The following is a 57,671-nucleotide window of genomic DNA, read 5'->3' as shown; positions in this document are numbered from 1 at the left end:
CGACATCGGCAAGGGACGCAACGCCGTCCTGTACGCGGGCGAGGTCAACTTCGAGGCGCTGGGCATGGCCCACGGGCCGCGGCGCATCGAGAGCGCCCTCAAGTCCGGCCAGTCGGTGCTCGTCCAGGTGACGAAGGACCCGATCGGCCACAAGGGCGCCCGTCTGACCAGCCAGGTCTCCCTTCCGGGCCGCTACCTCGTGTACGTCCCCGAGGGCTCGATGACCGGCATCAGCCGCAAGCTGCCCGACACCGAGCGGGCCCGGCTGAAGACCATCCTCAAGAAGATCGTCCCCGAGGACGCGGGCGTCATCGTGCGCACCGCCGCCGAGGGCGCGAGCGAGGACGAGCTGCGCCGTGACGTCGAGCGGCTCCAGGCGCAGTGGGAGGAGATCCAGAAGAAGGCGAAGACCGGCAACGCTCCGACCCTGCTGTACGGCGAGCCGGACATGACCGTCCGCGTCGTGCGCGATATCTTCAACGAGGACTTCTCCAAGGTCGTCGTCAGCGGCGAGGACGCCTGGGGCACCATCCACGGCTATGTCTCGCACGTCGCGCCCGACCTGGCCGGACGCTTGTCGAGGTGGACCTCCGAGGTCGACGTCTTCGCCACGTACCGGATCGACGAGCAGTTGTCCAAGGCGCTGGACCGCAAGGTCTGGCTGCCCAGCGGCGGTTCGCTGGTGATCGACCGGACCGAGGCGATGGTCGTCGTCGACGTCAACACCGGCAAGTTCACCGGCCAGGGCGGCAACCTCGAGGAGACCGTCACCAGGAACAACCTGGAGGCGGCCGAGGAGATCGTGCGCCAGCTGCGGCTGCGCGACCTCGGCGGCATCATCGTCATCGACTTCATCGACATGGTCCTGGAGTCCAACCGCGATCTGGTGCTGCGCCGGCTGCTGGAGTGCCTGGGCCGGGACCGTACGAAGCACCAGGTGGCCGAGGTGACCTCGCTGGGGCTGGTGCAGATGACCCGTAAGCGGGTCGGCCAGGGCCTGCTGGAGTCGTTCTCCGAGACCTGCGTGCACTGCAACGGGCGCGGTGTCATCGTCCACATGGAGCAGCCGACCTCCGCCGGTGGCGGCGGCAAGCGCAAGAAGCGCGGGCGCGGCGGTGACGGGCACGTGCACGAGCACGAGCACGACGTGATCGCCGTCGAGAACGGCGTGACCGTCGAGCAGGAGGCGGACGACGAGGCCGAGGTCGTCGCCGAGATCGCGGAGCCGATCGCGCTGCCCGTCCCGGAGTTCGAGCCGGACGAGGAGCTGTACAGCAGCATCGCCGAGGCGGAGGCCGCGGCCGGCCGTGGGCGCTCCCGGCGCCGGACGAGCCGGCGGGCTTCGGCCCCGGCCGGTGCGCCCCGGGGCAGGGCCGCGCACGCCGAGGAGCCGAGGGGCGGCCGGGCCGCTGAGTCCGCTGTCGCGCAGGCCGAGATCGAGGCCGAGCTTCCGGTGGTGCCGGAGTCGGCTGCCGTCGCGCAGTCCGAGCCGGTAGCGGTCGAGGACCCGGTCGTCGAGGCGCCGGTCGTCGAGGCTCCCGCCGTCGAGGCTCCCGCCGTCGAGGAGGCCACGCCCAAGGGCCGGACGCGCCGTCGTGCGACCCGCAAGGTGTCCGCGCCGGCCGGTTCGCCCGCCGGAGCCGAGGCCGCCGTGGTGACGGTCGCCGAGGCCGTGCCGCAGGCTGCCGCCGAGCGGCCCGCCGCCGTAGAGGCCGAGCCCGAGTCCGTGCCGGTGTCCGAATCGGTGTCCGCGTCCGGGTCGGAGACGCTCGCCGAGAGTGCCGCCCCGGCCCGCCCGCGGCGCCGGGCGGTGCGCAAGGCCACCGCTCCGGCGGCGTCCGCTGAGGCGGCCGTCGTGGTCGTCCCGTCGGGCCCGGCGGAGGAGGCGCCCGCCGCCGAAGCCCCGGTCGCCACCGAGGCCGAGGCCGAGGCCGGCGCCGAAGCCGACGACGCGGCTCCGGCCAAGAAGGCCGCCGCCCGCAAGACGGCCAAGAAGGCCACGGCGAAGAAGGCCGCCACCAAGAAGACCGCGGCCAAGAAGACGGTCGCCAAGAAGGCCACGGCGAAGAAGGCCACGGCCACGAAGGCGGCCGCGAAGAAGACCGCCGCCAAGAAGAGCGCGGTGGCCGCCGAGCAGACGGCGCCGTCGGTCTCGGCGACGACGCAGGACTGATCTCCGGATCGCATCGAGAAGCGCGGGACACCGGTCTGGCGGTGTCCCGCGCTTCGTCGTTCGCGCCGTCCCGTGCGCCCCTTGTCGCGCCTGTCTTCTCGTGCGCCCCTCGTCGCGCCCGTCTCCCCGTGTGACGCTCGGTGTTCCCCTCTCCCCGTGTGACGCTCGGTGTTCCCGTCTCCCCGTGTGTCCCTCGGTGTTCCCGTCTCCCCGCGTGACGCTCGGTCGCGGCCGCAGAGCGCGGGGAGCACTCTGCGTGAACCCTGTGACGGATGGCACGCCATCTCCGGGTTTCCCTGTCGTAACCCTGAGGAAAAGCTTTGCACTTCTGCTGGTAACGTGACGGTGGACTCGGCAGCTGGTGACATGCGGGCCGTAGACCACGCGAGGTACCCAGGGGGCAGGGCCTTGCGGGAACCGTCCGCCGCCGCAAGGCGTGGGCGGACTTCCAGGGTTGCGGACGTGCCATGCTCGACACCGTCCCTTCCCGACCCGTGCACGACGTGGTGCGCCCTAGTGGTCGCTGATGAGGAGGGGATGTCGATGACCGACGCCCAAGAGCTGATACCCGCCGCGAGGCCCGTGATCGATGAGGCGGAGATCGAGGCCGCGGTGCGCGTACTGCGCAGCGGCCGGGTCGTACAGGGCCCCGAGGTGGCCGCCTTCGAGGCGGAGTTCGCGGACGTGGTGGACGGACGGCACTGCGTCGCGGTCAACTCCGGTACCTCCGCGCTGCACCTGACGCTGCTCGCCCTCGGCCTCGGCCCGGGCGACGAGGTCATCGTGCCGTCGTTCTCCTTCGCCGCCTCCGCCAACGCGGTGCGGCTCGTCGGCGCCGACGTGGTTTTCGCCGACATCGAGCCGGACAGCTTCTGCCTGGACCCGGCGGCGGTCGAGGCCGCCATCACGCCGCGCACCGCCGCGATCATGCCGGTCCACCTCTACGGTCACCCGGCCGCCATGGACCGGATCATGGCGATCGCCGAGCGGCACGGACTCGCCGTGGTCGAGGACGCCTGCCAGGCGCACGCGGCCGCCCTGCACGGAACACCGGTCGGCGCCTTCGGCAGCGCGGGCACGTTCAGCTTCTACCCGACGAAGAACATGCACAGCCTCGAAGGCGGCATGGTCACCACCGCCGACGCGGAGATCGCCCGCACCCTGCGCCTGCTGCGCAACCAGGGCATGGAGCAGCGCTACGCCAACGAGATCGTCGGCGCCAACGTCCGTATGACGGACGTCTCCGCGGCCATCGGCCGGGTGCAGCTCGCCAAGCTCCACGGCTGGACCGAGCAGCGCATCGCCAACGCCGCTTACCTGACGGAGCACATCAGCGCGCCGTCGGTGCTCACGCCGAGCGTCGCCGAGGGCGCCCGCCACGTCTTCCACCAGTACACCGTGCGCGTCCAGGGCGACCGTGAGGCCGCCATGGCGAGCCTGACCGAGGCCGGTATCGGCAACGCCGTGTACTACCCGACGCCGATCCACCGGCTGAAGCCGTACTGGGAGCCCGACCAGAAGGCCGGCCGCACCTGGGACCTGCCCGAGACGGAGCGCGCGGCCGCCGAGGTCGTCTCGCTGCCCGTCCACCCGGCCCTGTCCGCCGGGGACCTGGAGCGCATCGTGTCCGCCGTGAACGCGCTGGGGGCCCAGCTGTGAGCACCGCGAAGACGTTGCGGGCCGGACTGGTCGGCCTCGGGTCCATGGGGCGTCACCACGCCCGCGTCCTGTCCGGTCTGGAGGGCGTCGACTTCGTCGGCGTCGTCGACCCGATGGGCGACAAGTTCGGCGCCGCCCAGGGCGCGCCGGTCCTCGACACCGTCGAGGAACTCATCGCTCTGGGCGTCGACTACGCCGTCGTGGCCTGCCCCACGGGCCTGCACGAGCAGGTGGGCATGCAGCTCGCCGAGGCCGGTGTCTGCGCGCTGATCGAGAAGCCGGTCGCCGACACGGTGGCGGGCGCACGCCGGCTCGTCGAGGCGTTCGAGTCGCGCGGCCTGGTGGCCGGCGTCGGTCACATCGAGCGGTGCAACCCGGCGCTGCGCTCGCTGCGCACCCGGCTGGAGGCCGGCGAGCTCGGCGACGTCTACCAGGTCGTCACCCGCCGCCAGGGTCCCTTCCCGCACCGCATCGCGGACGTCGGCGTGGTCAAGGACCTCGCCACCCACGACATCGACCTCACCGGCTGGGTGACCGGCCGCGAGTACGTCTCCATCGCCGCGCACACCGTCTCCAAGAGCGGCCGTGAGCACGAGGACATGGTCTCCGCGGTCGGCCGCCTCGACGACGGCACGATGGTCAACCACCTGGTGAACTGGCTGAGCCCGCTCAAGGAGCGCTTCACCTCGGTCACCGGCGAGCGCGGCTGCTTCATCGCCGACACCCTCACCGCGGACCTGACGTTCCACTCCAACTCCGCGATGACGACGGAGTGGGAGGCCCTCCAGGCCTTCCGGGGCGTCTCCGAGGGTGACATGATCCGGTACGCCATCCAGAAGCGCGAACCGCTCCTCGTCGAACACGAGCTGTTCCGGGACGCGGTGCTCGGCAAGCCCGCCGACATCTGCACCCTGCGCCAGGGCATGCGGACGGTGGAGGTGGCGGCGGCGGTGCTGGAGTCGGCGCTGGACGGCAGCACCGTCCTTCTCGAGCGTGACAGTTGCGGAGCTCTCTGAGCGTTCCGACGCACGACGCCGACCGCCCCCGGCCCGCTTGCGCGCGGGGGGCGGAATTCCTGTCCCATCCGGAGGAAGCAAGCAATGGAATCCCCTGCCCGCAGGCCGAGGCTCGCGGTCATCGTCGCCAACGGCATCACGGGCGACTCCCGCGTCCAGAAGACCGCGGTCGCGGCGGCGCGAGACGGCTGGGACGTGACCCTGATCGGCCGCAGTGACACCAAGCGTGTCCAGCGGTCCAAGATGGGTCCGATCGACGTGGTCCGGGTACCGGTCGGCGCGGATTACCTGCGCGGAGTGAACGCTCGCAAGGCGCACCCCTTGCGAGCGGCCGCGACACAGTTCAACCTCCAGGACCAGGCGGCGCTGAACCGCTACACGGCGGCCTACCGCGCCTGGGTCCGCCAGAAGTCCGCCGAGACCGACTGGGCCGGTGCGCCCCGCCGTACGTCCATCAAGGCGATGCTGCGGGCCCGCCGGTCCGCGCACCGGCTGCGGGTCCGGGCGTTCAAGTGGGAGCAGCGGCGCAGGCCCAAGGACCCGGCCCCGGTGGGCGACTGGCGCCGCGACTGGCCGCAGGTCGTCGATCTCGATCTCGCGTTCGGCCCGGTGATCGAGGAGATCGAGCCGGACGTCATCCACGCCAACGACGTCACGATGATCGCCACCGCGGCGCTGAGCGCCGCCCGGCTGCGGGCCCGGGGCCGCAAGTGCGCCTGGCTCTACGACGCGCACGAGTACATCAAGGGCGTCGAGTGGCCCAACGCCCGCCAGGCCTACGCGCTGCCCGCGCTGGAGGCCGAGTTCATCGGCCGTGCCGACGCCGTCGTCACCGTCTCCACGCAGATGGCGGAGCTCCTCAAGGGCGATCACAAGCTGGCCGAACTGCCTCTGGTCGTGGGCAACTCGCCGGTCCGTGAGGTGATCGGCGCGGGCCGCTCCAGCGCGTCGGTCCGTGAGGCCTGCGGTCTCGGCCGCGAGACGCCGCTGATGGTCTACTCGGGCTGGATCGGCCGTGAACGCGGGGTGGACGCCGTCATCGACGGTCTGCCCGAGCTGCCGGGCTTCCACCTCGCCCTGGTGGTGGGCCGCACGACGCCGCTCCTCGAGGAACTGCTCGCGCAGGCGGAGTCCCTAGGTGTGCGCGACCGGGTCCACCTCGTGCCCTACGTGCCGCAGCACGAGGTCGCCGACTACCTCGCGTCCGCGGACCTCGGCCTCACTCCCTTCAAGCGCGTTCCCAACTGTGAGGTGTCGCTGCCCACGAAGGTCTCCGAGTACCTCCAGGCGGGGCTGCCGCTGGTGACGAGCGACGTGAAGGTCATCAAGGCGTACGTCGAGGAGCACGGCCTGGGCGAGGTGTGGACCTGGGACGACCCGAAGACCTTCGCCGCGGCCGCCCTGCGCGCCATGGACAACCGCGACAAGCTCGCCGAGGCGATCACCGAGGACGTCCGTACGGACCTGTCCTGGGAGGCGCAGAGCGGCCGGCTGCTCCAGCTGTACCGCGAGCTGTCGAAGAAGACCCCGCCGGGCCCCCGGCCGGAGGTCTCCTGGACTGTCCAGGAGACCCCCGACGCCGTACGGACCGTGGAGTCCGCCGGCACCGACGGGCAGCCGGCGTGGCGAAGGCTCGGCGACACCCGCGTCAGACTGGGCCTCGGCCCGGCCAACTACGCGGGCCAGGGGGCGGCGTACGCCCAGGCGATCACGCGTCTCGACCCGGACGTGTCCGTCGAGGTCGTGATGAACAAGCGGCCGGAGTCCTTCGACTACCCGGCTGACGTGTACGTGGACGCGACCCGCATGAGTGAGCTGAGCGTCCAGCTCCAGCAGGTGGAACGCGTCGTCGGCCGCTACACGCACATCCTCGTCGACGCCTTCATGCCCGTCTTCGGCCACCTCAACGGCAAGTCCGTGGCCGGCGATCTCGACGCCCTCAAGCAGGCCCGGGTCAAGGTGGCACTGCTCGCTCACGGCAGCGACATCCGTGACCCGGCCCGTCACATGGCGCGGCACGCGTTCTCGCTCTTCCACGACGCCCCCGAGGGCATCGCGGAGAAGCTCCAGGCGAAGGCCGAACTGAACAGGCGGATCGCGACGGAGGCGGGGCTGCCGCTGTACGTCACCACTCCGGACCTTCTGGAAGACCTGCCGACCGCCACCTGGGCGCCGCTGGTCGTGGATGTCGCCCGCTGGGCCACCGACCGGCCGGTCATGGAGCGCGAGCGTCCGCTGGTGCTGCACGCCCCGTCGAAGCGGTGGACCAAGGGCACGGACCGGATCGTGCCGGTGCTCAGCGAACTCCACGACGAGGGCCTCATCGAGTTCAGGCTCGCCGAAGGTGTCCCGTGGGCCGAGATGCGCCAGCTGGTGCAGAGCTGCGACCTGGTGCTGGACCAGTTCACGACCGGCAGTTACGGCACGTTCGCGGTGGAGGCGATGGCCGCGGGCAAGCCCGTCGTCGGCTCCATCAGCGAGGGAGTGCAGGCCGCGACGGACGGGGCCCTGCCCATCGTCGACGCCACCCCGGACACCCTTCGCGAGGTCATCCGCTCCCTCGTCGACGACCGGCAGGGCACGGCACGGATCGGTCGGCGGTCCGTCGAGTTCGCCCGCACCTACCACGACGGAAGCTGGACCGCGCAGGTCCTGAGCGATTTCCTGAAGTGACCGGTTCAGAAAGGCTTTTTATGGAAGCGCAGAGCGCCGACGCGTCCCGCCCGACCAAGGGCCGTGTCGTCATGCTGGTCGACAACAAGGTCGACGGCGACTCGCGGGTGCAGAAGGCCGCGGAGTCCGCCGCGGCGGCCGGCTGGGACGTGGTGCTGCTCGGTCTCGTCCGGTCCGGCCGTGGGCGCACCTGGAAGCTCGGGGACGCCGAGGTTCGGCTACTGCCGCTGAAGACCCCGCTGTCCAAGCGGCACGCCGAGCGGCACCGCTCACCGCTGCGCCGCCCCTTCGCCTACCCGCCGGGCCCGATGGCGGCCTACCGTCGGCAGTGGGTCAAGGCGTGGCGGGCCGATCTGGCGACCCGTCGGGCGGCACTCAGGGTGGTGCCCGCCGCGGTCGGCACTCCGCTGTTCCGGAAGGCCGAGAAGTTCCGCCTCGCGGTGGCCGGACCGGTCTCCAGGTTCTTGCGGAAGTGGGTCGAGTTCCGCGCCCGCCAGTCCAGCCAGGCACAGCAGGCCGGCCGTGCCCTGCGCGGTCCGATCGACCGTGCCTTCACCGCCGTCTGGAAGGGCGTGAAGGGCAAGCGGGCCTGGCGTCGCCTCGAACCCGTGCTGTGGGACTACGAGCTGACCTACGGCAAGGAGATCGACGCCCTCAAGCCCGATCTCATTCACGCCAACGACTTCCGGATGCTCGGGGTGGGCGCCCGCGCGACCGTGCGCGCGCGTGCCGCGGGCCGCTCGGTCAAGCTGGTGTGGGACGCGCACGAGTTCCTGCCCGGCGTACGACCGTGGGAGGACAACGCCCACTGGATCCCCGGCAATACGGCGCACGAGAGCGAGTACGCCCCGTACGCCGACGCCGTCGTCACCGTCTCCGAGGGGCTGGGCGACCTGCTGCGGGAGCGGCACGGGCTCGAGGAGCAGCCCACCGTCGTTCTCAACGCGCCCGACCGCCCGGTGGAGCGCGACCCGGCGATCGAGGACGTCGAGCCGGAGCCGGACCTGCGTGAGCTGTGCGGTATCGGACCGGACGTTCCGCTGGTGGTCTACAGCGGCTCGCCGGGCCCGCAGCGCGGCCTCGGCGACATGGTGGAGGCACTGCCGAAGCTCGACGGCGTCCACATGGCCTTCGTCGTCCCGTCCCCGGCGGCCGCCTACATCCAGGGTCTGCTGAGCCGTGCGCAGGAGCTCGGTGTCGGGGACCGGTTGCACGCCGTTCCCTATGTCCAGCACTGGCAGGTGGTGCGTTTCCTGTCGGCGGCGAATGTGGGCTGCATCCCCATCCACCACTGGCCGAACCACGAGATCGCGCTGATCACGAAGTTCTTCGAGTATTCGCACGCTCGGCTGCCGCTGGTCGTGAGCGATGTCAAGACCATGTCCGAGATGACCCGTGCCACGGGCCAGGGCGAGATCTGCCGGGCCGAGGACGTCGACGACCTCGTACGCGCCGTCAGGGACGTACTCGCCGACCCGGAGAAGTACAAGGCCGCCTACGACAAGCCGGGGCTGCTCGACACCTGGACCTGGGAGGCGCAGGCCGAGGTCCTGGACGCGCTCTACACCCGTCTGGTCCCCGGGACCCCGAAGGAGAGATCATGAGTGTGTCCCCCGACGTCAGCGTCGTCGTCGCCGTCTACAACACCATGCCCTACCTGACGGAGTGCCTGAACTCACTGATCGGGCAGAGCATCGGGCTGGACCGTCTGGAGATCGTGGCCGTCGACGACGGCTCCACCGACGACAGCGGCGCCGAACTCGATCGTTTCGCGCAGCGCTACCCGGACACCGTCAAAGTGCTCCACCAGGTCAACTCCGGCGGCCCGGCCGCCCCCAGCAACCGGGCGCTGGACATCGCCACGGGCCGCTACGTCTACTTCATCGGCTCCGACGACTACCTCGGCGAGGAAGCGCTGGAGCGCATGGTGGCCTGCGCCGACGAACACGGCTCGGACGTCGTCGTCGGCAAGATGGTCGGCACCAACGGGCGCTACGTCCACCAGGCCCTCTACAAGGAGAACGCCCCGGACGTCGGCCTCACCGACTCGGCGCTGCCCTGGACCCTCGCCAACACCAAACTGTTCCGGCGGGAACTGGTGGAGGCGCACAAGCTGCGCTTCCCCGAGCACCTGCCCGTAGGCAGTGACCAGCCGTTCACCATCGAGGCGTGCGTGCGCGCCAAGAAGATCTCGGTGGTGGCCGACTACACCTGCTACTACGCCGTGAAGCGTGGCGACGCCAGCAACATCACCTACCGTGCCGACCACCTGGCCCGGCTGCGCTGCACCGCCGAGATCATGGACTTCACGGCCGGCCTCATCGAGCCCGGTCCCGCGCGCGACGCGGTGCTGCGCCGGCACTTCACCTGGGAGCTGGCGAAGCTCGTCCAGGACGACTTTCCCACGCTGGACCGTGCCTTGCGGACGGACATCTGCGTGGGTGTCGCGAAGCTCGCCGACGCCTACTTCACCGACGGCATCCGCGACGCCATGGACGTCAAGCGCCGGGTGCGTATCGCCCTGGCGCGGGCCGGCGCGGTGGACGCGCTGTCCGAGTCGATCACCTCGGAGAAGGAGAACGGAGCACCTCCCTTCGTCGTCGAGGGCGAGCGTGCCTACGCCCGCTACGCGGGCTTCCGCAACCCGCTGATCGACGTGCCCGACCGGGTCTACGAACTCGTGGGCGAGGCGGTCCCCGGACGGCTGGCCAACGGCACCCGGCTGCTCGCCTCGTCGTGGGAGCAGGAGGGGGAGGCGCTCGTCTACGCGGCCTCGGTGCGGGCGCCCGTCCTCGGTGACGTGGACAGCGCCGTCCTGCGCCTGGTCGACGGCGCCATGCCCAAGTCGGCGGACAAGGCCGGGGCACGCAGACTGCCGGCCGGTCATAGCCTGCCGCAGCCGGAGGGCACCATCACCCGGGAGCTCGCCGAGGACGGCGCGGCGACCCTGCTGCACGTGCGCGTGCCGCTCCAGCGGCGCACCGTCAAGCGAGGGGTCAGGGTGTATCTGGACGTCGCCGGTTCGACGTACGAGATCCCCGTGAAGGGCAAGGGCGAGCCCATGCCGCTGGCACGCAGGTGGGGTTCCTACGAGGACCCGTACCGGGCGTCGGCCGTGGTGAACCCCAAGGGACGTGTGGTGATCGACACGGCCCAGATGTATCCGCCGGGAAAGCCACTGCTGTCCCGGGTGAAGTCGGCCCTCGCCCGGCGTCTGAAGTCCCGCCCCGGTTCCAAGAGGAAGTAACGACGTTCATGAACATCTGTGTAGTAGCGCTCGGCAAGATCGGGCTTCCGCTGGCGGTTCAGTTCGCCTCCAAGGGACACCGGGTCATCGGCGCGGACGTCAACGAGAAGGTCGTCGAGCTGGTCAACGCCGGGACCGAGCCGTTCCCGGGTGAGCACGACCTCGACATCAAGCTCAAGCAGGCTGTCGAGGCCGGCCTGTTGAGCGCGACGTCGGACACCGCGGCCGCGGTCGCCGAGTCCGAGGCCGTCGTCGTGGTCGTCCCGCTGTTCGTCGACGCCGAGGGCGTGCCGGACTTCGGCTGGATGGACGCGGCGACCAAGGCGATAGCACAGGGACTCAGGCCCGGCACCCTGGTCTCGTACGAGACGACCCTGCCGGTCGGCACCACCCGCACCCGCTGGGCGCCGATGCTGGCCGAGGGCTCGGGCCTGACCCCGGGCGAGGACTTCCACCTGGTCTTCTCGCCCGAGCGGGTCCTCACCGGCCGCGTCTTCGCCGACCTGCGACGCTATCCGAAGCTGGTCGGCGGCATCGACGAGGCGTCGGCGGCCCGTGGTGTCGAGTTCTACGAGCAGGTCCTCGACTTCGACGAGCGTGCCGACCTCCCGCGGGCCAACGGTGTCTGGGACCTCGGTACCGCCGAGGCCTCCGAACTCGCCAAGCTCGCCGAGACCACCTACCGCGACGTCAACATCGGCCTGGCCAACCAGTTCGCCCGCTTCGCGGACAGCAACGGCATCGACGTCAAGAAGGTCATCGAGGCCTGCAACTCGCAGCCCTACAGCCACATCCACCAGCCGGGCATCGCCGTCGGCGGTCACTGCATCCCGATCTACCCGCGGATGTACCTGTGGAACGACCCGTCCGCCACCGTGGTGCGCTCCGCCCGCGAGGCGAACGCGGCGATGCCGGAGTACGCCGTCGACCTGCTGGCCGCCGCCTACGGCGACCTGACCGGGGCGAACGTCCTCGTGCTGGGCGCGGCCTACCGCGGTGGTGTGAAGGAGACCGCCTTCTCGGGCGTCTTCCCGACCGTCGAGGCGCTCAGGGCCCGGGGCGCGGTCCCGTTCGTCTCGGACCCGATGTACACGGCCGAGGAGCTGTCGGCGCACGGTCTGCCCCCGCACGCCGGTGAGAAGGTCACCGCGGCGATCCTCCAGGCCGACCACGCCGAGTACCGCACCCTGACCCCCGCCGACCTCCCGGACGTCACCGTCCTGGTCGACGGACGCCGTACGACCGACCCGGAGGCCTGGAAGGGCGTCCGCAGGGTGGTCATCGGCGGCTGACGCCCATCGTGCGCGGGGAAGGGCCCGTCCGGCGTTCCGGACGGGCCCTTCCCCGTGTCCGCGGTCAGACGCGGGCGACCGCCTCCTGCTTGCGGGACTCCTTCTCCAGGGCCGTGCGCAGCCATCGCTGCGTCGGCTTCTCCACGAAGCGGTGGACGAGCCACGACAGCACGAGCAGCGCCACCGTGGTGATGCCCAGCGTCGCCCATGCCCCCACCTGCCCGTACAGCGTGCGGATCATCGCCCAGCCGAGCTCCTCGTGGAGGAGGTAGAGCGGATAGACCAGGGCGCCGGCGGTGGCCAGCCACTTCCATCCGACGCGGTCGAGCCTGTGCAGGGCGACCGTCAGGACCAGCAGATAGAAGACGCTGACCAGGGCGAGCGCGATGTAGGGGTCACGGTCCATGCCCTTGTCGTGCCGCAGATGATCGGCGTGCTGGACCAGATCGCTCTGCATGACCAGCCAGCTCGCGCCCAGCAGGCCCCAGAGCTTGAGATCCGGGCCGAACCGGTACATCAGATACATCGCGATGCCGGAGACGAACAGCGCCGTGTTCAGCGGCTGGGCGAAGATCCCGAGCAGCGGCACGTCGTCCTGCTGCACCAGGACGCTTGCGAGTAGCCACAGCCAGCAGAAGACGGAGACCCGGGCGTAGTCGAGCCCCTTCCAGAGCACGACCAGGAAGATGAGATAGAAGGTGAGCTCCACCCACAGCGTCCAGTAGGCGCCGACGAGATGCCGGGCCGAGAGCGGTACCTGGAGCATCGTGAGGTTGGTCAGCGAATCGCTGACGCTCGGGGCCTTGCGTGCGCCGTCGGGCAGTCCGCGCCAGACGAGGACGGCGACGACGACCGAGAACCAGTAGGCGGGGAACAGACGCAGGAAGCGGGCCCGCACGAACTGACCCGGCGTCCGGTCCCAGGCGGACAGACAGATGACGAAGCCGCTGATGATGAAGAAGAGCTGGACACCGTACGAGCCGTACGAGGTGATCGGGAAGAGCCAGGGGAACAGCTCCTTGGGGTTGGTGCCCCAGTTCGCCTTCGTCGCCGCGTCCACGCCCGTGAAGTGGAACAGCAGGACGGAGAGCGCCGCGACGACCCGCAGCGCGTCGAGCGCGTAGAGCCGAGCGCCCCGCTCCCGCCCGGCGGCCCCGGCCGAGTCACCCGGCCCGAGCTGATCGGAGCCACGTGTGTCCGGCGCGGCCGACTGGGCCGGCATCGTGACATCGGTCTGGGACATGCTCCCCCTCGCTGCTCCCCGCGCACACCGTTTCCGTGTACGTCACCTGGTCGCTTCGCGGTGTTCTCCCGCGCCCGGTGAGCATACGGTGCGGGAGCGGCGCGTCCCCGCGCGGGCGGCCTCCCCGTACTCGGCGGGACACGCTCCGTGGTGCGCGATTTTTCATCAGTGGTTCAGGAACTAGTCATATGAAAGTCGTCGTATGATCCGGCCCTGGCCACATCGCCGGGTCGGCCGCTCACCGCTCAGGATCCTCACGTGCCCGCTGTCCTTCACCGCCGCCACCGCCGCGCCCCTCCGCGGCACGGATCGCTGCCCGCGCGCACCGCAGACGGTCCGCCCCGCCGCCGTCGGACCGCGGACTCGCCGCCCGTCGTCCTCGCGGGTCGTCGTCACGTCACCTTCGCCCATCGCTTCGACACCCCGGAGTTCGCTGTCCCGGGGCTTCCCCCGTCGTCGACCGTCACCCGGCATCGGTTCCGGTGACAGAGCTGGAGCTACGCTGTGCCGGTTTCACGGATCTCCGCTGAGCAGTTGATCGGCCTCGTCCGTCCGCTGAGCTCCGGCCTGGCCCGGGCGGGAGCGCCGAGCGCCGGGGCCAGGCTGCTGAATGTTCTGGCCCACCGTGTCCCGGAGCGTCGGCTGAAGGCCGACCTGCTGGCCGAGGCCGCCGAGCTGGAACTTTCCTACGGCCGCACCCCCCGCCGCCTCAAGGCGGCCTACGCGGCCGAACTCGCTTGTGCGGACGTGCTGTTGAAAGAGGGGAACAAAGCCGCCGCGACCGCGTCGGCCGCCAAGGCGCTGATGCTGGCGTTCCACCGTGTTCCCCATCTCGACGGGCTGACCTCGCCACTGGCCGAGGACCCCCAGGGATTCACGGCCGCGCTCCAGCGCAGCCGCGTCATGCGGGCGATGGCGAAGCCGCGCGGTCGCACGACGCCCGCCGCACCGCCGCCCGACGGCCGACCGCTGCGGCTGCTCATCGTCAACCGGGCCAACGCGAACTTCCTCCCGCTCATCACCGACCGGTACGAGCGGCACCCCGACGTCGAGGTCCGGACCCTGGACCTGGCCGCCGACCCGGACCTCGCGCCCCTCGCCAAGGGCCTGGGACGGATGATGGCCCGCGCGGTGGGGGGCCAGGCCGCCTATGGGCGGTCGGTCGAACAGGCACTGCGACCCCACCTCGACTGGGCCGACACGGTGTTCGTCGACTGGTGTTCGGCCGGCGCGGCGTTTCTGACGCTGGTGGATCCGGGCACCACCCGAGTGGTCGTCCGGCTGCACAGCTTCGAGACGTTCAGCTACTGGCCCCACGTCATGGACTTCTCGCGCGTCGACGACCTGGTCTTCGTCGGCGCCCACGTACGGGATCTGACCGCGGCCGCGGTACCCCGGCTGCGGGCCGAGGCGGCGCCTCGCCTGTCCGTGATCCACAATGCGATGGACCTGTCCTCCTACCGGCGGCCCAAGCGTCCGGACGCGCGGTTCACTCTCGGCCTGGTGGGCGTCGGGCAGGTCGCCAAGGACCCCCGTTGGGCGGTCGAGGTCCTGCGGCTGCTGCGCCGGCGCGACGACCGGTACCGGCTGGTGCTCGTGGGCAGCGGCCTGAACAGCGACAGCAGCCCGGCGGTACGGCACTACCACGGCCGGCTGGAACAGGATCTGGCGAAGCTTGAGGCGTCCGGCGCGCTCCGGCGCGTCGGACAGACGGACGACGTGGCCGGCGCGCTGGAGGAAGTCGGGACGATCCTCAGCTCGTCGGTCCGGGAGAGCTTCCACTGCGCCCTCGTCGAGGGGGCGGCCAGCGGGGCCGTTCCCGTCGTGCGCGACTGGCCGTTCTTCGCGGACGAGGACAACGGCGCCCGCACCCTCTTCCCTCAGGACTGGGTGGTCGGCTCACCCGAGGAAGCGGCTCGTCGGATCCTCGAGGTCACCGCCACCGAGGAGATCTGGTCGAAGACGGGCAACGCGGCCGCCGAACACGCCCTCTCGGCCTGGGACTGGACCGTCGTAGGCGACGATTTCGACCGGCTGCTGCTCGGCGACCGCGCGAACGGCCGACCGTGATGCACAGCGGCGGGCCCACGACCCCGGCGGTGGTTCGCCGTGCGCGCGGCGGGCCGCCACGCGCTGCCGGCCGCCGGGGAACCGGACGCGGCCGATAGCGGGGCCGATGGGTCCGCCGCCCTGGTGAACAGGGCCGCGGTCGACCGGCTCCTCCGATCTGAGCTCGGGCGACGCGTCCGAGCTCAGGCCTCGCTAGACCTCAGGCGTGGTGTCCGGCCTCAGGCGTCGCGCTCGACGAGCGTGCCGTCCTGTTCGTCGTACAGACTGCCGGTTTGCGGGCACCGCCATACGCCGTCCGCGTGCTCGACCAGCTTGACACCGGCCCTGCCCACCCAGCCGACCCGTCGCGCGGGAACGCCCACGACGAGTGCGAAGTCGGGTACGTCCTTGGTGACGACGGCGCCCGCGGCGATCATCGCCCAGCGCCCGATGGTGATCGGCGCGACGCACACGGCACGCGCCCCGATCGACGCCCCGTCGGCGATCTTGACGCCGACCGCCTCCCAGTCACCGCCGCGCTTCTGCTTGCCCTCGGGATCGACGGAGCGCGGGTTGTGGTCGTTGGTGAGGACCACGGCCGGGCCGATGAAGACACCGTCACCGAGCTCCGCCGGCTCGTAGACGAGCGCGTAGTTCTGCAACTTGCAGTTGTCGCCCATGCGGACACCCGAGCCGACGTACGCGCCGCGGCCGATCACACAGCCCTCGCCGAGCCGGGCGCCGTCCCGGATCTGCGCGAGGTCCCAGACGCTGCTCCCGGCGCCGATCTCGGCACTCTCGTCGACCTGCGCGCTGGGCTGGACCCTGTAGTTCACTTGTTCGCCTTCCGGTGTCTGGCTTCGCTTGGGGAGCATACGGGGAGCGGGCCGGACCGAGGCCTGGGTGGTACCCGGTGACTACTTGCTGTGTGTTACAGATGTGAATTCTGTGACCCTTTTCACAGGCGATGGAACGTTGCAGGTATTGCATGTGCACTTCAGGTGAAGAAAAGATCACTTGACTTTCTTTGGACTCTCTTTATCTGCGGGGGACCCGTGTCAAGGGTGGGGAAAACGTGGTGGCGCAGCGCTGCCACCGTGTGCGCCGGGGTGCTGCTCGCCTGGGGCGTCGGAGCCGGCGGCACGCCCGCCGCGGCCGCCGTCGCGTGTCCCTCGGGGACCGAGTCGGACTTCAACGGCGACGGCATCCGGGACACGGCGATCGCCGACCCCGAGGCGGTCGTCGACGGCGTGGCGAAGGCGGGTGTGGTGCACGTCGTCTACGGCGGCGGCAAGGGCACGCTCGTCCTGTCGCAGGCCACGGACGGCATACCGGGCACGCCCGAGACGGGGGACCGGTACGGCTCCTCGCTGGTCGTCTACGACGCAGACCTCGACGGGTGCAGCGACCTGGTGGTCGGCGCCCCCTACGAGGACATCGGCACCGTGCCCGACTCAGGGCTCGTACACGTCATCTACGGCGCCACCGCCGGACTGGGCGCCGGCAGCAAGGCCGTGACCGAGTTCCTCCAGGGCACCGACAAGCCGCTGGGCGGCACCCCGGAGACCGACGACTGGGTCGGATACGCGATCGCGGCCGGGAAGACCTCGGCCGGCACGCCGTACCTGCTGATCGGCAGCCCCGGCGAATCGATCGGCACCATCGAGGACGCCGGTGGCTTCTACTACGTGAGCGGCACCGCGCAGACCGTCGTCTTCGTCCACCAGGACACCGAGACCGGCGGTGCCGTGGCCGGCGTCGCGGAGCAGGACGACCGCTTCGGCTCCTCGCTCGCCGCGACCCCGACCCACTTCGCCGTCGGCACGCCCGGCGAGGCGCTCGGCACCACGACCTTCGCGGGCGGCGTGGCCTACTTCAGCCACACGCTCACCTCCGGTTACCCCAAGCCGCTCGGCGGACTCGGCCAGGACCAGGACGTGATCAGCGGGGGCGAGGAGGTCGGCGACCAGTTCGGCGCCGCGCTCGCCATGGTCCCGTACCGGGCCTCCGGCGCCACCTCCACCACCGAGTCGCTGCTCGTGGTCGGCGTACCCGGCGAGGATCTGTCGACCACCGTCGACGCGGGCGCCGTCCAGGTCTTCCGGCTCGCCGCGAACGGCACGTTCACCGAGACCGCCTGGATCGACCAGAACACCGCGGACGTGGACCAAGAGGCGGAGGCCGGCGACTTCTTCGGCCAGCGACTCGCCGCCGTCAACACCTCCCCGAACGCCACCTCCACCGGCACGACCACCCGGCTCGCGATCGGCGTGCCCGGCGAGGAGTCGTCCGAGGAGCACCCGGAGAAGGGCGGCGTGCAGATCGTCCCGCTGGTCGGCGCGGCCGGCGCCTCCGACCAGTGGCTCGACCCCGGGTACGGCATCCCGTCCGCACCCGCGCCGCGCATGCTCACCGGCCTCGCGCTCGGCGCCACCCCGTCACTGCTGTACGTGGGCGTGCCCTACGGCCCGGCCGAGGGCCGGGCGGTCTACGGCTTCCCGTGGAACGTGGCCTCCGGCGGGGCGCCAACCCAGACGTTCAAGCCCGGCGAGGCCGGCATCCCGGCGACCGGCACGACCGGCGTCGCCTTCGGGACCACCGTGCGCTGAGCGCGTCCGCAGGGAGTGGAGGCAGGGGCGCGGCCCCCGTCTCCGCTCCGCCGTGACCTGTGCCGACGCCATGCCGACCCGTCGACCGGGCCACGACTCGACGCATCCGCCGGACAGCGCGCTCCGGCACCCGGACTTCCGACACAGACATGAACCGACTGGAGAGTGGACGCGTGTCCGCAGACAGACTCAGACCGATACGGCGAGGCCCGGTGCTGCGTGCCGCCGTCGTGGCGGCCGTCGCCGGCGCGGTGGTCGCGGGCGGGCTGGCCGTCCTGCCCGGCGACGCCGGCCCGGCGCAGGCGCCGGTCGCGGCCGACCAGCCCACGCAGACCGAGCAGCAGGCCATGGCCGTCGCCAAGGAGAGCGGGAAGAAGACCGAGGTCGCCGGACTGCGCACCGAGCGCAGGGAGATCTTCGCCGAGCCCGACGGCACCTTCACGGCCCGTGAGTACACCGAGCCCGTCCGTACGGTCCAGGACGGCGAGTGGGTCCCCGTCGACGCGACGCTGGTGAAGCGGTCCGACGGCAGCTGGGGCCCCAAGGCCGCCACCGTCGACCTGGCGTTCTCCGCCGGCCAGGCGGGCAAGCCGTTCGTGACGATGCAGCGCGCGGGCCGCGAGTTCGCCCTGACCTGGCCGTACGGCAAGCTGCCCGCGCCGACCGTCGACGGTGACACCGCCACGTACGCCGACGCCCTGCCCGGCGTCGACCTGACCGTGCGTGCCGAGGCCGACGGCTTCGGGCACCTGCTGGTCGTCAAGACGCCCGAGGCCGCGGCCGACCCGAAGCTGGCCCGGCTCGACCTGGGGATGACGACCGACGGCCTGAAGGTCGCGGAGAACGCCTCCGGCGCGATCGTCGCGACGGACGCCGCGGTCGGCGGCACGGTCTTCGAGGCGGGCAAGCCCGCGATGTGGGACTCGGCCGCCGTCCAGGAGGCCACCGCCAAGCGCCAGGGCCCGAAGGCCGTGGCCAAGGCGCTGACCGCCGCGGCCGCGGACGCGCCCGGCACTCCGGCTGCCCCCGAGCCGGCCCTCGAAGGCCCCGGCGGCGGCGGACGCGTCGCCCCCCTCGACGTGGAGGTGGGCAAGGGAAGGCTGAGCCTGGTCCCCGACCAGAAGCTCCTCCAGGGCGCGGACACCGTCTTCCCGGTCGTCATCGACCCGATCCAGCGCACCACTTCGCGTACCGCCTGGACCGGTGTCATGTCGGGGATGCCGAGCGAGCAGGACTGGAAGTACTCCGGCAGCGCGGGCGTCGGCAAGTGCCCCACCGACTACAACCCGGTCTCCTGCAACGGAGTCGGCACCCGGCGCGTGCTGTTCACCATGCCGCTCTCCTTCTACAAGGGGAAGCAGATCCTGGGCGCGACCTTCTCCGCCCGGGTCGAGCACATCTACAGTGCCTCCCCGACGGCGGAGCCCATCCAGCTCTACCGGATCGGCGGCCAGAACTACACGGTCAACTCGTCCAGCGACTGGTCCAACACCTCGGACGACTGGGACGACTACCTCCAGACCGTCGACAAGGCGATCTCCCCGACCTCCTGCTCCAGCCAGGCCAACCTGCACTTCGAGAGCGGCGCGACCGGCGAGCTGACCAGTGAGATCAAGACGGCCGCCGCGGGCGGCTGGAACTCCATGACACTGGGCCTGCGCGCCGCCGACGAGTCCCGCTTCGCCGAGTGGAAGCGAATCTGCGGCAACGCGTACCTGTCGGTCAGCTACAACAACCTGCCACGTCAGATCAAGACGTCCGACATGTTCACCGACCCCGGTGGCCTGTGCAAGTGGGGTGCGAGCCGCCCGTACACGGACGTCCCGCCGAAGCTCCAGGCCATCGCGAGCGACCCGGACCACGGCAACGGCCAGACCGACAAGGTGAAGGTCGAGTTCAAGGTGGAGTGGGGCGGCACCAGTCCCGGCTCGTACTCGTACACCACCCCGGACTGGCTCTCTCCGACGGACGGCACCAAGTTCACCCACACCGTCAAGTCGTCGATCCCGCAGAACACCACCATCTACTGGAGTGCGCGGGCCTACGACGGTGACGGGTGGGGCCCGTGGAGCTCGGAGGGCGACCCCGCCCAGCGCTGCGAGTTCACCTACGACAAGACCTGGCCCGGCAAGCCGAACGTGCTGTCCAAGCAGTATCCGTCCGACACTGTTTACCACGACGGTGTGGGCACCTACGGCACCTTCACCTTCGCGCCCAACCCGAACGACATCATCAAGGACGCCGACGTCGTCAAGTACCAGTACTCCTTCGACGGCGCCGCGTTGACCACCCTCACCCCGGCCACGGGCGGCGGCTCCGTTTCCGTCCAGTGGATGCCGACCCGCGCCGGCCGGCACGTGCTCGAGGTGATCGCCATCGACAAGGCGCAGCACGCCAGCAGCACCCCCTACGTCTTCCTGGTGAGCGAGGGCAAGCCGGTCGTCGCACAGTGGAACCTCGCCGACCAGGCGGGTGACACCGAGGCGCACGACGAGAGCGGCGAGTACTCGGCGACCGCGGGCAGCGCCGTCACGTTCGGCGCGGACGGCCCCGGTGGCAAGGCCGACAAGGCGGCGCGCTTCGACGGCACCGCCGAGTCCTACCTCGACACCAGCGAGACCGTGCTCGACTCCGCCAAGAGTTTCAGCGTCAGCGCCTGGGTCCGGCCCACCGCGCTCGACAAGGACATGACGGTGATCAGCCAGGACGGCACCGGCGAGCCCGGCTTCACCCTCGGCTACGACGCGTCCGCGGCGACCTGGAAGTTCTCCGTCCCGGTCAACGACGTCGACTCGCTCGGCGAATGGAAGGCCGTTTCCACCGGAATCTCCGTGGTCAAGGACCAGTGGGTGCTGCTGACCGGCGTGTACGACGCGCAGAAGACGGGCGGCCCGCTGCTCCAGCTCTACATCAACAAGGACCTGAAGGGCTCGGCCGGCCGGCGCTCCACCTGGAAGTCGTACGGTCCGCTGCAGATCGGCCGCACCACGGCCAAGAGCGGCTACCGCGACAACTTCACCGGTGACCTCGCCGAGGTCCGGGTCTTCGACCGGGTGCTGCCGGCCGCTCAGGTTGCCGAGTTGATGACGGTCAAGCCGGAGCGCAAGGGCTACTGGCAGCTCGACACCGCCACCGGCGGCTCGGCGGCCGAGACCGGCGGCGGCCAGGCGCTCACCCTGGCGGGCAACGCGTCCATCTACCGTCCCGTCGACCCGCTGTTCGACACGGCCGCCCTGGTCGGCGACGGCAACCTGGTCCTGGACGGAGACGGGGACTACGCGTCCACCGCGACCGCCCCGGTCACCGGCAACAGCAGCTTCACCGTGACCGCCCGCGCCCAGCTCACCTCGCTGGAACCGGAGAAGTCGCAGACGGTGCTGTCCCTGCCCGGTGCCAACGCCAACCGCGTCCAGGTCCGCTACCAGGCCACCACCCAGCAGTGGGAACTCGCGGTCGCCAAGTCGGACGTGGCCGCCCCCGAGGTCGTCACCTTCACCAACGACCAGGAACTCCCCGACACCGGCGGCTCCGGCCAGCACCTGGCCGTGGTCTACGACGCCTTCGCCAACTCGGTCCGCCTGTATGTGGAAGGTCAGCTGGTCGCCGGCGCCTACGGCACGGACAACACCCTGTGGTCCGCCACCGGCGGTCTCCAGGTGGGCCGTTCGCTGCGCGGGGCGAGCGAGTACTTCGCCGGCGCGATCGACGAGGTCCGTGTCTACAGCGGCGCCGCCGACCAGATCGCGGTGCAGCTGATGTCCGGTCTGACGGCGACTCCCGATATGTGACGACTCATCACAGATAAGAGTGTGCCGGGTCCGCTGAGGGCCCGGCACGCCTGCTCCATGCCCTTCTTTCCTTCGTCTTTCGTGTTGTTCTCTTACTCTGAGGAAGTTGCCGAATGTTCTACCGTGGCCGCTCACTGAGCCGCCGCATGCCCAGACAGACGGTTGTCGCGACGGTGCTCGGGCTCACGCTCGCGTTGTCCGCTTCGTCTGTCCAGGCATTGGCGCTCGACGATGGCGATCGGGGCCGCATAGGCCGCCCCGGCGTCCGGGACGACGGGGATCCCGCCAAGGGGTCCGACGCGAAAGCGAAGTCCCGCCCCTCCGACCCGGCGCGCAAGGCCGCGGTCAAGGGGCTCGACAAGGCGGTGTGGCCAGGGCAGGGCGGCGCCGAGGTGAAGCTCGGGGCCACCTCGGAGGCGGGCGGCCTGCCGGTCAAGGTCACCAAGGCGAAGGCCAAGGTCAAGGTCGCGCAGTCCGCCGCCAAGGTCCGCGTCGACGTGCTCGACCCGGCCCGCGCCGCGAAGCTCGGCGCCGGCGTCCTCCTCGGTGTCGAGCGCGCCGACGGCGAGGACAAGGCCGCCAAGGTCCGGCTGACGGTCGACTACGCGAAGTTCGCCGAGGGCTTCGGCGGCTCCTACGCCTCCCGTCTCCAGCTGGTCCAGCTCCCCGCCTGCGCCACCGTCGCGATACCCGGCAGCAAGGCCTGTCCGGAGCAGCCCAAGGTGCTGCCCACGGTCAACGACGTGCAGGCGGGCACCGTATCCGCCGACGTAACCGCCGCCCCGGCCCCGGCCGAGGGCGTCTCCACCATGGCGGGCACCGCGACCTCCCTGGTGGCCGTGGCCGCCGGCCCCTCCAGCGCCCAGGGCACGTACAAGGCGACGGCCCTGTCCCCGTCCTCGAGCTGGAGCGTCGCCCCTTCCTCCGGCGGGTTCAGCTGGAGTTACCCGCTGAACTCCGTTCCGACCCCGGGCGGCCTGACGCCGACCGTGGGCCTCGGCTACTCCTCCCAGTCGGCGGACGGCCGTACCTCGGCCACCAACAACCAGGGTTCCTGGATCGGCGAGGGCTTCTCCTACGACCCGGGCTACATCGAGCGCCGCTACAAGCCGTGCTCCGACGACGGTCATGCGGGCTCGGCCGAGCAGTGCTGGGCGTTCGAGAACGCCACGGTCATGCTCGACGGCTCGTCCGGTGAGCTGGTCAAGGACGACGCGACCGGCAAGTGGCATCTGTCGTCCGACAACGGCGCGAAGGTCGAGCGGCTGACGGGCGCCACCAACGGCGACGACGGCAGCTCGGGCGACAAGGGTGAGTACTGGAAGATCACGACTTCGGAGGGCACGGAGTACTCCTTCGGCCTGAACCGGCTGCCGGGCTGGGCGACAGGGAACGAGGAGACCAACTCCACCTGGACGACTCCGGTCTTCGGTGACGACTCCGGTGAGCCCTGCTACAACGCGACGTTCACCAGCGCGTACTGCCAGCAGGCGTGGCGATGGAGCCTGGACTACGTCAAGGACACGCACGGCAACGTGATGTCCTACTTCTACGACCGTGAGACGAACTACTACGCGCTGAACGGCAAGACGGACGTCAACGGCACGGCCTACCACCGTGGCGGCTGGCTGAAGCGCATCGACTACGGCCAGCAGGACACCAAGGCCTACGCGGCGAAGGCTCCGGCCCGGATCGTGTTCAACACGGCCGAACGGTGCCTCACCACCTCCGACTTCGACTGTGCGGAGAGCAAGCGGACCAAGGCGAACGCCTCCCACTGGCCGGACGTGCCGGTCGACCAGGAGTGCAAGTCCGCCACCAAGTGCACCTCACCGGTGCCGACGTTCTTCACCACCAAGCGGCTGACGTCGGTCGTCACGCAGATGCGCAAGGACGCCACCAACTACCAGGACGTGGACGCCTGGACGTTCACGCACCTCTTCACGGACAACGGCGACGACTCCAAGACGCTGTGGCTGTCGAAGATCGACCACGAGGGCCGCGTCGGCACGACGGTGAAGCTGCCGTCGGTGGACCTCTTCGGTGAGCAGCTCGCCAACCGCGTCGACGCGATCGGCGACAACATCGCGCCCTTCTACCGCTACCGGCTGTCGATGGTGCTCAGTGACACCGGCGCGCAACTCGACGTCACCTACGCGCCGGCCGACTGTGCGAAGGCCTCACTGCCCAGGCCGGGCGAGTCGACCAAGCGCTGTTATCCCGTGAAGTGGGCCCCGCCGGGTTACATCGAGCCGATCACGGACTGGTTCCACAAGTACGTCGTCTCGGCGGTCATCGAGACCGACCGCACCGGTGGCAGTGACTCGATGGTCACCCGCTACGACTACCAGGGCGACGCGGCCTGGCGTAAGGCGAAGCCGGACGGCATCACCGACGACAAGTACCTGACCTGGGGCGGCTGGCAGGGCTACGGCAAGGTCAAGGTCACCAGCGGCTCGTCCGACAAGCAGACCACGCGCGTCGACTACACGTTCATGCAGGGCATGGACGGCGACAAGGATGCCGACGGCAACACCCGCTCGGTGCCCGTCAAGGACTCCACCGGGGCGTCCTACACGGACGACGAGGAGTTCACCGGCCACCAGTTGGAGGCGGCGACCTACGACGGAAGCAAGCTCGTCTCCAAGACCATAGACGTGCCCTGGAAGCACTACACGGCAACGCAGACGAACAGCTGGGGCACCACCCACTCCGCGATCGTCAAGCCTCAGGTCGCCCGCGGATTCAGCCTGAAGTCCGACGGGACCTGGAACGAGACGAAGTCCACCAAGACGTACGACACGGACAACGGCACCGGCCGCGTCCTGACCGTCGACGACCTCGGAGACGTCTCCACGGCCACGGACGACACCTGCACCCGCACCACGTACGCGGACAACACGGCGAAGAACATCCTGTCGCTGCCCGCGCGCAGCGAGGTCGTCTCGGTGAAGTGCGCGACGACGCCCGACCGCAAGACGCAGGTCCTGGGGGACGAGCGCACCTCGTACGACCTCGGCGCGTTCGGTGCGGCGCCCACGAAGGGTGACGCGACCAAGACCGAGCGGTTGACCTCGCACGACGGCACCACGGCGACCTACCAGGTCACCGGTTCCACGACCTACGACGGCTTCGGCCGCCCGGCGACCCAGCAGGACGCCAAGCAGTACGGGACGGCGGACCAGACCAAGACGGTCTACGCCGAGACCAACGGCCTGCTGTCGAGGACGACGGTCACCAACGCGCTGGGCCACAACACGATCACCGACTACGCCCAGGCGTGGGGTATGTCGACGGGTCAGACCGACCCCAACGGCAAGCGGACGGACCTCGCCTATGACGCGCTGGGCCGTCTGACGTCGGTGTGGCTGCCGGACCGGGCCTCGACCCAGACGCCGAGCATCAAGTACTCGTACAACGTCCGCAAGGACAAGGTCACCTCGATCAAGACGGAGAAGATCGAGAACGACGGCAGCTACGGTGCCGAGTACCAGCTCTACGACAGCATGCTGCGGGCCCGCCAGATCCAGACGGAGGGTCCGGACGGCACCCGCATGGTCGCCGACACCTGGTACGACGCGACCGGAAACCTGCGGAAGACCAACGCGACCTACAACGCTGCCGATGCCGCCTCGGACGAGCTGCTGCTGGTGAGCAACGGCCAGGTCGATGGTCAGAGTCTGCTCGAGTACGACGGTCTGGGCCGTACCACCGCGGAGATCTTCGCGGTCTCGGGCGCGGAGCAGTGGCGCAGCACGACGACCTATGACGGTGAACTGACGCATGTCAACCCGCCGGTGGGCGGTGTGCCCACGACCACGATCACGGACATCCAGGGCAATCTCTCGGAGGTCCGGCACTACCGTGGCGCCTCGCCGGGTGTGGGCGTGCCGTACGACTCGACGAAGTACACGTACAACAAGGCCGGTCTGCTGGAGACGGTCACCGACGCCAAGAACAACGTGTGGAGCTACGAGTACGACCAGCTGGGCCGCAAGACCAAGTCGACCGACCCCGACGCGGGCATCTCACGCACCGAGTACGACGAGCTGGACCGGCCGGTCGTCACGTACGACGGCCGCGACAAGAAGACCTCCACGGTCTACGACAAGCTCGGGCGTGTGCTCACGACCTGGCAGGGTGACGCCGGTACCGGCACGAAGCTGAGCGAGAACAAGTACGACAAGGCGGGGTGGCTGGGCCAGCTCTACGGCACGCTGAGCTACACCTCCGCGACGGAGTACTTCGCCACGGCCGTCCAGTCGATGGACTCGCTCTACCGCCCGTTGCAGACCGCCTACCAAGTACCGGCCTCCCAGGGTTCGCTGGCCGGAACGTACGCCTTCACCACCACGTACAACTCGGACGGAACGGTCCGGACCACCGGCATGCCCGCCACGGGCGACCTGCCGGCGGAGAGCCTGACCTACACGTACGACGCCCTTCAGCGTCCGATGACGATGACGGGCAGCGCCAACTCGTACGTCACCAACACCGTCTACTCCAGGACCAGCCAGCTGCAGCAGCTGGAACTGTCCACGGGCAGCGGCAAGAAGGTGGGGCAGGAGTTCTTCTACGAGAAGGGCACCGACCGGCTGACGCGTGCGACGGTCGGTGTCTACGGCACGATCGCTCCCGCGAAGGACTCCCGGTACTCCTACGACCAGGCGGGCAACGTCCTGTCGATCGCGGACACGGCCAACGTGACCGCACCGGACGTGCAGTGTTTCGCCTACGACAGCCGTCAGCGACTGTCGGACGCCTGGACCCCGGCGGCCACCGAGACGACCGCGGCCGGCTCCGGCACTCGCGGCTCCACCACCCCTGTGGACGGCACCGGCCCCACGGCCTGTGACCCCGCGGCCGGGTCGAGCCCGCTGGGCGGTCCGGCCCCGTACTGGAAGTCCTACGAGACCGACGCCATCGGCAACCGCGTCTCCGAGACCAACCACGACACCGCTCTGAACGCGGCGAACAACATCACCCGCAGTTACGAGTACGGCGGCGCGGGCGCCCTCGGTGACGGACCGCACCAGGTCACCAAGGTCACCGAGAAGACCCCGACCGGCGACAAGCAGTCGACCTACGAGTACGACGACGCCGGCAACACCACCAAGCGCACCATCGGCGGCAACGCACAGGCACTCCTCTGGAACGACCAGGGCAAGGTCGGCGAGGTCACGGAGGCGAGCGGCTCCAAGACCAGCTACGTGTACGACGCCTCCGGAAACCGTCTCGTGCGCAAGGACCCGACCGGTACGACGGTCTATCTCCCCGGCACGGAGCTGAAACTGTCGGCGGACGGCACCAAGAAGGAGGCCACCCGCTACTACACCTATGCGGGCCAGACCATCGCGGTCCGTACGGCGGCGAAGATCTCCTTCACCGCCTCCGACCACCACGGCACGGGCGAGCTGGCCATCAACTCCGCCACCGGCGCGGTCACCCAGCGCCGCTTCGACCCCTTCGGCGTCGACCGTGGTGACAAGATCGGTGTCTGGCCGGGGGAGAAGGGCTACGTAGGCGGCACGATCGACGCTTCGACCGGCCTGACACACCTCGGGGCGCGTGAGTACGACCCGGGGATCGGCAAATTCATGTCGGTCGACCCGATCATCGACTACACCCAGCCGCAGCAGATCAACGGCTACAACTACGCCAACAACTCGCCGGTCACGGAGTCCGACCCGAGCGGACTGACGTCGGATTCGTGCGGCCTCTTCGCGGGAATCTCCTGCAACTCCGGCTGTGGCAATCTGTGCTCGCCCGAACAGGACGGGGCCAACAAGGCGAAGGCTGCGGTCAGTGACGCCGAGAGCCAGCAGTCCTCCGCCAAGAAGCGCATCACGTCCGCGGGCAAGATACTCATCAAGATCGCCCGGGACATCCTGGGCGTGGACGCGGCTCTGGACTGTATATCCAGCGGTGACCTAGGAGCCTGTGGCGAGACCCTGCTCAACATCGCCGGCAGCTTCGCGGGCGGCCTCGCGGGCAAGATCATGGCCAAGTACGGCGCCCCGTGGAAGTGGGCCAAGGGCCTCAAGCTCGTCAAGCGTGTCGCCGGGCTGGTCAAGGACCTGATCGGCGGCGCGAAGGCCTACTTCAAGGCGGGCAAGACGCTGGGCAAGGCGAGGATGGGCCTGGCCAAGGCCACGGAGAAACTGGCGGAGGCCAGAGCGAAGGCGGCGGCGGCCCTCAAGAGGGGTAGGACTTCCTGTAAGGACCTCCACAGTTTCTTGCCCGGCACCAAAGTCCTGCTTGCCAACGGCAAGACCAGGCCGATCGAAAAGATCCGGCTCGGCGACAAGGTCAAGGTGACCGACCCGAAGCGTGGCGGGACGGCGGTCCGTGAGGTCGTCGGCACGATCGTCACCGAGGACGACAAGCACTTCGTCGACCTGACGATCAAGGGGAAGTCCGGCAAGAACGAGAACCTGGTCTCCACCACGACCCACCCGTTCTGGTCAGATTCCGAGCAGGCCTGGATCAAGGCCGGCGACCTGAAGCCGGGCATGCGCCTGCACGCGGCGAACGGCGACACGATCGAACTCACCGCCGTCCGAGCCTTCGTCGAGCGTCAGCGCACGCATGACCTGACGATCACCGGGATCCACACGTACTACGTGCACGCGGGGGAGACTCCGCTGCTGGTGCACAACTGTGGCAAGGTCCGGGACGACATAATCGAGGAGACTCAGGCGACGGCCGACAGCAATGTCGACACCGTGTGGCACAAGCGGAAGGCGAGCCTCCGTAGCAGCCATACGATCACCATGGAGGACGCGATGGAGACGGGTCGCAACTTCCTCGGTGAGGGCATGCGCGACGTTGCCAACGGTCGAGGGATCTTCCGAAGCGCCGACGATCGGCGCGGCTTCCGCGTCGATCCGAAGTCGCTGGCGGGAGAGCACTGGCCCGACGTCCCGCATGTGCACTTCGAGATCTTCGACGAGATGAGGAAACCATTGGCCAACAATCACGTCCCGCTTGCCGGACCATGAAATGGCAGGCATCGAACTGGAGCGGTATGGACGCATCCTCTCGGGTTTCTACGAGGGCTACTTCGTGAAGCTCCACGATGATTCGGATGTGACGGGCGGCTTCTACATCTACCTGGTCGACGATCTGTCCGCGCCGACGGACGGGGGTGACTACTGGGTGGCGGACAGGGCCGCGCTGGAAGAGTTCGCGGAATCCGCCCAGTGGGAGATCGACTGGCAGGCCGCATGACTACCCGGGCCCCGGTTTGACCCCTCAAGCCGGGCCCCGTAACCTTGACCGTCGGCGTGTCGACTGGCCCGCCACATCTCCGTAAACCCTCTTCCTCCCGGGTACCGGTACCTAGGTGGCCGGGAGAGGCCGTCCGTGTTCGTTCCCGGGTGGCTGGACTGCGGGGATGCCGTCCCAGAGCGAGAGAGTGAGATCCGCGTGTACGCCATCGTGCGCAGCGGTGGTCGCCAGCACAAGGTTGCTGTCGGCGACATCGTTGAGGTTGACAAGATTTCCACTGCCAAGGTTGGCGACACGGTCGAGCTCTCGACCCTGCTCGTTGTCGACGGCGACGCTGTGACCAGCGACCCGTGGGTGCTGGCCGGCATCAAGGTCCAGGCCGAGATCGTGGACCACCACAAGGGTGTGAAGATCGACATCCTTCGCTACAAGAACAAGACCGGCTACCGCCGTCGTCAGGGCCACCGCCAGCAGTACACGGCGATCAAGGTCACTGAGATCCCCGCGGCTGCGAAGTAAGGGACTGAGGAGACATGGCACACAAGAAGGGCGCATCGTCCACCCGGAACGGTCGCGACTCCAATGCCCAGCGGCTCGGCGTGAAGCGCTTCGGCGGTCAGGTCGTCAACGCGGGTGAGATCCTGGTCCGCCAGCGCGGCACCCACTTCCACCCGGGCTCGGGCGTCGGCCGTGGCGGCGACGACACGCTGTTCGCGCTCCTGCCGGGCGCGGTGGAGTTCGGTACGTTCCGCGGTCGCAAGGTCGTGAACATCGTTCCGGTCGCCTGATCGGAAGCTTTCGCGAGGCGGACCTCACTTCCCGTTCGGGAAGGCGGGTCCGCCTTTCGCGTGTTACGTAAGAGACAGACCACAAGATTTACCGAAGTGCTGGAGGCACCCCACCATGACCACCTTCGTGGACCGCGTCGAACTGCATGTCGCCGCGGGTAACGGAGGCCACGGCTGTGCCTCCGTACACCGGGAGAAGTTCAAGCCGCTCGGCGGCCCGGACGGCGGCAACGGCGGCCGCGGCGGGGATGTCATCCTCACTGTCGACCAGTCCGTGACCACCCTCCTCGACTACCACCACTCCCCGCACCGCAAGGCCACCAACGGCAAGCCCGGCGAGGGCGGCAACCGCTCCGGCAAGGACGGACAGGACCTGGTCCTGCCGGTCCCGGACGGCACGGTCGTCATGGACAAGGCGGGCAACGTGCTCGCCGACCTGGTCGGGCACGGGACGTCCTACATCGCCTCCCAGGGCGGCCGCGGCGGCCTCGGCAACGCGGCGCTCTCCTCCGCCCGCCGCAAGGCGCCCGGATTCGCGCTGCTCGGGGAGCCCGGTGACCTCGGGGACATCGTCCTGGAGCTGAAGACCGTCGCCGACGTGGCCCTGGTCGGCTACCCGAGCGCGGGCAAGTCCTCGCTGATCTCCGTGCTGAGCGCCGCCAAGCCGAAGATCGCCGACTATCCGTTCACGACCCTCGTCCCGAACCTGGGTGTCGTGACGGCCGGCTCGACCGTCTACACGATCGCCGACGTTCCCGGGCTCATCCCCGGCGCCAGCCAGGGCAAGGGGCTCGGCCTGGAGTTCCTGCGGCACGTGGAGCGGTGCAGCGTGCTCGTGCACGTGCTGGACACGGCCACCCTGGAGTCCGAGCGCGACCCGGTCTCCGACCTCGACATCATCGAGGAGGAGCTGCGGCAGTACGGTGGCCTCGACGGCCGCCCGCGCATCGTCGTCCTGAACAAGATCGACGTCCCGGACGGCAAGGACCTCGCCGACATGGTGCGCCCGGAGCTCGAAGCGCGTGGCTACCGCGTCTTCGAGGCGTCCGCGGTGGCGCACATGGGGCTCAAGGAGCTGTCGTTCGGGCTCGCCGAACTGGTGGCGCAGGCGCGTGCCGCCCGCCCGCAGGAAGAGGCCACCCGGATCGTCATCCGGCCCAAGGCCGTCGACGACGCCGGCTTCACCGTCACCCTGGAGGAGGACGGCCTCTTCCGCGTGCGGGGCGAGAAGCCCGAGCGCTGGGTGCGGCAGACCGACTTCAACAACGACGAGGCCGTGGGCTACCTCGCCGACCGCCTCAACCGCCTCGGTGTGGAGGCGATGCTGATGAAGGCGGGCGCCCGCTCCGGCGACGGCGTCGCCATCGGCCCCGAGGACAACGCGGTCGTCTTCGACTGGGAGCCGTCGGTCACCGCGGGCGCGGAGATGCTCGGCCGACGCGGTGAGGACCACCGCCTCGAGGAGCCGAGGCCCGCGGCGCAGCGCCGCCGGGACCGGGACGCGGAACGGGACGAGGCGTCCAAGGAGTTCGACGACTTCGAGCCCTTCTAGACCCTCCTGGGCCTGGGCCCGGGCCCACTGGACCCCACGCAGGCCTTTTCAGAAGTACAGGAGCCGTTCCGGAGTCTCTCCGGAACGGCTCCGGCATGAGTCGGAGAGCGCCCGCACACGGTCCGGCGCGAGTCCGCGGGAGAGTCAGGCGTGAGCCTGCGGGAGAGTCCGGCGTGAGCCCGTGCGCGAGTCGGGCGTGAGCCCGTGCGCGAGTCCGACGTGAGCCCCTGCACGCGTCCGGCCTGAGACGACAGCACGCCCCGGACTGTCCACCTACGGTCCGCAGGACCCGTCGCGGCAAGATCGTGTTCGTCTCGCCTTCGCCGCCCCGCAACGGGCCTCTTCCTGTCTGCCCACTTGTCATGCACGTGCAGTGCACTGTTCAGCGGACCGACCTGCCGTCCGTGGGAGCTTCCGAATGTCCAAGAGGCCCGCGAGTCAGGGGAGTTCGCCCGATGACCGATGTGACCGGACCGGTATCGCCCGACCGTCGCCGCCTGTTGACCGCCGGGGCCGCCGCGCTCGGCGCCGCGGCCGCCGCGCAGCTGTGGGTGCCGACCGCCGCCCGAGCCGCCCAACCCACGCTGCCCGCAGGCCTGTTCCGCCTGGGTGTCGCCTCCGGTGATCCGCTGCCCGACGGGATCGTGCTGTGGACACGACTCGCCCCCGACCCGCTGCACGGCGGCGGCATGCCCGCCCGCGCGGTCCCCGTGCAGTGGGAGATCTCGGAGGACAGCCGGTTCGCCACCGGCGTGCGCCGGGGCACCGCCCAGGCGCGGCCCGAGTACGGGCACAGCGTTCACGTGGATGTACGGGGGCTGCGCCCGGGGCGCGCGTACTGGTACCGCTTCCGCGCCGGCGGCCAGATCTCGCCCCGCGGCCGCACCCGCACCGCGCCCAACTGGACCGCCCGTGGCCTGCGGGTGGCGCTCGCCTCCTGCCAGAACTGGCAGCAGGGCTACTTCACGCCGTACGCCGACATGCGCGCGCAGGACCCGGACCTCGTCGTCTTCGTCGGCGACTACATCTACGAGTCCACGCCGGCCGCCTCGGCCGTACGGCGGCACGAGGGCACGGGGGAGCCGTACACCCTGGCGCAGTACCGCAACCGGTACGCCCAGTACCGCACCGACCCCGACCTCCAGGCGATGCACGCCGCCGCCCCCTGGGTGGTCACCTTCGACGACCACGAGGTCGACAACGACTACGCCGGCGAGGTCCCGCAGGACCCCGACAAGCAGTCGCACCACGCGTTCGCCGCCCGGCTGACCGCGGCCTACCAGGCGTACTACGAGCACATGCCGGTGCGGGCGAGCGCCGTCCCGAACGGTCCGCACATCCGGATGCACCGCCGGCTGGACTTCGGCCTGCTGGCCCGGCTCAACGTGCTGGACACCCGGCAGTTCCGCACCGACCAGGCGACCAGCCAGGAGGGCGCCCAGAGCCCCTCGCGCACCATGCTCGGCGCCGCCCAGAAGAAGTGGCTGCTCGACGGGCTGCACGGCTCCCCGGCGCGCTGGAACCTCATCGCCTCGCAGATCATGATGGCCGAGACCGACCTCCAGCTCGGCGAGGGCAAGCTCTGGTACTACGACGCCTGGGACGGCTACCAGGTCGAACGCAACGCGCTGCTCGGGGAGTTCGCGGCCGTGCGCAATCCGGTCGTGCTCAGCGGCGACCGGCATCTCACGATGATCAGCGATCTGCGGAGGGACTTCGCCGACCCGCGCTCGGCCGTCGTCGGCGCCGAGTTCGTCGGCACCTCCATCTCCAGCGGCGGCGACCAGGACCAGGCCGCGTTCCACACCTACTGGGACCCGCGCAAGGCGGACAACCCGCACTGGAAGCTGATCGACGCGCACCGCGGCTATCACCTCTTCGACATCCGCCGCGACCGCATCGACGCGCAGGTCAGGGTGGTGAACACGGTCCTGCGCAAGCAGGCGGCGCCGAGGACGCTGGCCCGGCTGCGGGTCGAGGACGGCAAGCCCGGCGTACGGCGCGTGTGAGGCTCGTCGTACTCACGGGCACTGACACAGGAGCGAGGGGCTGACGCGCGTCCTCAGAGGCGCCGCGCGGGCTGCCCGGGAGTTTTCCCGATAAGGAATTCCGCGGTAATCGGCTGCCCGCCGAACTGTATTCGAAGCGTGTTCGTAACGGCGCCGTCATGCATATGAAGAAAATGTGCGCCCCCACCTCGAGGGGCGTGAAGATGGTGACCCCGCGCCGGGCCGAAGAACCGGCCGCCGGGATCGGCGCGGAGATGGCGGAGCGTATCGGGTCGAGGAAGTCGACCGGGTCGACGGGCGTGGGCGTGGCCCGGCGATGCGGGGCCGCTGTCCGGCGTGCCGCGATCCGCCGCCGAGGGGCGCCGGCAGGGTGGTCCCGCCGAGGCGCGGATCGCGCCGCAGGTGCCCGCTCAGGCTTTGTGAAGGGCCTGAGCGGCCTGAGCGGGGCGCTCGCGGCGGTCGCCGAAGCGTCGGGACCGACGTCGGAGACCGGCGCCGCCGACCGGACGCGTACCGTGCGCCGGACCTCGTCGAAGGAGCCCGCCCGGGCGCTCGGTGGGCGTCGCCTCGGACGGCCACGGCGACGCTGAGCCGCCGATCTGGTCACTCTTGGTAATTGCGTGCTCGCTGTGGAGTTACTCACAGCAATTTAAGAGGGATCACGGAACCTTCGCCGCACCTCGCCAATCACCAGGGGTGCAAGGTGAATGACAGGTTGCGCGCACATATGCAGTGGAGGTCGGTCACCTTGCACTGCGGTTACCAAAAGTGGGACCATTTCCAAGTTCCCTGTCGCCCCAAGGTAGGTCACCTGTGTCCCAGCACATAGCCAAGCCCCGTACCACCGCAGTCATCCTGGCCGGTGGCACCGGTCAGCGGGTGGGTCTGTCGATCCCCAAGCAACTGCTGAAGATCGCCGGCAAGGCAGTCATCGAGCACACCCTGACCACCTTCGAGGACGCCGACTCCGTCGACGACGTCATCGTGCTGATGGCGCCGGGCTTCGTCGAGGACGTCGAGAAGATCGTCGCCAAGGCGGGCCTGAAGAAGGTCTCGCGGATCATCGAGGGCGGCGCGACGCGGAACGAGACCACCGAGCGGGCCATCGCCGCCCTGGGCGAGGGCCTGGCCGAGGGCGAGGACGCCAACGTCCTGTTCCACGACGCCGTACGGCCGCTGCTGTCCCAGCGCGTGATCGACGACTGCGTGGCGGCGCTGGAGCGTTACCAGGCCGTCGACGTCGCCATCCCGTCCGCGGACACCATCATCGTCACGCGCACGCACGGCGAGGACGGCGAGTTCATCACCGAGATCCCGGACCGCTCCCGGCTGCGCCGCGGCCAGACCCCGCAGGCCTTCAAGCTGTCCACCATCCGCCGGGCCTACGAGGTCGCGGCCGGGGACCCGAACTTCCAGGCCACCGACGACTGCTCCGTCGTGCTCAGGTACCTGCCGGACGTGCCGATCCACGTCGTCGCGGGTGACGAGTACAACATGAAGGTGACCCAGCCGGTCGACGTCTTCATCGCCGACAAGCTGTTCCAGCTCGGCTCCACCGCCGCGCCGGAGCAGCGGGACGAGGACGCCTACCGCGAGCTGCTCACCGGCCGGACGATCGTCATCTTCGGCGGCTCCTACGGCATCGGCAAGGACATCGCCGAACTCGCCGAGGCCTACGGCGCGCACGTGTACGCGCTGGGCCGCTCCACCACCGGCACCCACGTGGAGAACCCGGAGGAGGTCGACGACGCGCTGTCCAAGGCGTACGCCGAGACCGGGCGCATCGACCACGTCGTCAACACGGCGGGCGTGCTGCGCATCGGCAAGCTGGCCGAGACCGACAACGCCACCATCGAGGAGGCGCTGAAGGTCAACTACCTGGCGCCGGTGCAGATCGCCCGCTCCTCGTACAAGTACCTCGCCGAGACCAGGGGCCAGCTGCTGCTGTACACCTCCAGCAGCTACACCCGCGGCCGCGCCGAGTACAGCCTCTACTCCTCCACCAAGGCCGCGATGGTGAATCTCACCCAGGCCCTGTCCGACGAGTGGGCCGGCGACGGTATCCGGGTCAACTGCGTCAACCCCGAGCGCACCGCCACCCCGATGCGCACCAAGGCCTTCGGGCAGGAGCCCTCGGGCACCCTGCTCTCCTCCGAGGCGGTCGCCCGCACCTCGCTCGACGTGCTGCTGTCCGAGCTGACGGGACACGTCATCGACGTCCGTCAGCAGGACCCGACGGCGCCGGCCGGCAAGGCGTCCGGGTTCGAGCAGGCGTTGGCCAGTGTCCTGGACCGTCAGGACGGCGTGGCATAATTACCGGCAAATAGACTTCAGCCATTCAGGCCTCTGTGGTTGCCCGTTCACCCGGCATTCGCAGAGGCCTGAAGCGTAAAGCTCCTTTCTCCTTCACAAGGTGAATTTCCGGCACTTACCGGATTTCGCACTTACCGGACTTCGATTTGGCTCAGACAACCAGCACCCCTCTCAGAGCAGGTTCCTCCGTGATATCCACAGCTATTCGCGTCGCGCGGGTGGGCAGCGTGGCCGAGCTGGCCGCGGCGGCCCTCATGATGCTGGGCTTCCCCTGCCTCATGCTGGCCGCGCTCGTCCCGAGCGTTCCCGCCTTCGCGGCCGCGGCCGCCGTGACGTACCTGGCGGACCACTATCTGCACCGCAAGAACAGCTATCTCCTCAACCGCCTGAGCAAGGTGCGGGCCGGTCTGTCGATCCGCTTCCTGATCCGGCAGCTGCTCCTGGTCCTGCTGCTGGCCCGCCTGGACCTCGGGGAAGACCTGGTCTTCTACGGCGCCATCGCCTGCTTCATCGTGTTCTACGGGCTCCAGGCCCCGCACGGCGCGCTGGCCACCCTGATCCGCAACCGCCGCCGTATGCCGGTCGTCACCCGCAACGTCGACCTGGTCTCGCGCGTCCGCATCCCGGACGCCCCGCCGCGCTTCCTGCTGGACCGCTCCGCCGAGAAGATGCTCCACCTCGACATCGCGGCGGTCGTCGGTCTGCTGGTCTCCGCGGCCGACGGTTCGGCCGTGGCCGGTGCCGTCGGCATCGGGGTCACGCTGGTCCTGGGCGCGCTGTACACCGTCGTGCTGCTGCCGCACCTGCGCGGCACCCGGATCCCGCCGAAGGCCGACAAGGTGCTGGGCGCCATCAGTGCCTGGCTGCGCGAGTACCGGCCGGAGACCGTGCTGTACTTCTCCGGCTCCAAGGAGTCCGCGTACCAGCTCAACATGTGGCTGGAGACGATGGAGCACCTGGACAGCCGGCCGCTGATCATCCTGCGCGAGCGCGTCATCCTGGAGAACCTGGCCCCCTCCACGGTCCCCGTCATCTGCGTGCCCGGAGGGGTGCACCTGATGAACTTGGACCTGTCCACCGTGCGCGTCACGCTCTACGCGGCCAACGTGGGCAAGAACATCCACATGCTGCGCGTGCCCACCATGAAGCACGTCTTCATCGGCCACGGCGACAGCGACAAGCTCGCCAGCGTCAACCCGTTCAGCAAGGTGTACGACGAGGTGTGGACCGCGGGCCGCGCGGGCCGCGACCGCTACGCCATCGCCGACGTCGGCGTGCGCGACGAGGACATCGTGGAGGTCGGCCGCCCGCAGCTGGCGCCGATCGAGACCGGGCGGGGCGAGGCCGCCGACGGCCGCTGCCCGACCGTCCTGTACGCGCCGACCTGGGAGGGCTGGGACGACAACCCCGGCAACACCTCCCTCCTGCTCGCCGGTGAGAACATCGTGAGGAAGCTGATCGCGGCCGACCCGCCGGTCCGCGTCCTGTACAAGCCGCACCCCTTCACCGGCACCCGCAGCGCCCGGGCCGGCGCCGCGCACCGGCGGATCACCGCCCTCGTGGAGAAGGCGGCCGCCGAGCGCGTCGCCGATCCGCGCTTCACGGCGGACCCGGCCGCCCAGACCGCCGCCAAGGCCGAGCTGGGCCGGATCGAGGCCCGGCTCGCCGAGCTGTCCCGGTCCGGCGGCGACCGGGGCGACGAGGCGGAGGCCGCCCGCGACGGCCTGGTCGACCTCAGGAAGCACGAGGAGATCGCCCGGCTGCGCGCCGAGTGGAACGACGCCTACTGGCGTTCCTTCGGCACCGCCGAACACCGGGTGATCAAGGGCGCCGAGCCGCGCCTGTACGACTGCTTCAACGTCTCCGACGCGATGGTCTCCGACATCTCCAGCGTGGTCTCCGACTTCATCGCCAGCGGCAAGCCGTACGCGGTGACGGACTCCGCCGAGCTGGGCGTGGACGAGTTCAAGCGGCAGAACACCGCGGTGCGCGCGGCGGTGATCCTGTCCAACGACGCGGCCGAGCTGGACGAGCTGCTGGGCGCCGTACGCGATCCGGCGGCGGATCCGCTGGCCGAGGACCGGGCGGAGCTGAAGCGGTACCTGCTGGGGCCGGACGAACCGACGTCCATCGAGCAGTTCAACACCGCGGTCGCGAACCTCGCGCTGAAGGCCGAGGCCCGCAACGTCGGCCAGCGCTCGCGCGTCGCGCTCGACGAGGTGCGGCCGGCGCAGGCCGTGCCCGGCCAGCGGGTGGCGACCGCCGGCGAGGCGGACGGGGTGGCGGCGGCCGGCTGACCGGCCTACGTACGCGAGGTTCGGCCCCCGGGGGACTCCCCCGGGGGTCGAACCGTTTTTACCCGCGCTCTTACCGTCCGGTATTAACCTGATAGTCGCCCTGTATTCCTGTGACGTGCATCACGAAGACAGGAGGGTGAGGCAACCGTCCGTCGACCTCACCCGTCTATCGGGTAGCCAATTAGCTCAATAGGGGGAAGTTTTCCGTGACAAGAGGGAAATATGACCGTGGCGCAGCCTGATGTGAGCGTGATCATTGGGGCGTACGAGGCCATGCCGTATCTGGTCGAGTGCCTGGCCTCGGTCGAGGCGCAGACCCTCGATCCGGCACGCGTCGAGGTCATCGCCGTCGACGACGGTTCCGCCGACGGCACCGGGGAGTACCTGGAGGAGTTCGCCGCCCGCGCCCCCATGCCCGTCACGGTGATCCGCCAGGAGAACTCGGGCGGCCCCAGCGGCCCGCGCAACGTCGGCCTCGGCAAGGCCGCCGGACGCTACGTCTTCTTCCTCGACGCCGACGACCGGCTCGGCCCCGAGGCGCTGGAGCGCATGGTCGCCATGGCCGACGAGAACGGCACGGACGTCGTGCTCGGCAAGGTCGAGGGCGTCAACCGCAACGCGCCCAAGTCGATGTGGGGCAAGTCCCTCAAGCGCACGGACGTCTACTCCTCCAACATCAAGTTCACGCTCAGCGCGCAGAAGCTCTTCCGCCGCGCGCTGCTGGAACGGCACGGGATGCGCTTCGACGAGTCCCTGTGGACCGGCGAGGACGCGCTGTTCACGATGGAGGCGTACCTGCGCGCCGACGGCGTCTCCGTCGTCGCCGACCACACCTGCTACTACCTGGTGGGCCGCGACGACGGCAAGCACGTGACGAAGAGCGGGAGCTACACGCTCCGCTTCGACTCGGCACGGGCGCTGATGCAACTGATCGCGCGGATGGTCCCGGCCGGCTCCAAGCGTGACGTGCTCATGGTCCGCCCGTTCCAGGTCACGCTGCTGCCGCAGTTCGGCCCGGTCTTCCTCAGGGACGACGAGGAGATCCGCCGGAACAAGTTCGAGCTGGCCAAGCCGCTGATGGACGCGTACTGGAACGAGGGCGTCGCCCACCGGCTCAAGGTCCACGAGCGGCTGCGCCTGCACCTGGTCGCCGCACAGCGCCCCGACCTGCTCAAGGACGTCGTCGAGTTCGTCAAGGCCAAGCGGCAGGCCGCCGCCATCCTGGAGAAGCGGGGCACCCGGGTCTACCTGGTCTACCCCCACTTCCGCTCCAGGAAGGCCGGGATCCCCGACCGCGTCTACCTCGCCGAGCCCCGCGAGGCCGAGGCCTTCCTGGGCTGGCGCGAGGGCGTGGCCGGATCCTTCCTCCGCCGGGCCCTGCGCAAGGTCCGCCGCGTCCTGCCGTCCCGTCCCGTCCCACCGGGGGGACGCGCCGCGGCGGTCTGACCCCGGCCGTCCCCGGGACGGCTACGGCCTGGCGGCGCGGCCGGCGGCCCGCCGACCCGGTACGCCGTACGACACCGGGCAGGCGGCCCGCCGGCCCGGTACGCCCGTACGACACCGGGCCCGGCCTTCTGGGGAGGCCGGGCCTGGTCGGTCCGCACGGGAGCGCGCCCGGTCGGTCGCCGCGGGGCGGCTCGACCGGACGTGGCGCGAGCCGGCCCGGTCGGTGCCGGGGGAGCCTGGCTCGGTCGGTGTCGAGGAGCCGGGCTCGGTCGGCGTCAGGTGAGCCGGGCCCGGTCGGTTCGCGCGGGCCGGGTTCCCGGGGGTGTCACTGCCGCCCGGATTGCAGGGCCCGCCGGAGCGGTCCGCCCACGGCGCGCCGGGCCCGGCGGTAGACGGAGGAGCCGGACGAGGCCGCGGCCGGCTTCCCCGCTGCCTTGGCGCGCGCCAGGTCCCGCTTCAACTGGGCGTTGTCCGAGGCCAGTTCGGTCATACGGTGCTGGAGCCAGCCGAACCGTGAGGTGAGCGAGACGAGGTCCGCGTCGTTCCACGGGCGCACGCCCGCCGGGAAGTCCAGTGACCGCATCCGCGCCTCGAAGGCCGCGCCGCCGTCGCCGTGCGTGAAGGTGTTCTCCAGCCCGTTGCGGTCCAGGAAGCCGGTGAAGCGCTCGAAGCGCTCCTGGTGGCCGCCGGTCAGCTCGCCGAAGTCGGCCTCCTCGTACAGCCGCGCGGGGTCCACGTCGTGCGGGAGCCCGTCCAGCAGCCGATGCGGGATGCCGAAGTAGCGGCACAGCTCCAGCGTCCGCGAGTCCCCGCACAGCACGGTCGCGGGCGTGCCCGCGAGCAGCGCCGCGATGTTGCCGTGGATCCGGGAGCCGAAGGAGAAGTCGAACTCCCGCAGGTCGTCGATCCACGTCACCGGGTCGACGTAGACGCGGACCTTGTCCTCCTGGTACATCGGATGATCGGGGTGGGTCGGGATCGTCGTCACCCGGGCGTTCGGGTGCGTCAGGTCCCGCCAGTGCAACTGCCGCGCGTCGCTGGTGTTCTGGCCGATGAAGCGCAGTCGCGGGTAGCGGGCGTGGGCGTGGTCGATGACCCGGTCCAGGCCCTGCGACCGCACCGCGCTGTGCGAGCCGTTGACCGCGATCCGGGAGTCCGCCGTCAGCGCCTTCGCCCGCTTGTGCACGGCGAGTTCCTTGCCGTACATGAACAGCGACGGGCAGCCGATGACCTCGACGTCCCGGAATCCCAGGCCCTTCAGGTACGTCTCGGTGAACTCGCCCCGCACCCCGAGGGAGGCGCTGCGCTCCAGCACGGCCGAGCAGAAGTCGCGCACCGCGGGCTCGATGGCCTTCAGCCGCGCCGGGTCGTAGGTCACCCCGGTCTGCGCGCCGACCCCGAGCACCACCACCGGGATCCGGAGCCTGCCGATGAGCCGGGTCAGCCGTTGCAGACCGGACTCGAAGGACGGCCGGAAGGCGTTGGCGAGCGGCACGACGAAGGCGTCGTACTCCTCGTTGATCCGTCCGGCCGCGGCGACGTCTGCCCGCATCCCGTGGGAGACCACCTCGGTACCCGGGGTCTCCAGGATCTTGTGGGCGGCGTCGCTGAAGATCAGGTTGCCGGAGTTGGTGGCGATGACGTCGCGGTGGAGGGCTTCCTCCAGCGGGACGACGTCGTACGGGCTCTTCCCTGACCTCAGGAGAATACGTTTCACGGCGTGAACTTTAGGTGGCACGGAGTTCACATTAAATTTGGGTTGTCTTTAATTTCCATGAGCAACTCATACAACCTTTTTGCCATACGCGAAGCGTGAGCGAACGGCTACGGTCCGCCTGTCCGGGGGCTGGACCGATGCGCGCGGCCCGACCCGCTTCGCGTAGATTGCCGGGCGGGACGCCGGACCTACGCGAGGGGACGTCAAGCAAGGTGGCAGGGGCAAGGCAGGCCGTGAGCGAGGCCCGCAGGATCGTCGTCAAGGTGGGTTCCTCGTCGCTGACCACCGCCTCGGGCGGACTGGACGCCGACCGGGTCGACGCGCTCGTCGACGTCCTCGCCAAGAGCCGCAGCGGGGGAGAGCGCGAGGTCGTCCTCGTCTCCTCCGGCGCCATCGCCGCCGGTCTCGCCCCGCTGGGACTGCGCCGCCGCCCCCGGGACCTGGCCCGCCAGCAGGCCGCCGCCAGCGTCGGCCAGGGCCTGCTCGTGGCCCGCTACACCGCCTCCTTCGCCCGCTACGGCGTCCGCGTCGGTCAGGTGCTGCTCACCTCCGACGACATGAGCCGCCGCGCCCACCACCGCAACGCCTCCCGCACCCTCGACAAGCTCCTCGCCATGGGCGCCTTCCCGGTCGTCAACGAGAACGACACCGTCGCCACCGACGAGATCCGCTTCGGCGACAACGACCGCCTCGCCGCCCTCGTCGCCCACCTCGTCCACGCCGACCTGCTGGTGCTGCTCTCCGACATCGACGGCGTGTACGACGGCGACCCCAGCAGGCCCGGCACCTCCCGGATAGCGGAGGTGCGCGAACCGGCCGACCTCGCGGGCGTCGAGATCGGCAGCGCGGGCAAGGCGGGCGTGGGCACCGGCGGCATGGTCACCAAGGTCGAGGCGGCCCGGATCGCGGCCGCGGCCGGCATCCCCGTGGTGCTCACCAGTACCGTCCACGCCGCCGAGGCTCTTTCCGGCGGTGACACCGGCACCTACTTCCACCCCGCGGGCAAGCGCTCGGCCGACCGGCTGCTGTGGCTCCAGCACGCGTCCACCCCGCGGGGCTCGCTGACCCTGGACGACGGCGCGGTGCGCGCGGTCGTCGAGCGCCGCACCTCGCTGCTGCCGGCCGGTATCGCCGCCGTCGAAGGCGAGTTCACCGCGGGGGACCCGGTCGAGCTGCGGGACGCCACCGGGCGGCCGGTGGCCCGCGGACTGGTCAACTTCGACGCCAGGGAGATCCCCCTGCTGATCGGCCGCTCGACCCACGAGCTGGCGCGCGAGCTGGGCCCCGAGTACGAGCGCGAGGTCGTACACAGGGACGACCTGGTGATCCTGCACCCGTAAACCGGGTCGAACGGCCGCTCCCGGTGGGGGACGTTCCGTAAAACCGCCACGCGAAGCCCTCCGGCCTGCTCAACTTTGACTCAGGGACACAATCCGCAGGAGCACTGCGCAGGCGTGAAGGAGGCCGTGGTGAGACGAGTGCGCCCTGGGGCGACGGCGTCCCGTGGTGGCGCCGACGGCGCGCGTGGCACCCGCGGCGCCTCCTCCCGCGCACCCGGCGAGGAGCGCGCTCTGACCAGCGTCGCGGCCGGCGACCGCTATGAGGGCGAGCAGCCCGTCGACCCGCCCCGCCTCTGGCACATCACCCTGAGTCTCTCCGGCGCCGAGGCCCCGATCAAGGAGGTTCGCCGGGCCCTCGAACAGCTGGCCCACGACCACCCCTTTCTGCTGACCAGCCGGTACGCGCAGGACCACGCGGAGATCCGCTACTGGGAAGAGGCCCGCGACCTGCACGACGCCGCCGCCGTCGCCCTGCGGCTGTGGGGCGAGCACCGCCAGACGGCGGGCCTGCCGCCCTGGGAGATCGTCGGCCTCGAGGTCATCGACCGCGAGACCTACCACCAGCGCGTCGCCGAGGGCTACGGCCCGCTCCCGGCGACCCCGGTCGGCGTCCACCCGTTCTAGCCGCCCTCCGGAGCCTTCGGCCCTGGGGCGCCGGCGTCCGCTCGTTCTCCGGCGCGCTGGGGTCCTTCGGCCGGCGTCCGCCCGTCCTTCGGCGCGCTGGGGTCCCTCGGTCGGCGTCCGCCCGTCATCGGCGCCCTCGGGACCCTTCGGGGCGATGTCTCGGGGTGTGGGATGACCGCTGGACTGCCCCGTCCCGCGCACTACCCTTCCCTCATGACCACGCTCTCCCCGTACGACTCCATGTCACCGGTCGCCCAGGCCGCCTACCGGGCCAAGGCCGCCGCCGCCGATCTCGCGCCGCTGCCGCGGGCCGTGAAGGACGACGCGCTGCTCGCCGTCGCGGACGCGCTGGAAGTCCGTACGAGCGAGATCGTCGAGGCCAACGCCAAGGACGTCGCCAAGGCCCGCGAGGCCGGCACCAGCGAGGCGATCATCGACCGGCTCACGCTCACCCCGGAACGGGTGCGCGCCATCGCCTCCGACGTGCGGGACGTCGTGGCCCTGCCCGACCCGGTCGGCGAGGTCGTCCGCGGCTCCACCCTCCCCAACGGCATCGACCTGCGCCAGGTCCGGGTCCCGCTCGGAGTCGTCGGGATCATCTACGAGGCCCGCCCCAACGTCACCGTGGACGCCGCCGCCCTCTGCCTGAAGTCCGGCAACGCGGTACTGCTGCGCGGCTCGGCCTCCGCCTACGAGTCGAACGCGGCCCTCGTGCGGGTCATCAGGGACGCCGTGGGCGGCGCCGGGCTGCCCGCCGACGCCGTACAGCTCGTGCCCGGCGAGAACCGCGAGAGCGTCCGCGAGCTGATGCGCGCCCGCGGCCTGGTCGACGTCCTCATCCCGCGTGGCGGCGCCGCCCTGATCCGGACCGTCGTCGCCGAGTCCACGGTCCCGGTCATCGAGACCGGCACCGGCAACTGCCACGTCTACGTCGACGCCCACGCCGACCTGGACATGGCGATCGACATCCTGATCAACTCCAAGGCGCAGCGGGTCAGCGTCTGCAACGCCGCCGAGACCCTCCTGGTCCACCAGGACATCGCCGCCGCGTTCCTGCCCCGCGCGCTGGACGCCCTCGCCGAGGCCGGCGTCACCGTCCACGGCGACGAACGGGTGCTGGCCCACGCCAAGGACTCCAAGGCGACCGTCGTGGAGGCCACACCGGAGGACTGGGAGACCGAGTACCTCTCCTACGACATCGCCGCCGCCGTCGTCGACTCCCTCGACCGGGCCGTCGAGCACATCCGGCTGTGGACCTCCGGGCACACCGAGGCCATCGTCACCACCTCACAGCCGGCCGCCCGCCGATTCACCCAGTTGGTCGACTCCACGACCGTCGCCGTCAACGCCTCCACGCGCTTCACGGACGGCGGCGAGTTCGGCTTCGGCGCGGAGATCGGCATCTCCACGCAGAAGCTGCACGCGCGCGGCCCGATGGGCCTGCCGGAGCTCACCAGCACGAAGTACATCGTCACCGGCGACGGGCACGTCCGGCGCTGAGCGAGGGACGCGTGGCGGGGCATATGCGCCCGCCATGTGCGCCTGGCCTACCTCTGGGCCGGACACCGGACGTTCCGGCCGACAGACGAATTTCCATACCGTCTGCCCAAATTGACCCCCCAGGTCTACTCTGGATCCGTGCCGGAGGACGTGGGGGGTTCGCCGTTCCCTGACGGCTGGGAGCCCGACGACGACCACGACCGCGGGGTGTCGGACGAAGAGTTCGCCTCCGTGGTCTTCGACGAGGCCTTCGTACGGGCGGCCGTGGTGCACGAGCCGACCGCCGTCGAACGCCTCCTGGCCGCCGCACAGGCGAGGGCGGAGGCCTCGGAGGCCGAGGCCCGCCGCGCCCACGCCCGCGGCGAGCGCTACGACGACGGGTACGGCCCCGACGGACCCGTCGATCTCGGCCATGATCCGGACCTCGACGATCTGGCCGACCCCGACGACCCCGATGCCCTCGACCGCCGCCACGGCGCCGTCTGGGGCCACGGCAAGCAGATCCGCTGGCACCGTCCCGTCGCCTGGATGCTGGCCCTGGTGATGGGGATCGGCATGGTCGCGCTGGCCTTCACCGCGGTCTACCGCGGCGCCTCCTCCAGCAACCGCGACCGGGTCCCGCCGCCCGCCTCGACCGGCCTGGAACAGGGCAGCGCGGCCGCGCCCTCCGCTTCCGCCGACTACTCCCAGCCAGCGGTCTCGGTGATCCCGCGCACTCCCTGACACCGCCGGCGGCCCTGGTGAGAACCTGTCAGAACTTGTCGTGTACCAGGGCGTTTACCGGGGCCCCGCGAGACCTACCCTGAAAGTATGGGCGGGCCCGAGAACCCACCTGAGGGGGCACCCGAGGGAGCTCCCGGAGGTGGAGAGGACGAGTACCGATCCGTCGTCTTCGACGAGTCGTTCGTCCGCGCTGCCCGCATCCAGGAGTACTCCGCGCAGGAGCGCATGACCGACCACACGCCCGCCGTGCGCCGCCGTCCACCCCTGCACCGGGGCCTTTCCCGGCAGGCGCTGATCCTGGTCCTGCTGATCGCCGTCGCCTTCGGCACCGCGATCTACATGGGCGTACGCAACCCGTATCAGACCCCGGCGGCCCTGCGCCCCGCCGAGCCGCTGCGGATGACCGTGATCCCGCTCGCCCCGCAGGGCAGGGTGCCCGGCGCGACCGACCCCGAGTACCTGTACGCGCACAGCCCCGCAGCGCAGTTCCGTGTCGGCGCCGAGGGCATACCGCTGCCCGCCGCCCGGCGCACCGCGCACTTCTCGGACAGCCAGGTCGTCACCGCCCTGACCACCGCGAAGGACTACATCGTCCGCTCCTCCCTCTCTCCCGAGGTGCTCACCGGACAGCAGGTCCGTCCCGTGCGCGTCCTCCTCGACCCGGCCCAACTCGACCAGTTCGACGAGAGCTTCGACCGTCCCACCGCCGACGGACGGCACGCGCCGACCGGATGGCTGGTCCGCTTCGACCCCGCCCAGGTCGAGCTGGCCGACCTCAAGATCCGGGCACAGGGCTCGCTGTCGGCGGCGGAGACCGACGCGTCGACCCTGGAGGTCGTCGCGGACCACACGTTCGTGTACGCGCTGCGGCCGACCGGTTCCGGGGACAAGGCCGAGGCCTCGCTGTTCACCGTCCGGCGTCAGCTGCGCTTCCGCTTCGACCGCGAGGACCTGCGCCTGCACCAGTCCCAGCTCGTGGTCGCCTCGGTCCAGGCCGGTCCGCTCTCCTGCGCCGAGGACTCCGCGAACCGACTGCACCCGCTGCTCGCGGACCAGAGCGCGAAGAGCGGCGGCCCGGCCGGCACCGACCCCTACGCCACGGACAGCGCGACGGCACTGTGCGGGGCCCTGGCACCGAGCGCCGAACCGAAGGTGTGAACCCGGCCGGCGGGCGGCGCCGGCCCGGTCCTCCTCGTGCCGGTCGTCGCCCTGGCCGTCCTGGTGCCGCCGCTTCCCCTCCGCTGCTCCGCGCGGCAGGCTCTCCGCTGCTCCTCGGGTCGTCAGTCCTCGTCGCGCGGCGAGGTGCCCGTGGGCGGCTCGTCCGGGCGCGGCCCGTCGGAAGAAGAGGGCCCGTCCTGCGGCGACCCCTCCTTCGACGGCTGGCCGTTCGACGGCCGGTCCTTCGGCGGAGACGCGCTGGTGAAGCCGCCGAAGCCGCGCCGCACCCGCCCGCCCAGATCGCCCGCCCCGCCCGCTATGTCCGTGACCAGCTTCATCAGCGGATCCTTGGAGCTCTTGACCGTGCCCGCGTAGCTGGCGGCCGACTCCCGGAGCGAGTCCGTGACCGAGGTGTCCTTGTCCTCGGTACGCCGGGGGTAGTGCCCGTCCATGATCCGCTGGTGATCGCGGGACTCCGCCCACTTCTTCAGCTCGGCGGCGCGCACGGTGGTGAAGGGGTGGGTGCGGGGCAGCACGTTGAGGATCTTCAGTACGGAGTCGCGCAGATCGCCGCCCGCCTCGTACTCCTCGGCCTGTTGGAGGAACGCGTCCACGTTCATCTCGTGCAGGTGGTTGCCGCCCGCGATCTTCATCAGGCCGCGCATCGAGGCCCGCAGATCCTGGCCCGCCAGCAGCCCGGCGCGGTCGGCGGACAGCTCCGACTTGCGGAACCACTCCCGCAGCGCCGTCACGATCGCCATGATCGCGAGGTTGCCCAGCGGGATCCAGGCGACTTTCAGGGCCAGACTGGTCAGGAACAGCAGGATCGTGCGGTAGACGGAGTGCCCGGACAGCGCGTGCCCGACCTCGTGGCCGACGACCGCCCGCATCTCCTCCTCGTCGAGCAGCTCGACCAGGCCGGTGGTGACCACGATGATCGGCTCGTCCAGGCCGATGCACATCGCGTTCGGCTGCGGGTCCTGGGTGACGTACATCGGCGGGACCTTCTCCAGGTCCAGGATGTAACAGGCGTCCCGCAACATGTCGTTGAGGTGGCTGAACTGCTGGTCCGACACGCGCACCGAGTCGGAGAGGAACAGCAGCCGCAGACTCCGCTCGGGCAGCAGCCCGCTGAGCGCCTTGAAGACCGTGTCGAAACCGCTGAGCTTGCGCAGCGCCACCAGGGCGGAGCGGTCGGCCGGGTGCTCGTACGCCCGCGAGGAGATCCCCGGGAAGCGCCTGCGCTGCCTGCTCGGCACCTGCTCGTGTCCGTTGTGCTGGTGGCCGTCGTCGGACATGTCTTCCCCCATGTACGTCTGAGTGCCCTGTGGGCGGTGCACGATGTGCTGTGCCGCCGTGCGCGGTGCCCCTGCCTGCCCCCGAGGCTGAGCCCAGCCTAGGCGGAGTTACCGTGGACGAGCAGTACAGCGAAGGAGTCCAACGCCATGCAGCACACCCCCGCAGCCGCCCGGCTCACCGAGGCCGCGAGCGCGGCCGACCAGCAAGGAGCGGGCAATCTGCTCCGGATCATCCTGATCGTCATGATCCTGGGCTGTGTACTGACGGCGTGGTTCCTGTTGCGAGGCTACAAACGGAACGACGACTGAGCGCCGCCGAAGGTTCCCCAACGGCGGAGTCGGCGTGATCGTCGTCGAGTCGCCCGCTTACGATGGGCCGAAGTCTTTATCCCGCCCTTCCCCACGCCCGACTCCGTTCGAGCGGGGGGACATCCATCGGATAGGTCCTGCTGAAGATGAGCTTCCACAGCACCGCAGCCCAGTTGGTCACTCTCGCCGCCGGGGGCGAGGAGCACGGTGGCAACCACAACAGTCTCGACCCCCTGGTCACGGGCGGCAGCGCGTTCCTCATCCTGCTGCTCCTGCTGTGGATCACCACCCGCTTCAACCGCGACCGCTGAATCCGGCAGAGACCCTTCCGGGGCGGCCCCGGGGATCTCACTGCCGAGGCACTCCGGCCGGGCCGGTAGGGTCTGCACGCATGGGAGAGCAGGACATGCCTACCGGTCCGGCGAACGGCACGGCCGACGCGTCCGACACATCCGACACGGAACGCGGCGCCGTGGGCGGGACACAGCCCCGCCCGGCGTACTTGCGGGCCGGCGGCTCCGGCAACGGCCCGTCGCGCTCGGGCAAACGCCGCCTCGGCGTCATGGGCGGGACCTTCGACCCGATCCACCACGGGCACCTCGTGGCCGCCAGTGAGGTCGCCGCCCAGTTCCATCTGGACGAGGTCGTGTTCGTCCCGACCGGACAGCCGTGGCAGAAGGCCCACCGCGCGGTCTCCCCGGCCGAGGACCGCTATCTGATGACGGTCATCGCGACCGCCGAGAATCCGCAGTTCTCGGTGAGCCGCATCGACATCGACCGAGGCGGCCCGACCTACACCGTCGACACGCTGCGCGACCTGCGCGCGCTCAACCCCGACACCGACCTGTTCTTCATCACCGGCGCCGACGCCCTCGCCCAGCTTCTGACCTGGCGGGACACCGAGGAACTGATCTCCCTGGCACACTTCGTCGGGGTCACCCGACCGGGTCACCAGCTCACCGACCCCGGTCTTCCCGAGGGCGGCGTCTCGCTGGTCGAGGTTCCCGCGCTGGCCATCTCCTCCACAGACTGCCGTGCGAGAGTCGCCAAGGGCGATCCCGTCTGGTATCTGGTGCCGGACGGTGTAGTGCGCTACATCGACAAGCGCGAGCTGTACCGCGGCGAGTGAGCCGAGAGGGGCACCGGTGAACGACCGATACGACGCGGAATACGGCGCCGACCAGTACGAGATCGTCGGATACGACGAGTACGGGCGGCCGATCTACCAGCAGGTCCAGGCGCAGCAGGCGCCGCGGCCCGCGCGGCAGGCGTACGACCCGTACCCGCAGCAACAGCAGGGCTACGGCTACGACCCGTACGCCACGGGCGGCCGGCAGCCCGCGCCCCCGTACGACCCCTACGACACGGGTCAGCAGCAGCCGGTGCCTCCCTATGACACCGGCTCGCAGCAGCCTGTGCCCCCCTATGACACCGGTCAGCAGCCACCGGTGCCTCCGTACGACACCGGCTCGCAGCGACCGGTGCCCCCTTACGACGCCTACGACCCCTACGGCACCGGGTCGCACCCCGTCGCGGGGCCGCCCGGCGAGACCAAGGCCCCGTTCGACGCCTTCGGGCGGCACACCGCCGGCGCCCCGCAGTCCCGGGTCGCCGAGCAGACCGCCTACATCCCGCAGCAGGCCGGCCCGGCCCAGGACACCGAGGCACCGCGGCAGGAGCCGCCGGACGCCGCCGATCCGTCGCAACGGGACTACGGCACGGAGCAGTTCGCCTTCGTCGAGGAGCCCGACGGCGACTCGGAGGACGTCATCGACTGGATGGCGTTCACCGAGAACCGCACCGAGCGCCGCGAGGAGGCCCGCCGCCGCGCCCGCAGCCGTGTCGTCGCCCTCGTGGTGGTCCTCGCCCTGGTCGCGGTCGGCGGGGTCGGCTACCTCTGGTACGCGGGGAAGCTGCCCGGCCTGTCGAAGTCGGACGGCAAGTCCGGCGGTACGACCGCCGCGGGCGCCCAGAACCGCGACGTGATCGTCGTCCACCTGCACAACACCAAGAAGGGCGGCACCTCCACGGCGCTGCTCGTCGACAACACCACCACCAAGCAGGGCTCCACCGTCCTGCTCCCGAACTCCCTCGCGGTGACCGACGACGACGGCTCCTCCACGACGCTCGCCAAGTCGGTCGACGACGACGGCTCCTCCGGGACGCGCGACGCGCTGGACACGGTCCTCGGCACCGACATCGAGGGCACCTGGCGCCTGGACACCCCCTACCTCCAGAACCTCGTCGACCTCATCGGCAACATCGAGGTCGACACCGACGCGGACGTTCCCGACCCGGACGCCGCGAAGAAGAGCGCCGCCCCCCTCGTCCACCAGGGCAAGGACCAGACCCTCAGCGGCAAGATGGCCGTCGCGTACGCCACCTACCGCGGCTCGGGCGAGGCCCAGAACGCCCAGCTGGAGCGGTTCGGCCAGGTCATGCAGGGCGTCCTGCGCAAGGTGTCCTCCGACGCCCAGGGCGCGACGGTCACCGTGCAGACGCTGGCGCAGATCCTCGACCCGTCACTGACCGACAAGGACCTCGGGACCTTCCTCGCCAAGCTCGCCGACCTCGCCAAGGGCGGCGACTACAAGACGGCGCTGCTGCCCGTCCAGTCCGACGGCACGCTGAGCGCGGAGACGAGCGACAGCGTGGTCAAGGACGTGCTCGGCGGTACCGCCAAGAGCCCCGACCAGGGATCCGCGGTCCGCGTCTCCGTCCGCAACGCCAGCGGCACCAAGGACAACACCGAGAAGGCCCGGGTCGTGCTCCTCAACGGCGGCTTCACCTTCCTGGACGGCGGCAGCGCCGCCTCAGCGGAGGCCACCTCCGAGGTCACCTACGCCGACGCCGCCGACAAGGAGAACGCCACCGAGGTCGCCAAGACCCTGGGACTGCCCGCCGGCTCCGTCACCAAGGGCAAGGTCTCCGCGAACGCCACCGTGGTGGTGGTCCTGGGCCAGGACTACAAGCCCTCGTCGTCGTAGCGCGGGGCGAAGCCCCACGTGATCCGGTCATCACGTGGGGCGCGTCGGCGGTCCGTGAGACCCTTGAGGACAAGTGACCGCCGACGGAAAGCCATGTAGTGACCGCCACTGACCGCTCCATCGAGCTCATCAGCACAGCCGCCCAGGCGGCTGCCGACAAGCTCGCGCACGACATCATCGCCTACGACGTCAGCGATGTGCTGTCGATCACGGACGCCTTCCTGCTGGCCTCCGCCCCCAACGACCGCCAGGTCAAGTCCATCGTGGACGAGATCGAGGAGCGGCTCAGCAAGGAGCTCGGCGTCAAGCCGGTGCGCCGCGAGGGCGACCGCGAGGCCCGCTGGATCCTGCTCGACTACGTCGACATCGTCGTCCACGTCCAGCACAGCGAGGAGCGCGTCTTCTACGCCCTGGAGCGTCTGTGGAAGGACTGCCCCGAGCTGGAGCTGCCCGCCGACGCACTGGCGACCCGCGGCAAGGCCGCGGAGCACGCCAAGCTGGCGGCTGCCGAGGAGGCGGCCGAGCCGGACGGTGAGTGGCGATGACCACGCCGGACGCGGCCGGTTCCCCGGCCGGGCGTGAGCCCGGCCGGGGCCGCCGCGTCATCCTCTGGCGGCACGGCCAGACCGCCTGGAACGTGGAGCGTCGCTTCCAGGGCACCACGGACGTCGAGCTCACCGAGACCGGCGTCGCCCAGGCCCGCCGTGCCGCCCGGCTGCTGGCCTCCCTGCGCCCCCACGCGATCGTCGCCTCCGACCTCCGGCGGGCCGCCGACACGGCCGCCGAGCTCGCCGCGCTCACCGGCCTGGAGGTCACCCACGACGAGGCCCTGCGCGAGACCTTCGCGGGCGTCTGGCAGGGGCTGACGCACGACGAGATCCTCGCCCGGCACGGCGCGGAGTACGCCGCGTGGAAGCGCGGTGAGCCGGTCCGCCGCGGCGGCGGCGAACTGGAGAGCGAGGTCGCCGACCGCGCCGCTCCGGTGGTCCTCGACCACGCCGAGAAGCTTCCCGACGACGGCACGCTGGTCGTGGTCAGCCACGGCGGCACGATCCGCACCACCATCGGCCGCCTGCTCGGCCTGGAGACCCGGCACTGGGAGAGCCTCGGCGGCCTCTCCAACTGCTGCTGGTCCGTCCTCGGCGAAGGCGCGCGGGGCTGGCGTCTGCTCGAGCACAACGCCGGCACGCTGCCGGAGCCGGTGCTCGGCGACGACGACTGACCGCGGTTTGTGGCGGGTGCCGGGGCCGGGTGCCCGGATTTCACTTTCCGGCAGGTCGCAGGCTAAAGTTCTTCTTGTTCGCCCCGCCGAGCGGGAAGAACGCAAGGGGCTATAGCTCAGTTGGTAGAGCGCCTGCATGGCATGCAGGAGGTCAGGAGTTCAATTCTCCTTAGCTCCACAGAACGACACCCGGTGAGGTTGTCGAAGATCATTCGATCAGGATCCCGTCCCCCAGGGGGCGGGATTTTCTGTGTCCTCGGCCACTCGGTCCGGCCGGCCGGACGGCTGCGGGACGTTCGCCGCACTCTTCTCGATCTGGCTTGAGTCACTTGGGGTCCCGGGGTCGTATACCTCTGCGGAAGCGCTTCTGGCTTGCATGTTCGCGCTCGCCGCGACGGCCGAGAGGGGTGCCGTGTCCGGACTGGTACGCAGGCGTCGCTGACCGTATTGGCCCGGCCGTGGCAGAATCAAACGGCCGGAAGGGGGCGCGGCCCGACGGGAGGGAGTAGCGATGCCTGCGAGCATCGTCGAAGAGGTCCGTGACCTCTTCGACGCGGCACTGACACGGGATACGATCACCCGCCTCAGCTGCCCTTCCTGCGGTTCCGCGAGCGTCGCCCAGGTTCTGGGTGACAACGGTGGAATTTCCTATGTGTGCACGGCCTGCGGCCACAGCTGGAGCTGATCGATGGGTGCACACAGGCGAAAGTGCGACTGGTGCGGCAGTGGGACGCCGATCGTGCGTGACATGGAGCCGGTCAATCCCGACTACCAGTACTGGTGCGAGGAGTGCGCGCGGGCGCTGATCATAAAAGGCGACCCCATCGAGACGTACCGCGAACTCGAGGGCGAACCGATCTACGGCCGGCTCCTCGAGGAGCACTGCACGCTCAAGCGGTTCTATTCGTTCGTCACGGCTTGAGTGCGGCCGGGGCCTCGCAGCGAGGTCCCGGCGAGCACGAGGAAGAGCAGTCCCGCTCCTCCGTAGAGGCCCGACAACAGCAACTCGGCTCCGCCCTGGTGCAGTTCGGGCCGCCCCCGGCCGTGCGGCACCCACCACAGGGCGTACGAGCAGAAGACCATCAGTGCCCCCAGGGCGGCCGCCCGGTGGCCGCGCGTGCCCAGGAGCAGCACCAGCGGAACACACCACACCCAGTGGTGCGACCAGGACACCGGGCTGACGAGCAGCGCCGTCACCGCACAGACGGTCACGGCCCAGGCCCGCAGTCCGCGCAGTTCCGCGACGACCGCCACCGTGAGCCCTCCCGCGGCCACCAGAGCCACCGCGGCGACCCAGAGGGCCCCGGGCTCCGGGACGTGCAGGAAGCGGGCCAGAAGGCCCCGCAGAGCCTGGTTCGCGGTCTCCTCCGCGTGCCCGACCCGCCCGGCCCGGAACACCATCGCCGTCCAGAACCGCCAGGAGTCGTACGGCAGGACCGCCGCCGCCAGCGCGGTGGCGCCGGCGAACGCCGCCGCCGCCCCGCACGCGTGCCGCAGCCGGTGGTCCGCGCGGCCGTGTCTGACCCGGCTCGTGACGCCGACGGCGAGCAGGAACACCACGAACAGTCCGGGCGTCAGCTTCACGGCCGTGGCGAGGCCGATGCCCAGGCCGGCCCAGCGGTCCACGCGGTGCCGTGACAGGTCCCACAGCACCAGGACGGCGAGCAGCAGGTTGATCTGCCCGTAGCGCAGCGTCGTCCACACCGGCTCGCACCACACGGCCGCCGCGGCGGCCCACCAGACGGTCTCCACGCGCGTGTGGCCCACGAGTCGCAGCGAGAGCCTGACGAACACCACCAGCAGGACGAGGTTCCCGGCCGTCGCCAGGGTGCGTATGGCCGCCGTCCCGAGCAGGGTCAGGGGCGTGAACAGCAGGGCCGCGAACGGCGGGTAGGTGGTCGGCAGGTGGGCCGCCGTGGCGCGCAGCGCGTACAGGTCGCCTCCGGCACGCACGGTGGCACCCTCGGCCCGGTACACCATCAGGTCGACCATCGAGACGTGGGCGAACCGCTGGGCGATCCAGAACGCGGTGAAGGAGAACAGGCAGGCCCCCAGGGCGATCGGCGTACGACGGTGGCCTGCGGAGATCGTGAGCGCGGTCACAGCGATCGACACTATCCCGCCCGAATCCGCACAGAAGGGAAACGATTTGGTGGTGCACCCCGGTGACCGTGTAATGTTGGCGTCGCCGCCAGGGAAACCGGACGGCACGGTGAACATGCGGTTACCCCGCATGAACGCGCGGGGCTATAGCTCAGTTGGTAGAGCGCCTGCATGGCATGCAGGAGGTCAGGAGTTCAATTCTCCTTAGCTCCACAGCAATCGAAGGCGGACCACTCGATCGAGTGGTCCGCCTTCGTCGTATGTCTTCCTCTGCTGTTCCCCGTCCGTCCTCAACCGCCCTCGTCCGTCGTCGGCTGCCCTCGCCGCTCCACGCCCGCCCTCGCGTGTCTTCTCGTGGCCGTGTCCGGCGATGGCGGACGGCCCCGGGGGAGGGCGGTCCGCCATCGTGTGCGGTCAGCGGCCGAGTGCGCGCCGGCCGCGCCCCTGGGACACGACCGGGAGGTTGCGGGCGGGGGCCTGCGGCCTGGTGTCCTCCTCCAGGCGCAGGGCGAGAGCGGGGCAGCGGCGCACCGCGCGCAGCGCCTTGGCCTCGGCGTAGCGCGGCACCTTCGCCTGCGCGACGGTCGGGAAGCCGTCGGCGCCGAGCTGGAAGACCTCCGGGAGGATGTCCGCGCACAGGCCGTGGCCCCGGCACAGCGTCCAGTCGACGAAGATCTTCTGGCGGCTCTCGTTGCCGTCCTCGGGCTGCTCGCCGCTCGAAATGCCCGCCGGGGCCCTGCCGCCCTCGAAGAGCGGCAGAACGCCCTCCACGGGCCGTCCGCAGCCGTTGCCGAGGACGTGGGCGGCCAGGTCGTCGGTGAATGCCTTGATGGTGGACTCCAGGAACATCGCGGAGCCGTCCGGGTGCGAGCACGCACCGCGCCGCTTGACGTTCTTGGCGACCTGCTTGAGCGCCTCCAGGGCGGCGGGGCCACCGCCGTTGAGGATGTCCTCCAGGCCGCGCGCCGCGGCCGGCAGCCCGAGGTAGCAGGGACCGCACTGTCCCGCGCTCTCCTCGGCCAGCCACTGGGCCACCCGCAGCGACTCGCCCAGCGGGCAGGTCTCCTGAGTGATGGGCAGGATCGCGCCCGCGCCGAGCGCACCGCCCACCGCGTCCAGGGAGTTGCGGGAGACGACCGCCTCGTTGACCGTCGCCGCGTCGATCCACTTGCCGTGGTAGCCGCCGGTCAGCACGCCCTGCGGAACCGGCGGGGCGCCGGCCAGCTGGAGCACGTAACGCAGCGGAACGCCCGTGGGGACCTCGATCACCATCGGGCGGGCGACGGCGCCCGAGACCGTCAGCATGACGGTGCCGGGCTCGTCGTACAGGCCGGTGTTGCCGTAGCGCTCCGGGCCGATGCGGGCGGCGATCGCCAGTTGGGCGAAGGTCTCGGCGTTCGACAGCAGCGTCGGCGCGCCGCCCACGCCGTTCTGCGAGGCGCTGACCTTGCGGCCGGGCGGGATCGCCGGGCCGCCGTCGATGGAACGGACCAGCGACGCGGCGGCGCCGGTGACCATGCGGATGGGGTTGCGCTGCACGCTCGCGCGCAGCGCGGAGCGACGGCCGTTGCTGAGGCCGCGTTCGGCCAGCGCCGCCTCCATGGAGCGCTGGGTGGACTCACGGGTGACCCCCACCACGAGCGTGCGGGCACCCAGCGCCTCGGCGACCAGGAGCGCGCCGTCCAGGATGAGGTGCGGGGCACGGTTGATGAGCACCGTGTCCTTGCGGCAGGCCGGTTCGTCCTCGCTGCCGTTGACGACGACGACCGGCCGTACACCGCGCTTGATGGCCGCCTCGGCGACCGAGCGCAGCTTCTTGTGGAAGGGGAAGCCCGCGCCGCCGCGGCCCTTGAGGTTGATGCGTTCGGAGAGCTGCGCGAGCTTCTCTCCGCCCAGGGGTTCAAGCGGCCCATGCACCTTCAGGTGCATGGGCAGATCGAGTCTCTCGACAAGGTCGAAGCCCGACGTGAGCTGCGGAAGGCCGACCACGCGGACTTCTGGGACGTCGGGCAGGGCCTCGTTCACCTATAGCCTCCGGAAGGCGTGTTCCAAGGTTCGCCCGATCCCGGTGCGTCGTAGGACGCGCCGGGGTTTGGTTCATTGGCGGGACCGCTGTTGTACGTGTCGTTCGGGTTGTACGTGTTGTACTGCGCGTTCGTCTCACCCGTGTTGTACACATCACTTCCGCCGTACCCGCCGGTGCCCGAATTGCCATAGACCGGGATGCTGAATCCCGTGTCCTGGAGCGGGTCGTAGACGGACTGCGGTGCCTCGCCGACCGGCGGCGGGGACGGGATGGGCCAGCTGCCCGAGGTGCTGCCGCCGCCGTCCACGCGCGGGACGGCCCCCGTGGCCTGCATGTCGAACGGCAGGTTCATGCGCGCGGTCTGGTCGGCCGCGTACGGCTGCTGTCCGCCGGGTGGTGTGGAGACGGCGCGGTAGGCGGCCGCGAAGCCGTTCGAGGTGTCCGCGGCGCCGGGTGTGTCGTACTGCGACGACCGCGGTGTCATGCGCGTGCCGGTCATCGTGTCGGCCGGTGACGGCCGGCCGGAGCGGCTCTCGTAGCCGGGCAGCCCGGTCTCCGCCCTGCGGGCCCTGGACTCGTCCAGGTCATCGAGGGGTGAACGCTCCCCGTTGCCCAGGGCCGAGGTGATGCGGTCGGCGACCCTGCGCTTGACCGGGCGGGGTGCCGCGCGTAGAGCGAGGGCGGCGATGACCCCGAGCAGGCACAGGCTGTACAGGATCGTGAAGATCGGCTTGGCCTGACGGCCCGCGTACAGACCGTGGACGAGTGCGGCGCACCAGGCGGGGTAGGCCAGCATGTGCATGGCCCGCCAGCGGGCCGCGACGGGGGCGGGGGAGGCGAAGTTGCTGCGCAGGGCGCCGGTGACGCCCACGAAGATCATGAGCAGGCCGGCCAGGGAGCCGAGACCGATCAGGCCGGCGCTTCCGGAGACGCCGAGCGAGAACGGGACGACCGCGGCAATCAGCTGGGTGTGGTCGAGCGCGATCTTCGAGGTGATGTGCAGGAGCAGGAACGCGATCGAGGCGACCGCCGTCGTCCGGTGCACCGCCTGCCCGATGATCCGCTGACGCGTGTTGAGGAAGATCCGGTCCTGGGCGACCAGACCCCAGATCACCGAGCAACTGAGCGAGACGAGGGAGAGGACGCCCGCGCCGAAGTTCAGGAACTCGCGGAACTGGTCGCCGCCGACCAGCACGATCACGGGTATGAGGAGCAGGACGACAGCCGACGCGATCCCATAGGCCGACCGGCCTGGCTTGGGAAGCGAGCTGTTGGTACGA

At 70.4% G+C, this 57,671-nt stretch carries 38 protein-coding genes and 2 tRNA genes (2 of these 40 cut by a window edge); 33 read left to right on the top strand and 7 right to left on the bottom strand.

The genetic code is table 11. The annotated features are described in order from the left end of the window. From ACWCQK_RS08150 to ACWCQK_RS08120, 7 genes are all read left to right on the top strand, one after another. Window positions 1-2,173, top strand: the 3' portion of a protein-coding gene (locus tag ACWCQK_RS08150; RefSeq protein WP_451153147.1) for an Rne/Rng family ribonuclease. Its footprint begins 1,970 nt before the window's first position; the window shows 2,173 of its 4,143 coding nt (coding positions 1,971-4,143); its start codon lies off the left edge, out of view; it ends in the stop codon at window positions 2,171-2,173. A gap of 543 nt (window positions 2,174-2,716) precedes the next feature. Further along, window positions 2,717-3,832: a DegT/DnrJ/EryC1/StrS family aminotransferase gene (locus ACWCQK_RS08145; RefSeq protein WP_451153145.1), complete on the top strand. Its 1,116-nt coding sequence runs from the start codon at window positions 2,717-2,719 to the stop codon at window positions 3,830-3,832. Window positions 3,833-3,876: 44 nt separating this feature from the next. Further along, complete coding sequence (locus tag ACWCQK_RS08140; RefSeq protein WP_451153907.1) at window positions 3,877-4,848, top strand: Gfo/Idh/MocA family protein; 972 nt, start codon at window positions 3,877-3,879, stop codon at window positions 4,846-4,848. An 84-nt stretch (window positions 4,849-4,932) separates the two neighbouring features. After that, the gene (locus tag ACWCQK_RS08135) at window positions 4,933-7,521 is read left to right on the top strand and encodes a glycosyltransferase (protein WP_451153143.1); all 2,589 of its coding nucleotides are present in this window, start codon (window positions 4,933-4,935) and stop codon (window positions 7,519-7,521) included. A 20-nt stretch (window positions 7,522-7,541) separates the two neighbouring features. Further along, complete coding sequence (locus tag ACWCQK_RS08130; RefSeq protein WP_451153142.1) at window positions 7,542-9,125, top strand: glycosyltransferase family 4 protein; 1,584 nt, start codon at window positions 7,542-7,544, stop codon at window positions 9,123-9,125. After that, window positions 9,122-10,768: a glycosyltransferase family 2 protein gene (locus ACWCQK_RS08125; protein ID WP_451153140.1), complete on the top strand. Its 1,647-nt coding sequence runs from the start codon at window positions 9,122-9,124 to the stop codon at window positions 10,766-10,768. The genes ACWCQK_RS08130 and ACWCQK_RS08125 overlap by 4 nt, the downstream gene beginning before the upstream one ends. 8 nt (window positions 10,769-10,776) lie before the next feature. Then, complete coding sequence (locus ACWCQK_RS08120; protein WP_451153138.1) at window positions 10,777-12,060, top strand: nucleotide sugar dehydrogenase; 1,284 nt, start codon at window positions 10,777-10,779, stop codon at window positions 12,058-12,060. A 64-nt stretch (window positions 12,061-12,124) separates the two neighbouring features. Here the strand turns inward: ACWCQK_RS08120 and ACWCQK_RS08115 are convergent, their stop codons facing one another. Further along, window positions 12,125-13,303 (bottom strand): acyltransferase family protein, encoded by a 1,179-nt coding sequence (locus ACWCQK_RS08115; RefSeq protein ID WP_451153136.1) that lies wholly within the window; start codon window positions 13,301-13,303, stop codon window positions 12,125-12,127. Window positions 13,304-13,807: 504 nt separating this feature from the next. Between ACWCQK_RS08115 and ACWCQK_RS08110 the strand changes: the two genes are divergently transcribed. Then, window positions 13,808-15,373, top strand: coding sequence for a glycosyltransferase (locus tag ACWCQK_RS08110; protein WP_451153134.1), 1,566 nt, complete (start codon window positions 13,808-13,810; stop codon window positions 15,371-15,373). A 218-nt stretch (window positions 15,374-15,591) separates the two neighbouring features. Here ACWCQK_RS08110 and ACWCQK_RS08105 read toward each other — a convergent pair whose 3' ends face one another. Further along, window positions 15,592-16,188 carry an acyltransferase gene (locus ACWCQK_RS08105; RefSeq protein ID WP_451153132.1) on the bottom strand — a complete coding sequence of 199 codons (597 nt, stop codon included), beginning with the start codon at window positions 16,186-16,188 and terminating at the stop codon, window positions 15,592-15,594. A 228-nt stretch (window positions 16,189-16,416) separates the two neighbouring features. On the opposite strand from ACWCQK_RS08105, the gene ACWCQK_RS08100 reads away from it, so the two are divergent. The 11 genes from ACWCQK_RS08100 to ACWCQK_RS08050 all read left to right on the top strand — a co-directional run bounded on the left by ACWCQK_RS08100 (window position 16,417) and on the right by ACWCQK_RS08050 (window position 39,384). Next, the gene (locus tag ACWCQK_RS08100; RefSeq protein WP_451153130.1) at window positions 16,417-17,961 is read left to right on the top strand and encodes a VCBS repeat-containing protein; all 1,545 of its coding nucleotides are present in this window, start codon (window positions 16,417-16,419) and stop codon (window positions 17,959-17,961) included. 173 nt (window positions 17,962-18,134) lie between these two features. Continuing rightward, window positions 18,135-21,749 carry a LamG domain-containing protein gene (locus ACWCQK_RS08095; RefSeq protein ID WP_451153128.1) on the top strand — a complete coding sequence of 1,205 codons (3,615 nt, stop codon included), beginning with the start codon at window positions 18,135-18,137 and terminating at the stop codon, window positions 21,747-21,749. A 146-nt stretch (window positions 21,750-21,895) separates the two neighbouring features. Further along, the gene (locus tag ACWCQK_RS08090; protein ID WP_451153126.1) at window positions 21,896-28,750 is read left to right on the top strand and encodes a polymorphic toxin-type HINT domain-containing protein; all 6,855 of its coding nucleotides are present in this window, start codon (window positions 21,896-21,898) and stop codon (window positions 28,748-28,750) included. Window position 28,751: 1 nt separating this feature from the next. After that, entirely contained in the window at window positions 28,752-28,979 is a 228-nt protein-coding gene (locus ACWCQK_RS08085) for a hypothetical protein (protein ID WP_451153124.1), read from the top strand. A gap of 198 nt (window positions 28,980-29,177) precedes the next feature. Continuing rightward, window positions 29,178-29,498 (top strand): 50S ribosomal protein L21, encoded by a 321-nt coding sequence (rplU, locus tag ACWCQK_RS08080; protein ID WP_006374708.1) that lies wholly within the window; start codon window positions 29,178-29,180, stop codon window positions 29,496-29,498. A 14-nt stretch (window positions 29,499-29,512) separates the two neighbouring features. Then, window positions 29,513-29,767 carry a 50S ribosomal protein L27 gene (gene rpmA, locus ACWCQK_RS08075; RefSeq protein ID WP_073793698.1) on the top strand — a complete coding sequence of 85 codons (255 nt, stop codon included), beginning with the start codon at window positions 29,513-29,515 and terminating at the stop codon, window positions 29,765-29,767. A gap of 115 nt (window positions 29,768-29,882) precedes the next feature. Continuing rightward, entirely contained in the window at window positions 29,883-31,319 is a 1,437-nt protein-coding gene (gene obgE / locus ACWCQK_RS08070) for a GTPase ObgE (protein WP_451153122.1), read from the top strand. 455 nt (window positions 31,320-31,774) lie between these two features. Beyond that, the gene (locus ACWCQK_RS08065) at window positions 31,775-33,328 is read left to right on the top strand and encodes an alkaline phosphatase D family protein (protein ID WP_451153120.1); all 1,554 of its coding nucleotides are present in this window, start codon (window positions 31,775-31,777) and stop codon (window positions 33,326-33,328) included. An 813-nt stretch (window positions 33,329-34,141) separates the two neighbouring features. After that, on the top strand, window positions 34,142-35,641 hold the full coding sequence (locus ACWCQK_RS08060) for a D-ribitol-5-phosphate cytidylyltransferase (protein ID WP_451153118.1): 1,500 nt from the start codon (window positions 34,142-34,144) through the stop codon (window positions 35,639-35,641). A 188-nt stretch (window positions 35,642-35,829) separates the two neighbouring features. Beyond that, window positions 35,830-37,938, top strand: coding sequence for a hypothetical protein (locus ACWCQK_RS08055; protein WP_451153116.1), 2,109 nt, complete (start codon window positions 35,830-35,832; stop codon window positions 37,936-37,938). A gap of 222 nt (window positions 37,939-38,160) precedes the next feature. Continuing rightward, on the top strand, window positions 38,161-39,384 hold the full coding sequence (locus tag ACWCQK_RS08050; protein ID WP_451153114.1) for a glycosyltransferase family 2 protein: 1,224 nt from the start codon (window positions 38,161-38,163) through the stop codon (window positions 39,382-39,384). 325 nt (window positions 39,385-39,709) lie between these two features. Here the strand turns inward: ACWCQK_RS08050 and ACWCQK_RS08045 are convergent, their stop codons facing one another. Further along, the gene (locus tag ACWCQK_RS08045; protein ID WP_451153112.1) at window positions 39,710-41,101 is read right to left on the bottom strand and encodes a polysaccharide pyruvyl transferase family protein; all 1,392 of its coding nucleotides are present in this window, start codon (window positions 41,099-41,101) and stop codon (window positions 39,710-39,712) included. 233 nt (window positions 41,102-41,334) lie between these two features. On the opposite strand from ACWCQK_RS08045, the gene proB reads away from it, so the two are divergent. From proB to ACWCQK_RS08020, 5 genes are all read left to right on the top strand, one after another. After that, window positions 41,335-42,441, top strand: a complete 1,107-nt coding sequence (gene proB / locus ACWCQK_RS08040; RefSeq protein ID WP_451153110.1) for a glutamate 5-kinase — start codon at window positions 41,335-41,337, stop codon at window positions 42,439-42,441. A gap of 138 nt (window positions 42,442-42,579) precedes the next feature. Beyond that, window positions 42,580-43,065 (top strand): hypothetical protein, encoded by a 486-nt coding sequence (locus ACWCQK_RS08035; RefSeq protein ID WP_451153905.1) that lies wholly within the window; start codon window positions 42,580-42,582, stop codon window positions 43,063-43,065. 213 nt (window positions 43,066-43,278) lie between these two features. Beyond that, window positions 43,279-44,565 (top strand): glutamate-5-semialdehyde dehydrogenase, encoded by a 1,287-nt coding sequence (locus tag ACWCQK_RS08030; protein ID WP_451153108.1) that lies wholly within the window; start codon window positions 43,279-43,281, stop codon window positions 44,563-44,565. A gap of 138 nt (window positions 44,566-44,703) precedes the next feature. Beyond that, on the top strand, window positions 44,704-45,288 hold the full coding sequence (locus tag ACWCQK_RS08025; protein WP_451153106.1) for an SCO2584 family spore wall biosynthesis protein: 585 nt from the start codon (window positions 44,704-44,706) through the stop codon (window positions 45,286-45,288). An 87-nt stretch (window positions 45,289-45,375) separates the two neighbouring features. Beyond that, window positions 45,376-46,446 carry an SCO2583 family membrane protein gene (locus ACWCQK_RS08020; RefSeq protein WP_451153104.1) on the top strand — a complete coding sequence of 357 codons (1,071 nt, stop codon included), beginning with the start codon at window positions 45,376-45,378 and terminating at the stop codon, window positions 46,444-46,446. Between the two features lie 122 nt (window positions 46,447-46,568). Here the strand turns inward: ACWCQK_RS08020 and ACWCQK_RS08015 are convergent, their stop codons facing one another. Continuing rightward, complete coding sequence (locus tag ACWCQK_RS08015) at window positions 46,569-47,744, bottom strand: M48 family metallopeptidase (RefSeq protein WP_451153102.1); 1,176 nt, start codon at window positions 47,742-47,744, stop codon at window positions 46,569-46,571. Window positions 47,745-47,891: 147 nt separating this feature from the next. Here ACWCQK_RS08015 and ACWCQK_RS08010 point away from each other — a divergent pair, with 147 nt between their 5' ends. The 8 genes from ACWCQK_RS08010 (at window position 47,892) to ACWCQK_RS07975 (ending at window position 53,184) form a co-directional block, all read left to right on the top strand. Beyond that, complete coding sequence (locus ACWCQK_RS08010) at window positions 47,892-48,053, top strand: hypothetical protein (RefSeq protein ID WP_451153100.1); 162 nt, start codon at window positions 47,892-47,894, stop codon at window positions 48,051-48,053. 146 nt (window positions 48,054-48,199) lie between these two features. Beyond that, on the top strand, window positions 48,200-48,364 hold the full coding sequence (locus ACWCQK_RS08005) for a hypothetical protein (protein ID WP_451153098.1): 165 nt from the start codon (window positions 48,200-48,202) through the stop codon (window positions 48,362-48,364). 80 nt (window positions 48,365-48,444) lie between these two features. Beyond that, the gene (gene nadD / locus ACWCQK_RS08000; protein WP_451153096.1) at window positions 48,445-49,182 is read left to right on the top strand and encodes a nicotinate-nucleotide adenylyltransferase; all 738 of its coding nucleotides are present in this window, start codon (window positions 48,445-48,447) and stop codon (window positions 49,180-49,182) included. A gap of 16 nt (window positions 49,183-49,198) precedes the next feature. Beyond that, the gene (locus tag ACWCQK_RS07995) at window positions 49,199-51,040 is read left to right on the top strand and encodes a LytR C-terminal domain-containing protein (RefSeq protein ID WP_451153094.1); all 1,842 of its coding nucleotides are present in this window, start codon (window positions 49,199-49,201) and stop codon (window positions 51,038-51,040) included. Window positions 51,041-51,138: 98 nt separating this feature from the next. Next, complete coding sequence (gene rsfS / locus ACWCQK_RS07990; protein WP_451153092.1) at window positions 51,139-51,585, top strand: ribosome silencing factor; 447 nt, start codon at window positions 51,139-51,141, stop codon at window positions 51,583-51,585. Beyond that, window positions 51,582-52,262: a histidine phosphatase family protein gene (locus ACWCQK_RS07985; RefSeq protein ID WP_451153090.1), complete on the top strand. Its 681-nt coding sequence runs from the start codon at window positions 51,582-51,584 to the stop codon at window positions 52,260-52,262. Before rsfS ends, ACWCQK_RS07985 begins: the two co-directional genes overlap by 4 nt. Before the next feature lie 105 nt (window positions 52,263-52,367). Continuing rightward, window positions 52,368-52,440 (top strand) — tRNA-Ala (locus tag ACWCQK_RS07980). 510 nt (window positions 52,441-52,950) lie between these two features. After that, a complete protein-coding gene (locus ACWCQK_RS07975) occupies window positions 52,951-53,184 on the top strand; it encodes a hypothetical protein (RefSeq protein WP_003976229.1) in 234 nt (77 codons plus the stop codon). On the opposite strand, the gene ACWCQK_RS07970 is transcribed toward ACWCQK_RS07975, so the two are convergent. Continuing rightward, the gene (locus tag ACWCQK_RS07970) at window positions 53,163-54,365 is read right to left on the bottom strand and encodes a glycosyltransferase 87 family protein (protein ID WP_451153088.1); all 1,203 of its coding nucleotides are present in this window, start codon (window positions 54,363-54,365) and stop codon (window positions 53,163-53,165) included. The two genes, ACWCQK_RS07975 and ACWCQK_RS07970, sit on opposite strands and share 22 nt — an antisense overlap. 140 nt (window positions 54,366-54,505) lie before the next feature. Between ACWCQK_RS07970 and ACWCQK_RS07965 the strand changes: the two genes are divergently transcribed. After that, a tRNA-Ala gene (locus ACWCQK_RS07965) sits at window positions 54,506-54,578 on the top strand. 201 nt (window positions 54,579-54,779) lie between these two features. Here ACWCQK_RS07965 and ACWCQK_RS07960 read toward each other — a convergent pair. Beyond that, a complete protein-coding gene (locus ACWCQK_RS07960) occupies window positions 54,780-56,390 on the bottom strand; it encodes an NADH-ubiquinone oxidoreductase-F iron-sulfur binding region domain-containing protein (protein ID WP_451153086.1) in 1,611 nt (536 codons plus the stop codon). Continuing rightward, window positions 56,387-57,671, bottom strand: the 3' portion of a protein-coding gene (locus ACWCQK_RS07955) for a cytochrome b/b6 domain-containing protein (RefSeq protein WP_451153084.1). It continues 11 nt past the right edge of the window; only the last 1,285 of its 1,296 coding nucleotides appear in the window; its start codon lies beyond the right edge, outside the window — the gene reads right to left on this strand; its stop codon occupies window positions 56,387-56,389. The genes ACWCQK_RS07960 and ACWCQK_RS07955 overlap by 4 nt, the downstream gene beginning before the upstream one ends.

It is taken from the genome of Streptomyces sp. NPDC002306 (assembly GCF_053593435.1).
Note: the sequence above shows the minus strand (reverse complement) of the source record. Positions and strands in the feature narration are given on the sequence as shown.

Coding starts and splice junctions, on each gene's coding strand:
- ACWCQK_RS08085 (WP_451153124.1), top strand. CDS start 28,752: ATGGCAGGCATCGAACTGGAGCGGTATGGACGCATCCTCTCGGGTTTC.
- ACWCQK_RS08115 (WP_451153136.1), bottom strand. CDS start 13,303: ATGTCCCAGACCGATGTCACGATGCCGGCCCAGTCGGCCGCGCCGGAC.
- ACWCQK_RS08005 (WP_451153098.1), top strand. CDS start 48,200: ATGAGCTTCCACAGCACCGCAGCCCAGTTGGTCACTCTCGCCGCCGGG.
- ACWCQK_RS08130 (WP_451153142.1), top strand. CDS start 7,542: ATGGAAGCGCAGAGCGCCGACGCGTCCCGCCCGACCAAGGGCCGTGTC.
- ACWCQK_RS08020 (WP_451153104.1), top strand. CDS start 45,376: ATGGGCGGGCCCGAGAACCCACCTGAGGGGGCACCCGAGGGAGCTCCC.
- ACWCQK_RS08050 (WP_451153114.1), top strand. CDS start 38,161: ATGACCGTGGCGCAGCCTGATGTGAGCGTGATCATTGGGGCGTACGAG.
- nadD (WP_451153096.1), top strand. CDS start 48,445: ATGGGAGAGCAGGACATGCCTACCGGTCCGGCGAACGGCACGGCCGAC.
- ACWCQK_RS07985 (WP_451153090.1), top strand. CDS start 51,582: ATGACCACGCCGGACGCGGCCGGTTCCCCGGCCGGGCGTGAGCCCGGC.
- obgE (WP_451153122.1), top strand. CDS start 29,883: ATGACCACCTTCGTGGACCGCGTCGAACTGCATGTCGCCGCGGGTAAC.
- ACWCQK_RS08065 (WP_451153120.1), top strand. CDS start 31,775: ATGACCGATGTGACCGGACCGGTATCGCCCGACCGTCGCCGCCTGTTG.
- ACWCQK_RS08135 (WP_451153143.1), top strand. CDS start 4,933: ATGGAATCCCCTGCCCGCAGGCCGAGGCTCGCGGTCATCGTCGCCAAC.
- ACWCQK_RS08145 (WP_451153145.1), top strand. CDS start 2,717: ATGACCGACGCCCAAGAGCTGATACCCGCCGCGAGGCCCGTGATCGAT.
- ACWCQK_RS08120 (WP_451153138.1), top strand. CDS start 10,777: ATGAACATCTGTGTAGTAGCGCTCGGCAAGATCGGGCTTCCGCTGGCG.
- ACWCQK_RS08125 (WP_451153140.1), top strand. CDS start 9,122: ATGAGTGTGTCCCCCGACGTCAGCGTCGTCGTCGCCGTCTACAACACC.
- ACWCQK_RS07975 (WP_003976229.1), top strand. CDS start 52,951: ATGGGTGCACACAGGCGAAAGTGCGACTGGTGCGGCAGTGGGACGCCG.
- ACWCQK_RS08015 (WP_451153102.1), bottom strand. CDS start 47,744: ATGTCCGACGACGGCCACCAGCACAACGGACACGAGCAGGTGCCGAGC.
- ACWCQK_RS08030 (WP_451153108.1), top strand. CDS start 43,279: ATGACCACGCTCTCCCCGTACGACTCCATGTCACCGGTCGCCCAGGCC.
- rpmA (WP_073793698.1), top strand. CDS start 29,513: ATGGCACACAAGAAGGGCGCATCGTCCACCCGGAACGGTCGCGACTCC.
- ACWCQK_RS08090 (WP_451153126.1), top strand. CDS start 21,896: ATGCCCAGACAGACGGTTGTCGCGACGGTGCTCGGGCTCACGCTCGCG.
- ACWCQK_RS08010 (WP_451153100.1), top strand. CDS start 47,892: ATGCAGCACACCCCCGCAGCCGCCCGGCTCACCGAGGCCGCGAGCGCG.
- ACWCQK_RS08140 (WP_451153907.1), top strand. CDS start 3,877: ATGGGGCGTCACCACGCCCGCGTCCTGTCCGGTCTGGAGGGCGTCGAC.